Here is a 57,671-nt window from a genome sequence, read left to right on the forward strand (position 1 = left end):
TCATACGGTGCTAAACCTAAGTCCCCGCCGCCAAATGATTCGGGCTTATCGGTAATAAGTTGATGTTTTCCACTCTGAATTTCACCTGACCACGGTGCTTGTAAGGTGTTTACTGTTGCCGTTGCGACGATACCCATAATGACTCCCTCATGGTTATGCCGTACCATTTTCACCATAGGTACGGCTGTTCATTTTTATTTTTAAGTTAACGTGATGGACGCATTTTATCAGGGAAAGCCGGTGCTTCTAGTCGTGGACCATCATAGTCTGGAATAGAGCCAAAACGTTCGTCCTGATTAATCCACTGCTCACGGGCAATATTCAATTCTTCTTGTGTGCGCCCCACAAAATTCCACCACAGCAGAATCGGTGATTCAAAAGGTTCACCTCCTAATAATAAAACACGGCCACCTGCATGTAGGTCAATTTTGACTTGGGTTAAGCCCGGCTCAAGTACCACCATATTGTCTTCATTTAGCTCGTGACCATTGATACTGGCAGTCCCTTCGAGGGCCATAAAGCCATATTCAAATTTTGGATTGAGCGGCAGGACGGTACTTTGACTTTCCGAACTACGCAGATCGACCCCCAATAATTCACTATGTACTTTTACCGGCGATTTAGTCTGTAAAAATTCACCCACCAATACCGTCAATTCAATCCCGTCTTGTGTCACCACAGGCAACTCTGGGTAATGGTCAAACTGGGGCGCCATATTGATTTTGTCATCTGGCAATGCAATCCAAAGCTGCGCAGCATGCATTTGTGTTTCAGACTCTGGAGCAACCTCAGTATGCGAAATACCATAACCCGCTGTCATGAGATTGACTTGTTTGGGCTGGATTAACTGATGTGTGCCCAAACTGTCGGTATGCATCATGGTGCCATCAATCATCCATGTAAATGTTTGCAAACCAATATGTGGATGCGGCCCAACATCTAAGCCATCACCTTGAGGAAAATGCACTGGACCGGCATGGTCAAGGAAACACCATGCCCCAATCATCCGTTTATGCCGACTCGGTAAAGCACGTTTTATCACTGTGCCTTGACCAATTTCAGCACGGCGCAGTGGAAATTCTTGAATGAACTGATTGACGTATTTTTCACAATCGTCGGAATGAGATATTTCTGTGTAATTAGTATTGGTCATATTCTTACCCTAAATTTGGCTAAGCCGATGCAAGGACTATCGGCTAGAGCTATGCATTTTTTCCATTATATCTGCATTAACTCAATCTTCTTCAGCTGTCATTAATACGCTGAATCACAGAGATAGGACAATCGTTTTTTTGTTGCCTAATATGACATACAGCATAACAGTTATTGATGCTTATTTAGACAATACCCAATGCAAAATTACTTGTTCAGATCACGTGAAATGTAAATTTAAGTAACATAAATTAACACTCACTTTTGACCAAACAATACCAAATAATTCACAAATCCTTGAAATAACGTGTTTAATTTTTAATAAAAATGGTATAGATTATTTGAGTTACATAAAATTACATACAAGCCATGCTCACCCGTCGGTAATCTTGCATGATCAATGAGTATAAGAAAGAATCACGTGCACTGATTCAAAAAGCCTTGAAAGGAACCATTGTTCGCGTTCCTGCTCAATTTCGTCAAGAATTTTTCCACTATCATCGTCATCAACTTTTTAAATTCTTTTTGCAAGTCAACATCGTTGCACAATTGGCCTATCTCTCTTATGCCATAGCGGATTGGTTTATGTTGCCCGATGTGGGCTTGCTCGCGATAGGCTTAAAAACGGCCTATACCTTACTGATGATGGGCATTACATGGGGCATTTATACATATAGCAAGAGCATTTTACTCTTTGACTTGATGCTTCCCCTATCGATCGTTGGTGCTTCTGCGCTGTGGTTTAGCCTACTCAATTTATCCAATAGCCCCGATGTGCCGATCTATTTATATGCATCTTTGGTTTTTATTGTGTTAGCCAATTTATGTGTGCAAATCCGCTTTAAGGCTGCTGTGCTCATTTCTCTATGTATCAGTCTAATTTTACTGATTGGGGTATATTTCGCCATTTCTGGCAATATCCATCAACTGCAACTGTTTATCTTGATCTATTCGCCCGTGTTGTTATTTAGTTTGTATATCAGTTGGAATTCAACGCAAAAATCTAGAATTGTATTTTTACACAGTAAACTCGATCAGTTGAACCGTGAAGCGCTCAATATTATGGCGCATACCGATGTGCTGACTGGCTTAAACAATCGACGTCAATTTATTCAACTTGCCAATTATCATATTCATCATCAGTCCAAACCGTTACAGCCGCTTTCATTACTGATTTTTGATGTCGACAAATTTAAAAATATTAATGATCAGTTTGGGCACTATATTGGTGATCATGTTTTACAACAAATTGCCGAAACGTGCCGACATACCTTACGTAGTCAAGACATCATTGCCCGCTTCGGCGGTGAAGAGTTTATTATTCTTTTACCGCAGACACACCTACGTCAGGCTCAAGATATTGCCGAACGTCTACGACGGGCAATAGCCGATGATTATTTAGAACTTGATACACTACAAAAACTTAAATTTACCGTTTCAATTGGTGTTGCCGAATTTGGTCAAAAAAACCGAGATTTACAAAGTGTAATTCGCATGGCCGATCAGGCACTTTACCAAGCAAAATCTGCAGGAAGAAATCAAATATCAACTTATAAAACAGCAAGTTAATAATATATTTTGTAACATTCAACAGACGATTTTTTATCATTCATTCGAAAAATCCCAAGTTTCAGGTAGATATTTTTGTATATTTTTTATTCATAATTTTCCTAAGCCATTTATGGAGAAGGGACATGTCTGTTGATGTACGAATGAGTTCTCGGACTAATTCGTCTGCTCAGGAAGTTCGTAAAAATCATAATCATACTTTGAAACTTTCTGAGTGTGATCTTGCCAATCGTGCCGAGATTGAACAAGCCATTGCAGATCCTTTTGCACGTATTCCTACGCAGTTTAGAAATCATTTTCTACAACATCAGTATGCCCATCAGTTACCTTATTTACGTCAAGTGAATTACATGGCGCAGATTACATTTCTTCTTTATTTCTTTGCTGACATTTTTATTATCCCTGACATGTTCTTTTGGTCAGGTCTTTCTCGAGTGGCCATGATTATTGCTGCCCTATTGGTCAGCTTTTATCTGTTTAAATACAAAAAAGATATTCGTGTGCTCGACATGATCTTACCGATTGGGACGGTCTGTAGCACCGCGATTTGGATTGGCTTATTACTGGCTTCAAATAGCCCAATGGTCTCGTCCTATATCTATGGTGCAGCGATCTTTATCTTGATTGCCAATGTCTGCGTACAAACACAATTTAAGCCAGCCTTGTATTGTTCAGGCCTCATTTCGCTATTGGTATATTTTGCGGTGAGTCAGCTTTTATCATGGCAAGAAGCACTGATTTTTGTGGTGGTGTCTATTCCTGTTTGGATGATCAGCCTGCATATGAGTTGGAACAATACACTCAATGCACGTCGTCATTTTTTACGTACCCTGCTTGATGACTGGAATATGCATACGCTGAAAAATCTAGCGCATACAGATGAGCTCACCCAGTTATATAACCGTCGTCAGTTTGTTCAGTTGGCTGAGCATCGCATCCATGAATGGCCAACGCCAGCAAGTACTTGCTTACTGATGTTTGATGTCGATCATTTTAAACATATTAATGATAATTACGGACATGATGTTGGTGATCAGGTACTGCAATGTATCGCTGAAACCACCCGCAAAGAAATGCGCCAAAAAGATGTCTTGGCTCGTTTTGGTGGTGAAGAATTTATTGTGCTTCTATCTGAAACGCAAATACAGGATGCAATGTTGATCGCGGAACGTATTCGTTTAACGCTTCAAAATCAATCATTGCTGAATGTCGCAAATCACCCGATCCAATTTACCGTTTCCATTGGTGTTTCACAGCTCAAATCACATAAGCAAAATTTAACTGAACTGATTAAGCAAGCGGATATTGCGCTGTATCAGGCAAAAGAAAATGGCCGTAACCGTGTAGAGCGCTATGATTCAAGCATGAAGCCGGAACGTAAATCGACAAAGTCATGGCAAAGCTTTACCCATAAAGCGAAGCCTAAAGCTGAACCGAATAATGAAAGCGATAGTAGTTGGTCAATTGTTTATAAATAGAATGTTGAGATATAAAAAAGGACGCCGAGGCGTCCTTTTTTATTAGAAATATCTAGGTTTCCCTAAATAGCCGCGAGCATAGCTTTCGGCGTAATTTAGGCAAGAAACGTTGTTTCTTGAAATCCCTCACTGCCGCGAGCGTAGCTCTTGGCGTAAAACTGGCACGAAGCAGTGCTTCGTGAAACCCCAGTTTTACTCCCATTCAATCGTAGCAGGTGGTTTAGACGATACGTCATAAACAACACGAGAAACTTCAGCAATCTCGTTCATGATACGTGTAGAAATCTTGTCTACAAGATCATAAGGAAGGTGTGCAAAACGTGCAGTCATAAAGTCCACCGTTTCTACAGCACGAAGCGCGATTACCCATGCATAACGACGGCCATCACCTACGACACCCACAGATTTCACAGGTTGGAATACGGCAAATGCTTGTGCAGTTTTGTCATACCAACCGCTTGCGCGAAGTTCTTGCATGAAGATGTCATCTGCTAGACGAAGGATGTCAGCATATTCTTTTTTCACTTCACCAAGGATACGTACACCTAGACCCGGGCCTGGGAATGGATGACGGTAAAGCATTTCAAATGGAAGACCAAGAGTTGTACCTAAACGGCGAACTTCGTCTTTGAACAAATCACGGATTGGCTCAACCAATTCGAATGCTAAATCTTCCGGTAAACCACCCACGTTGTGATGTGATTTAATCACATGTGCTTTACCTTGTTTGCTTGCCGCAGATTCAATTACGTCTGGGTAAATGGTACCTTGAGCAAGGAAGTTCACACCGTCAAGCTTACGTGCTTCTTCAGCAAACACTTCAATGAATTCACGACCAATGATTTTACGTTTTTTCTCTGGATCAACTTCACCAGCAAGTGCTGTTAAGAAGCGATTTTCAGCGTCAGCACGAATCACGCGGATACCCATGTTTTTCGCAAACATGTCCATCACTTGCTCGCCTTCGTTCAAACGAAGTAAACCGTTATCTACAAATACGCAAGTCAATTGGTCGCCAATCGCACGGTGTAAAAGTGCAGCTACAACAGATGAATCGACGCCGCCTGAAAGACCCAATAGAACTTTTTGATCACCAATTTGCTCACGAAGTTGTTCTACGCGAAGATCGATGATGTTTTCTGAGTTCCACAAGTTACGGCAACCACATACGCCATGTACGAAGTTAGACAATAACTCAGCACCTTTCGCAGTATGAGTTACTTCTGGGTGGAATTGGATACCGTAGAAACGACGTTTTTCATCAGAAACCATCGCCACTGGGCAGCTTGGTGTGCTGGCAGTGATTTGGAAACCTTCAGGAATTTGAGTCACTTTATCGCCATGACTCATCCATACTTTTAATTGGTCTTTGGTATCTTCAAGATCACCAATTAAAGCATCACGGACTTTAATATCAACTTCTGCATAACCGAATTCATGTACAGTACCTGGCTCAACTTTACCACCAAGCTGCTCTGACATGGTTTGTAGACCATAGCAAATACCTAAAACAGGTACACCAAGTTCAAATACAACTTGTGGTGCGCGCGGACTACCTTCTTCATGAACACTTTCTGGACCACCTGAAAGAATGATCCCGTTTGGGTTAAATGCACGAATGTCTTCTTCAGACATATCAAATGCGTACATTTCTGAATAAACACCAGCTTCACGTACACGACGTGCAATAAGCTGACTATATTGAGAACCGAAATCCAAAATCAGGATACGGTCTTCAGTAATTTGGGTATTGGTAGTCATGGCAAACAACTATGCAGGCAACGAATATAAGCGCCGTATTCTAACATTTTTCTTGGACTTTCGCACACTATTCGGACAGGGGCAAAAATCCCAAGCTAAACGGTGTTTTTTACAACACATTTCAGGACTTTACCCATCCGCTTTCAATCAGCGGTAGACATGAAAAAAGCGGCAGAACACCGCTTTGATGGATGCTCGGACTCATGACCACTTTATTTTGATTTTTCAATCCAATGATCAAAACTAAATTGACCAGCACCATGCAGCATGAGAAATAATAAGCCGCCAGACATCGCCAAGTTTTTCATAAAGTTAATGCCATCTTCAGCACCACCATGGAATAAAAATGCAGTGATTAAACTAAATACGGTTAGACCCAATGCCGCAAAACGTGCTTGAAAACCAAACAATAAAGCTAAGCCACCACCCAACTCAACTAAAATGGTGATCGGAAGTAGCCCTGCCGGTACACCCATTGACTCCATATAACCTGCGGTTGCAGTGTAAGCCGTAATTTTGCCCCAACCTGCCACAATAAAAATATAAGCCATCAAAATACGTGCAACGAGACTGACTACCGAATTGATTTGCGGCTGTTGACTCAGATTTTTCACCATCAAATTTGGATTAAACATACTGAAACCTATTTTTAATACTGTTCAAAAGATGTGCTTAGATTAGGTCGTTTCTTATTCTCTTTAAATATGCTTTTATAATACTCATCATTTCATATATAGAACGATTTTACTGATAATTAATTACGTTTTAATACTGACTTTGCTGCCCCAGACTGATAGCATCAGACCACTATTTTACGCATATAAGCCCCATGGAACTGATTGATTTTATACTACATGTTGATGACCATTTACTCGAGTTCATTACCAATTATGGCGTATGGATTTATGCAATTCTGTTCCTGATTATTTTTGTTGAAACCGGTTTAGTCGTCATGCCCTTTTTACCGGGTGACAGTCTTCTGTTTGCAGCAGGTGCTCTCGCTGCGTCAACAGGTGCCATGGATCCGTGGGTTTTGGTGATTTTGCTGTTTATCGCGGCAGTCTTGGGCGACACGCTGAACTACCATATTGGTAAATATATTGGCCCACGTGTCTTTGAAATTGAATCACGCTTCATTAACCGTCAACACTTGGTGAATACGCAAAAATTCTTTGAAAAACATGGTGGTAAAACCATTATTTTTGCCCGCTTTATTCCTTTTGCACGAACCTTCGCGCCTTTTGTCGCAGGTGCAGGCAGCATGAACTACAAGTACTTCCTGACTTTTAACATGATTGGTGCGATTTGCTGGGTTGGCTCATTTATCACTTTGGGTTATTTATTTGGCAATATGCCAATCGTGAAAGATAACTTCACCCATCTGATCTTCGGCATCATTATTATTAGTGTTTTACCGGGTGTAATTGGTTTTATTCGAGCAAAATTAAAAAAGTAAACTGATGTGGTGAACGCCTTTAAGCAAAAAAGCGCAAAACCACGGGAAACATACATAAAATCAGCATCAGGGCCGATCCTTTATACAGAAGATCGGCCTTAATTTTTTGGGTCTTACCGGCCAAAATCGTCCGTCCAAATGACATCCAAAACAACGCAACAGGCAGCAAAACCACACTAAATACAGCGAAAACCAAAATAAAATTTAATGGGCTAGCCCAAGTTTCAATCGGGAAAATACCTGCAGCAAAAAGCAACGCTTTCGGATTTTTTAAGGAGGAAATGAATAATTCACGTGGTTGAATTGAAGGATGTTTTTGATTGTACTGATGTAAATGCGTCGATTTCCACAAATGAAAAGCCAACCATAATACATAGGCAATACTGAGAAAATGCAGTAAATGAATTAAATTCGGCCACACTGGAGCGCTTAAATGAATAATCAACGCCCACAAATTAATAGCATAGAAATAGCCCAATAATTCTGCAGGAATAAGCATGCAGGTCTTTGCAATGCCTTGTTGATGTGCAGAGCTTGCCATTAGTGCATTGCTAGGTCCCGGCGTCATCATCACCGCAATCATTGCCAATACAAAAAGCCAACTCTCAATCATAAATACCCAGACAATGTTTCAAAGCGCACACCTTAGCCGAAATGAATTTAAAAAAACAAGTACGCGCTAGGTCAGTTTTATCCTTGTACAAGTCAATGCACTCACGCTGAATGTTCAAGACCAGAAGAAGGTATTAAAATTTACGAATGATATTTAATTTAATTTTTTCATAGATTTAAATATTTTATTGACTCTAAATAGTGCAGTTTATTTGACTCAAAAAAAATGCCAGTAGACGCCTCGCCTACTGACAAATTTTATTACACTTTTCTCATAGCACAGGCCTGAGCCCCTGCTCATGATCCGTTTATGATTTTGCTGCGGTGGCCGAATTTGCGCGAACGATAATCGGACAACCTTTAAATTTTGCTGCCTGTACAATCGCTTCTTGCTCACCTAGAACACGTGAAAGTTCGGTACGTTTGGTATTTGAAGATTGTCCCATATTGACCGAAATACTCGGACCAATGCCCCAACCTCCACGACTGCCCCAGCCACCACCGAGGCCGACACCCACACCGACGCCCGTGCGTTTCGGTGTTTCTACACCATTTTGAATATAGTCGTGGATTCGGTTGTATTCGCTTTGCAATTGCTGGCAACTCAAAGACTGATACTGTGTAGGTGAAACATAGCTAGGTTTAGGCGTACTTGCACATGCACCCAATACAACAGCAGTGAAAGCAACTAGACCACATTTAAGTGCATTCATACTTTTCTCGATACTACTTTTGCTCAATTTCATTGAACAATGATTGATAGGCTTGCGTCAATTTATGATCTGCAGCCAAATGGATTAAAGGTTGATTTTTATGATGAGATTCTTTCATCAGCACTGAAGGCGGTAACATGCTGTCCAATACAGGAAGACCTTCATCTTTGAGTTGTTGTACAACTTCACGCGGTAACTTCGCCTGTGCTTGAAATTGATTGACCACAATGCCTTCAATTTCCAAACGATCATTATGATCATCCTGCGTTTCCAACACATTTTCGATCAGGGTCTGTAAAGCTCGTTTTGAAAACACGTCACAGTCAAATGGAATCAGCACGCGATCTGCCGCAATCAACGCAGATAAAGTAAAAAAGTTAAAGGCCGGCGGTGTATCAATAAACACTCGATCATATTGACCGCTCATCTGCTGCAAAGCATCACGCAGTTTGTAAATTTTATGCTTAGATTCTAAGGCATGTGCCAATGCACCCAAATTTGGGCTTGCAGGAATTACATCTAAATTTTTAAACGGTGATTGATGTACATAGCTTTCTAGACCTTTAGTACGATTTTTTAAAATCGAACCAATGGCATTTCCCAACAAACCTTTGCTTTGCTGCGAACCCAATACTTCATCAAAATAATTTTCAATATTTGGCTCTAAGGCAGGTTTATCTGCTGAGTAGGTCGCATCATCCCCCAACAAATATTGACTTGAATTGGCTTGAGGGTCGAGGTCAATCACCAAAGTTTTTAAACCTTGGTGCGCGCTTATCGCAGCTAAATTGACCGTAATACTCGATTTCCCCACACCACCTTTTTGGTTAAATACCACACGCGTACGCATTCAAAACCCTCTAATCTTTGTTTTTTTACTCAAGCCTTGAAATCGGCCATGTGGATAAGCCATTTATCCAAAAACTGGTTTAATTATAACCAATGTAATGATGAAAATAAGTGCAACAGCTGCAATAAATAAGCCCGCACGGCGCTGAACCAATAAAACACTGTCATCTTTTTTATACGCTTTAGATAAAGAAGACAGCAGCGCCAAAAACAACACAACTTTGGCATAGAACCATGGCTGCACATCAAAGTTCTTCATAAACAATAAGATAATTCCTGTCACAGCAATTAAAGCCATTGAGCCATGTTGCAATGCAACAAAAAACTTACGACCTGATGGATTCGGTAAATTACCCTGCGTCCCTTTAAATAGCGTAAAAGCACGAATGAAAATGGCGGCACAGCCTAAAGCCACGCCACACATATGAATGATTTTAATGATTAATTGCGTTTCCATGGTTTACCTTAAGATGACTTTGGTGCATGCGCACATTCAGGGCTAGTGGTGTCTTGACCTTTCCACTCTTCAGGTAAAAACGCATGAATGGCCAAGGCATGAATTTGCCCCGGACTAAGTAAATCACCTGCTGCGGCATAGACTTTTTGATGACGTTGCACCAAACGTAAGCCTGCAAAAGCCTCACTCACAATCACCGCTTTAAAATGCGATTCTTTACCTGGGAAATAACCACCATGACCTGCGGACTCATTCACCACTTCAAGATGTGTAGGCGCTAATGTCTGTAGACGCTCAATTAATTGCTGTTCTAAACTCAAAACGGCTCTCCCAAATTCAAAAAAAGTTCAACTGGTCTTAGTATAGCCTGTATTTGTTGAAGTTCTTGTGTCACAAAGTTGCTGAAACCGCCTGAATTGCATGATTTCATCAAAATGGAAGCCTTTGACCTGCAAAAATATTCCAATTTTCAAACAAATTGTTTTTATTTTATGCAAACGATGCACAGTTTTTCATAAAGTTATTGACCTGAAAAATCCTTAATGTATTATACGTGGCTATGCGGGAATAGCTCAGTTGGTAGAGCATAACCTTGCCAAGGTTGGGGTCGGGAGTTCGAGTCTCCTTTCCCGCTCAAAATTTTTTCATTCGGTTTTTTATTTAAAAAATTGGATAGACTCCGCGGGAATAGCTCAGTTGGTAGAGCATAACCTTGCCAAGGTTGGGGTCGGGAGTTCGAGTCTCCTTTCCCGCTCCAAATTTTTTTCGATTCAGTTTTTTAGTAAAAAAACAGGATAGACTCCGCGGGAATAGCTCAGTTGGTAGAGCATAACCTTGCCAAGGTTGGGGTCGGGAGTTCGAGTCTCCTTTCCCGCTCCAAATTCAAAAAGCCCTCATCGAAAGATGGGGGCTTTTTTATTGCAGATTGAAAAATATTTGAATCAATTTATAGCCCTTTTTTAATCTTTGCATAGCTCTATGATATTGAGCATCTATTGGAGTTCAAGCTGATTGACCACCATTAATAAAAAGTATTAAAAAAAACAGCTAAGCCCCTGTCTTAGATATATTATTTTTAAAGTTGAATATCTACAAAGTTGCTAACACCAGATTTTCATCATCAATCCTCTTGTTGTTTTTCCTACATCTATTGTTTTAAATCAAACACTTATTTTATCAAATTTGCATATTTTTTATGCAGATTAAATGCTAAACAGACATTTTGCTAAGTTAAGAATAATCCATCATTTAAAGAATCACGGATTTACGAGTAGCGTTTTGATATCTATTAAAGGTGTCATTATGTCTCATTTAATCTCTGAAAATATTCATGTTATTGAAAATGACTTAGAAGCGATTCATGCAGCTTATCACGTTGCCGATTTTGCTTTGGAAGGTCGAAATGAACGTGATCAGAACCGCCTACTCCCATTTGCAGAAATCGACTTATTCAGTCAAAAAGGTTTAGGTGGCATTCGTATACCCAAGCAATTTGGCGGTGCCTACGTGTCCAACAAGACACTGGCGCAGGTTTTTCGCATTATCAATAAAGCAGATTCTAGCGTGGGCCAAATTCCACAAAACCAAATTGCCTTGCTGTATATGATTGACCTCATGGGAACAGATGAGCAAAAAGCCTTTATTTTTAATGAAATTTTACAGGGAAAACGTTTAGCTAATGGTGGGCCAGAGCGCAACACCAAAGACACTAAAACCTTAAACACAACGCTGCGCATTGAAAATGGAAAGTATGTTGTTAATGGTGAAAAGTTCTATTCAACCGGCAGTAGTTTTGCAGATTGGTTGGCGATTAAAGCCGTTCACCCTGAAGGTCATGTTGTCCTGACCATCATTGATCGACATGCTACAGGCGTAGAAGTGATTGATAACTGGAATGGTTTTGGTCAGCGCACAACATCAAGTGGCACCGTCAAACTGAATCATGTAGCAGTAGACCCCCTATTAATTTTTGATGAACGTAAGCTTTCTGTAGGGCCAACGTATCGCGGTGCCTTTTCACAATTGATGCAAGTCGCGATCGATGTGGGGATTGCGGAAGCTGCCTTTGCAGACACCCTTTCTGCGGTACAAAAAGCCCGTCCGATTGTGGATGCACAAGTTGAGAAAGCCAGTTTTGAGCCCTACACCCTACAAGAGGTGGGTAAATCTGCAGTTTTATTGGATGCTGCGATTTTACTTTTAGATGAAGCCGCAGATTACCTCGATGAATTAGATCAGCTTGATCAGGTGAGTGAACAACAAGCTGCTCTGGCTTCGATTCGTGTCGCTGAAGCTAAAATCTATGCCAATGATGCAGCCTTACAGATCTCTGAAAAACTCCTTGAATTAGGCGGCAGCCGTGCAAGTTTGAGTGCCCATAACCTTGATCAACACTGGCGCAATGCCCGAGTACACACCTTACATGATCCTGTGCGCTGGAAGCTGCATACCTTAGGCGACTATTACTTAAATCATAAATTACCTGCACGCCATGCGTGGATTTAAGGAGAATTCTGATGACCTCATTTCCAAATATTAATTCGCTACAGGCCATATCAACAATGCCTGCGCATATTATTCAGTCCGATGCAGAAGCACTTGAAATTGCAAAACAATTAGCCGAACAATTTAGAAAAAATGCCGTGCAACGTGATGCCGAACGCATACTGCCGTTTGATGAAATCGAGGCCTATAGTCAATCTGGTCTCTGGGCAATCACAGTTCCCAAGGCATTTGGCGGTGCCGAAGTTTCAAGTTATACCGTGGCGCAAGTGATTGCGCTTATGAGTGGTGTAGATGGCTCAATTGGGCAAATTCCACAAAACCATTTTTATGCACTAGAAGTATTACGTAACACCGGCACAACTGAACAAAAGCAAAAGCTTTATGCCGAAGTACTTGCTGGCGCTCGTTTTGGCAATGCCTTAGCCGAGTTTAAAACCAAAACCGCTGCGCAAAAACAAACGTCGATTCGCCCTCATGACAATGGTTTTGTGGTGAATGGTGAAAAGTTTTATTGCACCGGCAGTTTATTTGCACATCGTATTCCCACATTGGTCAAAGACCAAGATGGTCGTGAATATTTAGCCTTTATTGCACGTGAAAGTACAGGTTTAGAGCTGATCGATGATTGGACAGGGTTTGGACAGCGCACCACGGGTAGCGGCTCTGTAAAATTTCACCAAGTTGCAGTTCCTGCCATAGATGTCATTCCCTTTGATCGGGCATTTACGGAGCCGACATTGGTTGGGCCATTTGCGCAAATTATGCATGCTGCGATTGAAGTCGGTATAGCCCGCGCAGCCTTTGAAGAAAGCTTGAGCCGCGTACACCAAGCTCGACCATGGATTGATTCAGGTCTTGATCTTGCAAGCGAAGATCCTTTAACCAAATACGAACTCGGTCGCATTGCCGCAGATGTTCGCGCCAGTGAGGTCTTGCTGAAACAAGCCGCTCGTGCCATCGATGCTGCTCGCCCACAGCCCAATGCTGAAAACATCGCAAAAGCTTCTCTAGATGTCGCGAAAGTGCGTGCGCATAGTACTGAAACCGCACTGAAAGCGGCATCAAAATTGATTGAGCTTGCAGGCAGCCGTGGCAGTCAGCGTGAAGATGGTCTAGATCGATTTTGGCGTAATGCACGTGTCCATACCTTGCATGATGCAGGGCGTTGGAAATATTTCTTCATTGCCAATTACCTCCTAAATGGCGTATTGCCCCCACGTCGAGGGACCTTGTAATGAGCGAAATCACCACAGCAGATACCCAATCACATACAGCCAAGAAAATTTTACTGAATGCCTTCGACATGAACTGTGTCGGGCATATCAATCATGGCTTATGGACCCATCCGCGCGATGAGTCACACCGCTTTAATGAACTGAGCTATTGGACCGATCTTGCCAAAACCTTGGAGCAAGGGCTGTTTGACGGGCTATTTATTGCGGATATCACCGGGGTCTATGATGTTTATGAAGGCAATATTGATCTCACACTTAAAGAGTCGATCCAACTGCCGAGCCATGACCCCAGCACCCTGATTTCTGCAATGGCTGCGGTCACTGAAAACTTAGGTTTTGGTGTAACAGTCAATTTGAGCTATGAAACGCCTTATCAATTTGCACGTCGATTTGCCAGCCTAGACCACCTGACCCAAGGTCGAATCGGTTGGAATATCGTGACTGGATATCTAGACAGTGCAGAACGCCTCATTGGGCAAAAAGGCTTGAAAGATCATGACCTACGCTATGAACAAGCTGAAGAGTTTTTGCAGCTTTGCTATAAGTTTTGGGAAGGTTCTTGGGAAAATGATGCAGTTCAAAAAGATAAAGCTCATCGCATCTTTAGCGACCCCAAAAAAGTACATGCCATTCAACACCAAGGGAAGTTCTATCAAAGCCAAGGGGTATTTCAAGTTTCCCCTTCAATACAGCGCACCCCTGTGTTGTATCAGGCCGGTGCTTCACCACGTGGTTTAGCTTTTGCTACGCAACATGCAGAAGGCATGTTTATCGGTGCAGACAGCGCAGAAAAAGTTAAAAATCAGGTACAAAAAATTCGCAGCCAAACCGCAGCGCATGGTCGTGACCCACAAGCCATCAAACTCTTTGTAGGCATTACGGTAGTGACTGCAAAGACCGATGAGCTCGCCCAAGAGAAATTGGCTGAATACATTCGCTATGCCAACCCTGAAGCGGGACTGGCACACTTTTCCAGCTCGATTGGGATGAACCTCGCCAACTTTGCAGAAGATGAAGCCATTCCGTATCAGCAGACCAATAGCATCGCATCGGTCAATCAAAAATTTAAAGAGCAGAAAATTACTCGCCAAGATTTGCGTGCTCAGCACGTTCTAGGTGGGCGATATCCGCTCTTTGTCGGAAGTGGCGCCAACGTTGCAGAACAGTTGATTGATTATTTGGATGAAACTGGCATCGATGGATTTAATCTGACTCGCACCGTTGCACCTGAGTCACATCAAGATTTTATCCGTTTGGTCATTCCTGAATTACAGCAACGTGGTCGCTATAAAACTGCGTATGACACTGGCAGTTTAAGGCAAAAACTGTTTCAACAAGGTGACCATTTAGCGACGACACATCCTGCTCATCGCTACCGATGTCGCACTTCAGACACGTCATCTCAGGCAGCACTTAAAAACGTTGAGACAGCATAAGCTGCAATTAAAAAACAATATTTTAGACAAAAAATTTAATTATTTGGAAATATAGAGGTGTGCCATGGCACAAACAGCAAAATCTAAATTCACACTGATTGGTGTGATCGTAGCCATCTTGGTGATTGGCTTAGTTATTTGGAATCAACAAAAGAAAAGTCATCAAAGTGAATTGGTGATTGGGATTAGCCCATCTTTTGCTAAACCCTTACAAGTCGCCGCAGATGAAGCCAAGCAGCAAGGACTGAACGTGAAATTGGTGGAATTTTCGGACTGGAATACCCCGAATATCACCCTAAACCACGGCGATATTGACGCGAACTTTTTCCAACATCAGCCGTTTCTAGACAATGCAAAAAAAGAAACGGATTTTAAAATCAAAGCCTTTGATGTCGGTGCTGCAACCCATGTCGGACTGTATTCAAAAAAGTATAAAAACTTTGCTGATTTACCCCATAAAGCCAAAGTGGTGATTCCGAATGATCCGGTCAATCAGGGCCGTGCCTTACAACTGTTACAGCAAGCCAAGCTCATTGAACTGAAACAGCCAGATAACTTTTTATCGACTTTAAATGACATTGCAGCGAATCCTAAACAGCTTCAATTTATTGAGGTGGAAGGCCCTCAAACGGCACGTGCAATTGATGATGTCGATCTGGCTTTTGGCTATCCACATTATTTACGTCTAGCAAAAACTGCCGATCCTGAAAATGCCTTACTGTTTGACTCCAATACTGATAAGCGTTTTGCGATCTTATTTGCCGTACGTGATGACTATGTAGATCATGATGATAAACTGCGTAAATTTGTCGATATTTATCAAAACTCACCTAAAGTTAAACAGGCATTGGACGCAGATTTTGGTGCAAAACTGTGGTTCCCTGGTTGGAAATAAGGAGTCACTCATGGTGAGTTTCGGTTCATCGGTTGAATTTGCCGTCCCCCATATCCAAATCAAAAATTTAAATAAATTTTATGATGTGCAAGGACAGCAGGTTCATGCCTTAAAAGATATCAATCTGAATATTCCACAAGGCAAAATATTCGGCATTATTGGGAAAAGCGGCGCGGGTAAATCTTCGCTGATTCGAACGCTGAATGGCTTAGAACAAATCAGTGATGGCAGTATTCACATCCATCAACAGGAATTATCAAGCTTAAATCACGCAGAGTTGATTGCACTGCGTCAACGCATTGGCATGATTTTTCAGCATTTTAATTTGATGTCTGCCAAAACCGTGTATGACAATATCGCGCTGCCCCTTAAAATCGCCAATTTCAGTCAAGCCGATATTTCTCAGCGAGTGAATGAAGTGCTGAAGCTGGTGGGTCTTGAAAATAAAGCGGCGCACTACCCTTCTCAACTTTCGGGCGGGCAAAAACAACGTGTTGGGATTGCACGAGCGTTAGTTCATCATCCAGAAATTTTACTCTGTGATGAAGCGACTTCTGCACTCGATCCAGAAAGTACTTCTGTTGTGCTGTCTTTGCTTAAAGAAATTAATCAAAAGCTTGGTATCACCATTGTGTTGATTACCCATGAAATGCAGGTCATTCGAGAGATTTGCGATCAGGTTGTAGTGATCGATCAAGGCGAAATTGTAGAAGCAGGACAGGTTTGGAAAGTGTTTTCTACGCCTCAACAGCAGATCACACAAGAGTTACTCAACCTTGAACAACTTGATTTACCAAGCGACATTCAGCCACAACCGTCAGATTCAAATGATCAAATCATTTTAAAATTACGATATGAATCGACACTACAACAGTCGCCTGACTTAAAGTTTATTTTTGATCAATTTCAGGCGCCAGTACATCTGTATCAAAGTCATATCGATAGTATTCAAGGGCATTTAATTGGCTCGTTGATTGTTGCTGTAGACCACAGCCATTTAGAGATCAACGCCTTATCTGAACAACTTAAACACCATATCGCACAGATTGAGGTACTTGGATATGCACGATCAACTCATTGATTTACTGATTAGTGGAACCATTGATACTTTACTGATGGTCGGCGTTTCAGCTTTTGTGGCCTTTCTGATCGGCCTGCCTTTAGCAGTCGTATTGGTGTGTAGTGCTGAACACGGGATTTATCCTTCAAAAAGCCTAAACCACACCCTAGGTTGGCTGGTCAATATTACCCGTTCAGTGCCTTTTCTTATTTTAATGGTGGCGCTCATTCCGCTCACGCGCTTTATTGTGGGCACCAGTTATGGCGTTTGGGCTGCCGTCGTGCCTTTAACCCTTGCGGCCACGCCTTTTTTTGCACGCATTGCAGAAGTGAGTTTACGTGAAGTCGATCAAGGTCTGATTGAGGCCGCTCAAGCCATCGGCTGTAATCGCAAACAAATCATTTGGCATGTGCTGCTCCCTGAAGCGCTTCCTGGCATCGTAGCGGGCTTTACTGTGACCTTGGTGACCATGATTAATTCTTCTGCCATTGCAGGGGCTATCGGTGCAGGTGGTTTGGGGGATATTGCTTACCGCTACGGTTATCAACGCTTTGATATGCAAATCATGCTGGCAGTGATAGTGGTCTTGGTCGCGATCGTGATGCTGGTTCAAGCCTGTGGAGATCACATTTCCAACCAGCTCGATAAACGCAAAATTTAAAACGACCCTCACGATTATTTTTCGTATTTCTTAGAAAAATAATATGCCGCTACACATAAAAAAATACCCTAATCTGGATTAGGGTATTTTTTCGATCCGATGCAAAATCGATTCTGTTCAATCAGCATCTTTAGACCAAATTAATAGGTCACACGGACATAATCACGATACTCAGGTTTCCAGAAATTCGCTTCAATCGCATGTTCGAGCACTTCAACGCTGACATTTGGTGCAACACCATCAGCAATCGCTGCCAATGCGACTTTCAATGCGATTTTCTTCGAAATATCCTGTAAATAATCCAAACTTGGCAATAAATCGGCATTTGGATCTGCCAATTTTGGTGAACAGTCTGCCAATGCCGTACTAGATGCCATCAGCATATTTTCCGTCACACGTTTCGCCCCAGATGCAATCACACCGAGACCAATCCCCGGGAAAATATAGGAGTTATTGCACTGTGAAATATGATGAATCTTGCCGTGATAATTCACTGGTGCAAATGGGCTGCCGGTCGCAATCAGAGCCTTACCTTTGGTCCACTCAATAATATCTGCAGGCACCGCTTCGACACGCGATGTCGGATTAGACAGTGGCAACACAATAGGCTGTTCACAATTCGCAGCCATCGTTTCAATGACCTCTTGGCTAAACAGTCCCGGTTGTCCCGAAACCCCAATCAATACAGTCGGTTTGGCATGTGTGACCACATCCAATAGCGAAATGACCGAATCGGCATTTGCCCAATGAGAAACGTTATCCGGTGCTTGCGCAAGTTTGCGTTGGAAATCTAAAAGATTCGGCTGATTTTCAGTAATTAAACCAAAGCGGTCGACCATAAACACCCGCGCACGTGCTTGAGCATCGGTTAAACCTTCCGCCACCATTTGCTTGATGATCTGTTCTGCAATCCCACAACCTGCTGAACCTGCCCCCAAGAATGTGACAATTTGATCTTTGAGCTGTTTACCTGCTGCACGTGATGCAGCAATTAAACTTCCGACAGACACCGCTGCTGTTCCTTGAATATCGTCATTGAAGCAGCAAATTTTATCGCGATATTTTTCCAATAAAGGCATCGCATTTTTTTGTGCAAAGTCTTCAAATTGAATCAGCGCTTTTGGCCAACGTTGTTGAATGGCTTTAATCACGTCATCGACAAATTGATAATATTCTTCACCGCTGATACGAGGCTGACTCCATCCCATATAAATCGGGTCATTCAACAGCTGTTGGTTATTGGTTCCGACATCTAAAGTAATCGGCAATGTATAAGCTGGACTGATCCCACCACATGCGGTGTACAGCGACAACTTACCAATTGGAATTCCCATCCCGCCAATGCCTTGGTCACCAAGTCCAAGAATACGTTCACCGTCCGTAATAACGATCACTTTCACGTTCTTTTTATTCACGTTATGAATAATTTGGTCAATATGATCACGGTCAGGATATGAAATAAAGATCCCACGATGACGACGGTAAATATCTGAAAAGCGCTGACAAGCTTCACCCACTGTTGGTGTATAGATGATCGGCATCATCTCACTGAGGTGGTTTTCAATTAAGTGATAGAACAGCGTCTCGTTGGTATCTTGGATATTGCGTAGGTAGATATGCTTATTGATATCACTATTAAATGCACAATATTGCTGATAAGAACGCTGACTTTGTTCTTCAATACTTTCTGTAACGTGTGGAATTAAACCGTGTAAATTAAAGCTCTTACGTTCATCTTCATTAAACGCAGAGCCTTTATTTAAAAGTGGGAGTTCTAAAAGTGTATTTCCGGCATAAGGAATATATAAAGGACGTTTCGTTTTCAAATTTTCACTAGGCATTATTTAACTCGTTTAATTAATCTTTTGTTTCGCACTGCAAAAAGCGAAATGCACAAAAGTGACTATCTCGTTATTTGTTATAGCCTATCCTGATTCGAGCGCTTTGGGGCATTTAGTAAATTGATAGTAGTTTTAGTTAGATTTTATAATCTGATAACTCGATCATACATCTAGTCACAGCAACGCCTATTTTGGCTTAAATGTATACGACTTTTAGCGAATCTCAGAAAATAGCAAAAATAATTAATGATTAAATTTCAATCAATTAAATAAGTTCAATACAAAGCCCTAAATTTGGTAGGTCTTTGGTAGGTGTGAATTTAAAACATCCCTCGCAATACTCAGTTTAGGTGAGTATCACCCATAACAAATGACAATGAATGGTAGAAGGAATCGCACCATGGCTTTTAAAAATATTGCAGATCAAACAAACGGTTTTTACATCCCTTGTGTTTCACTTTTTGGCCCCGGCTGTGCTAAAGAAATTGGTGCAAAGGCGCAAAATCTTGGCGCAAAGAAAGCGCTTATCGTGACCGATGCCGGTCTTTACAAATTTGGTGTGGCAGACACCATTGCCTCATATTTAACTGAAGCTGGCGTGGAAAGTCATATCTTCCCGGGCGCAGAACCCAACCCAACTGACATCAACGTGCATAGCGGTGTAGATGCCTACAATGACAATGGCTGTGACTTTATTGTCTCTCTCGGTGGCGGCTCTTCTCATGACTGTGCCAAAGGCATTGGCTTAGTGACTGCGGGCGGTGGCCATATTCGTGACTATGAAGGCATCGATAAAAGTACAGTCCCAATGACTCCACTCATTGCGATTAATACCACCGCAGGTACGGCATCAGAAATGACCCGTTTCTGTATTATTACCAATACCGACACCCACGTTAAAATGGCGATTGTCGATTGGCGTTGTACCCCTCTTATCGCCATTGATGACCCGAAGCTGATGATTGCGAAACCTGCGGCGCTCACTGCAGCAACCGGTATGGATGCGTTAACGCATGCGGTCGAAGCTTATGTTTCTACAGCAGCCAATCCTATTACCGATGCTTGTGCAGAAAAAGCCATCAGCATGATCAGTGAATGGCTCAGCCCTGCCGTAGCCAATGGCGAAAACTTAGAAGCGCGTGATGCGATGAGCTATGCACAGTACTTAGCAGGGATGGCATTTAACAATGCATCTTTAGGTTATGTCCACGCGATGGCGCACCAACTCGGCGGCTTCTACAATTTGCCGCATGGCGTATGTAATGCCGTGCTGTTACCACACGTTTGCGAATTTAACCTGATTGCCTGCCCTGACCGCTATGCACGTATCGCGCAGCTCATGGGTGTGCCAACTGACGGTTTAACGGTGACTGAAGCAGCTTATGCAGCAATTGCAGCAATCCGTGAACTGTCTGCTTCGATTGGCATTCCATCGAGCCTTTCTGAACTTGGTGTGAAAGAACAAGACCTCAGCATCATGTCTGAAAATGCGCAAAAAGATGCCTGTATGCTCACCAACCCACGTAAAGCGACTCATGCTCAAGTGGTTGATATTTTCAAGGCAGCGCTTAAGGCCAATGCCTCTGTGGTCGACTTCAAAGCAGCCGTTTAAGTTAAGCCCAATAGGTCTTCATGTTTAAGTGACCCAAGTGCCTACATTATCCTTTGAGTCTGGTAATGTAGGCTCAACTGAATCCATTTCACCTTTTATTTCAGGAAAGCGACTATAGATTGGTCGCTTTCATACTGAGGTCACTCTTTTTTTAGTTCGTAAATCAGCATCGATTATTCATTTGACAAAAGCTCATGGCTCATCAAGGATAAAGCATAATGTCCAATAATATTGATGAGTATAATAATGAGCCATTCACCAATTCAGTATCAGCCTGATGTTTTGGGCGCAGGCTATGAACAAGCCACGCTGACCTTCCCGGATGATTATGAAGGCCCTGTGGTTGCCACACTGGTTCGCAAAAAAGCCACAGCTCCCACCTCCAAAGCGGTGCTCTATATCCATGGTTTTATCGATTATTTTTTCCAAACCGAAATGGCCGAACGCTTTAATCAGCACGGTTTCGACTTTTATGCCTTGGATTTAAGAAAATATGGTCGCTCCATCCGCCCGCATCAAAAATACTATAATGTGCATGCACTGTCTGAATATGATGCCGAAATAGATCAAGCCCTAACGATCATTGCTGATGAAGGTCATGATGCCTTGCTGCTCTGTGGTCATTCTACCGGTGGCTTAACCACCACTTTGTATGCGGCGCATCATCAAAATCATCCTTTAATTCAAGCCCTTTGGGTTAACAGCCCATTTTATGATTTCAACATGAATCCAGTGAAACGCGCACTGGGTATTCCACAGCTGAGTAAATTGGCAAAGACTTTTCCAAATTTAAAATTCCCAAGTGAACTGAATAAATGGTACACCGCCAGCTTACACCATGAACTCAAGGGTGAATGGGACTTTAATTTAGACTGGAAAAAGACCCGCTATCCAATGGTATACATCAGTTTCGTCCGCAGTATTTATGAAGCTCAAAAGGAAATTCATCAAGGTGTGACGATTGATGTACCGGTATTAGTGATGCATTCACATCAAACTAAAAATCCCAAAAAATGGGGTAAAGCAGCGCAGACCAGTGATGTGATTTTGGGTGTAAAAGATATCCAAAAATATGCCAAAAAAATTCAAGGCGATGTCACCATTCAAAGCATTCACAATGGCTTGCATGATTTAGTACTTTCGGAAAAAACCGCGCGAGAACAAGTCTATACCCAGCTCTTTCAATGGCTGGCCAATAAAGGCCTTTAATAGCCTGAATTACATTGCAACTTACTGTTTTAGTTTCAACAAAGTCTGATGTACGGGATGTGATCTCGGCATCAGCTCAATCAGGCGTTCAACCGCATCAATGGCTTCAGGAAAACGCGCGACATGCTTGAGCAGAACATCCGTTTCCTTGGCATTAAAAATCGCTTGGCTTAATCGTGACTCAAGACAATCACGCCATGCCCCTAAAAAAGGACTTTCGGTTTTGGCCAAGAAAACCCCTGAACACAGTTTTAATGCAGAATCGAGATAACCTGCATCTAAAGCTTGCTCGGCTTGTAAAAAATCGGCTTCGACTTGCGCCAATAGACGGTAGGGACGTGAGCCTAACATACCGCCCAAAATATCACGAAGCTGCGACATTTCCGCTTTTAAAGTCCCAACACTTACCTTGCGTTCACCATATAAGGCTTGATGCAAAGTATCTAAGGTCATGCCTTGCGGACATAGGGCCAAGATGGTCAAAATTTCTATTTGCCGCGGGGTCAGCACCATCACTTTGCCATTAAATAACACTTGCGGCACAGCAAAGGCCCGAATATACAAATGCTGTTTTTGAAAATCGAGTAAAGCCGATTGAATAATCGAAGCGCAGCGTTCGGCCGCAAGTAGCCCTAAACTATTGTGGTTTTTCCACACAGTGGATAAATCAACCACGCCTAAAATTTGCTGCGTATGTGGATCGATAATCGGTGCTGCATAGCAGACCCATTCATGTACTGATGGCATGTAATGTTCATTTGAAAACACACAACTCGACTGTTGGGTTTTTAAAGACAAAGCTAATGCATTGGTACCGACCAATTCTTCGCGCCATTGCCCACCTGCAATAAAATGCACACTTTCCGCAGCACTTTGCATTTGCCGACTCGACGCACTCCAAATAATCGTGCTACCTACATCACCCACGGCAAGTACCATCGACGACTTTTCGGCAATGTGTTTTAAATCTTCGGCACAATGTTGCAACGCGTGATGCAATGCCGACTGCTGTTGACTCTGAGGACTTAAATTCACCAAAGGCGCAGCACTCCGGTTTTCCGGAATTTCCGCCTGCGCCGATCGCTGCCAAGAACTCGCAATGCTCTCATTCAATTGCGAGCTTTGCTGCTTTGACAGACTCATGCCCTGCCTTAACCGTTCGACATTCTGTCGTTTTTCAGATAAATCCTTCTGTATCATCATTCATTATTCTCACAACAATTCATGACTAAAAATCCGTTTCCCGGCTTTTGTTTTTAAGACTGAAAAAAAATATTGTAAACCTTCTTGTCTCCAACCTTTTTCCAACCTTATACAGGCTATGCTAATCAAATAATGTACAAAAGTACCTTATACCAAAGCTGTAGATTGCCACAGATGGGCAGCCCAACAAGATCATAATAAACAAGCAAAGGAAAATTCATATGCGTTATGTCGATCCTAATCAACCCGGTTCAAAAGTTCAGTTTAAAGCTCAGTATGAAAACCTGATTGGTGGCCAATGGGTCGCGCCAGTGAAAGGTGAATACTTTGAAAATATCTCCCCTGTAGACGGTAAAGTTTTTACCAAAGTGCCACGTTCTTCTGCTGAAGATATCGAACTGGCTTTGGATGCAGCGCATAAAGCCAAAGCCCAATGGAACGCCTCTTCCCCAACGACACGCTCAAATATTTTATTAAAAATTGCCGATCGACTTGAAGAAAACCTAGAGCTCCTTGCAGTTGCAGAAACATGGGACAACGGTAAACCGATTCGTGAAACCTTAGCCGCTGATATTCCACTGTGTATTGATCATTTCCGTTATTTTGCAGGCTGTATCCGTGCCCAAGAAGGCGGTATTTCTGAAATTGATGAAAATACCATTGCGTACCATTTCCATGAACCACTTGGTGTGGTCGGTCAAATTATTCCGTGGAACTTCCCAATCTTGATGGCGGCTTGGAAACTCGCACCTGCACTTGCCGCAGGTAACTGTATTGTATTGAAACCTGCAGAACAAACACCGGTGAGTATTTTAGTTTTAGCTGAACTCATTCAAGACCTACTCCCACCGGGCGTGCTGAATATTGTGAATGGTTATGGTGTTGAAGTCGGTCGTCCACTAGCGACCAACCCACGCATCTCAAAAATCGCCTTCACAGGTTCAACCGCTGTCGGTCAAATGATCATGCAATATGCGACTGAAAATATCATTCCTGTGACTTTAGAACTTGGCGGAAAATCACCGAACATCTTTTTTGAAGACATCATGGACAAAGATGATGAGTTCCTTGATAAAACACTCGAAGGTTTTGCCATGTTTGCGCTGAACCAAGGTGAAATTTGTACATGTCCTTCACGTGCTTTGGTACAAGAAAGCATTGCAGATCGATTCTTGGAAATGGCGGTTGAGCGTGTCAAACGTATTAAGACGGGTCATCCTTTAGACACCGATACCATGATCGGTGCACAGGCATCGCAAGAGCAGCAAGATAAAATCTTGGGCTGTATTGCGACAGGTAAAAGTGAAGGTGCACAGCTCATTACTGGTGGTGATCCACGTAATGAAGTCGGTACAGGTTTCTATATTGAACCAACCATTTTCAAAGGCACCAATGACATGAAGATTTTCCAAGAAGAAATCTTCGGCCCTGTGCTTTCAGTTGCCACCTTTAAAGACTTCGACGATGCCATCAAAATTGCCAATGACACGATTTATGGTCTCGGTGCAGGTGTTTGGTCACGTTCAGCGCATACTTCTTACCGTGCAGGCCGTGCGATTCAGGCGGGCCGTGTTTGGACCAACTGTTATCACATTTACCCTGCACACGCAGCATTCGGTGGCTACAAAAAATCAGGGATCGGCCGGGAAAACCACAAAATGATGTTGGATCATTACCAACAAACCAAAAACCTATTGGTGAGCTATGACACCAAGCCGATGGGCTTCTTCTAAGTCTTGATTTGAGTTAGATCATAAAAAAGCGAATCGAGGTTCGCTTTTTTCAATTTTTTTAAATGCTCCATACATGTATCACCAAGCGTTACTGCGCGTGTAACGCATCCTCTACGAAATGTAGATGATCCACACCCCAATACAATTCATCATTCACAAACCAACTCGGTGCGCCAAAAACACCTCGTTCAATGGCTTCTTCGGTCACCACTTTCAGCTCAGATTTGACTTTTTCATCATCCAACCACTGTTTCACTTGTTCTGCACCTAGCCCCAGTTCTTGCAAGAGTTGCATGAAGGTGGTGAAATCATTTAAATTACGGGGTTGTCCAAACATAGCATCAAAAATACCTGTCGCTACTTGCACGAAGTTTTCAGGCTGAAATAGCTGAACGGCTGTGAGTAAGCGCATCAATTGCAAGGTATTGATTGGAAAATAAGGATTCATCTGTACGGGTATCTGCCATAACTTTCCCCAACGTTGAAGATCAATCATGGAATAACGTGCCTTCGCAGGTACCGCCATTGGGCTACTATTGCCTGTGGCTTTAAACACTCCACCGAGTAGCATCGGCTTCCAAATCAGCTCGGCTTGATACTGCTGCGCAATCTGTTGAATGCGATGAAAACCGATATAGCTATATGGGCTGCCGACATCAAAATAAAATTCAATGACTTTCATTTTTTTCGTCCTTTTTTTGCTTATTTTCCTAATATTTTTAAATCAGTGCTTACCAATGTTCCATCCATGGTCGCAGATCTAATTCATGCGTCCATGCATCTCGTGGTTGCTGTGAGAGATGCCAATAATTTTCTGCAATATGTACTGGATTTAAAATACCATCTTGCTCTTTTTTAGCATAAAGATCAGGGAACGTATCTTTAATAAAATCGGTATCAATTGCACCATCAACCACCACATGCGCCACATGAATATTTCTTGGCCCTAGTTCACGTGCCATGCTTTGTGCCAAGGCACGAAGCGCATGTTTTGCTCCAGCAAAAGCGGCAAAGCCAGCCGCACCGCGCACACCTGCTGTTGCGCCAGTAAAAATAATCGTGCCTCGTTCACGTGTCACCATGCGTTTTGCCACTTCCCGACCAGTTAAAAAAGCCGAGAAACATGCCATCTCCCATATTTTGAAATATTTACGTGCGGTTTCTTCCAAAATATTACAAGGGACGTTGGCACCAATATTAAAGACCATCACCTCAATCGGGCCAATGTTTGATTCGATATGCTCGATGAGTTCAATCACTTTCTCTTCTTTTCGAGCATCAGAAGCAAAACCATAGGCTTTACCACCCAGTTGTTCAATCTCATCAATTAAAGGCTGTAATTTGTCTGCATTTCGTCGTGTCATACAAGCAATATAACCCTCCCGGGCAAAACGCTTGGCAATTTCACCGCCGGTTGCATCACCTGCACCAATCACTAAAGCGACTTTTGCTGAAGTCTTGTTGATTTGTTGCATAGTCTCACTCCATTGCTGTTTTATTTTTATTCCATGCTCATTTTATTTAAGCGTCGGTTTTAAACCACACATTATTAAATAACGATCGTTACTATAACGAATACTATGTTATGGTTAATTTATCGTCAATCTTATTTTCAAGGGTGTTGCAGATGCGCTACAAACCCGAATACAAACAAAAAAAACGCCAAGAACTTTTAACCATCAGCGGACAAATTGCGAAAAAAGACGGCTTTGCCGCAACAGGTGTGGATGGATTCATGAAAGCCGCCGGCGTCACCAGTGGCGCCTTTTACTCACATTTTTCGTCTAAACAAGAGCTACTTAAAGCCTTAATTGAACATGAGTTACAACACAGTTTTGATATGTGGCAAAACAATCCACATGATAATGCGCAAGATTGGATTGAATTTGAGCTTGACCGCTATTTAACCCCTGCACATGTTCAGCATCCCGAGCAAGGTTGTTCACTCCCCACGCTTGCGAGTGAAATAGCGCGTGCAGATCAGGACACCAAGTTGGTATATGAAACTGAATTACTGCGTGGTCAGGCTTTATTTAGTCAGCATCTCGGTAGCGAAGAACTCGCTTGGGCCATGATCTGCCAACTTGCCGGTGCCATTTTAATTGCGCGTGCAGCCGCAGATCCACATTTGCAAAAAACTATTTTAAACGCCAATAAGATGATGATTCGGCAATATTTAGAGAGCCATGTGGCTGCATCAACGTGATTGATTTTTATGTGACAGTTCATGGAGTTAAAGACCGACAGTTTTCCGACAAACTGTTCATCTCTTTCATTTGAATTATTTAAAATCTGTATAAGCTTACCCATTTTTATGCTTTTCAATCGCTTAAAGATTGGGCATAAATGGCACAATTCAAATAAAGTCCTCTTTTCAAGGTTCTGACGACTGTGTATAACAATGAGCCATTAAAGGAAAATGATAAGCATAGGCAAAGAACGCAAAAAAACGTTAGACTATGCAACAATCAATGCAAGTAAATGTCATTCGAGACAAAAAAAGGTGAAGATTGATGCCGCTCAATACTGTTGAAGAGCTCGTAGCTGATATTCGTGCAGGAAAAATGGTCATCCTCATGGATGATGAAGATCGTGAAAATGAAGGCGACCTTGTTATCGCTGCGACCCACGTACGCCCTGAAGATATCAACTTCATGATTACGCATGCGCGTGGTCTTGTGTGCTTAACGCTCAGCAAAGAGCGTTGCCAACAGTTAAATTTACCTTTAATGGTCGATGCAAACGGTGCACAGCACGGTACAAACTTCACATTGTCGATTGAAGCAGCAAATGGCATTTCAACAGGTATTTCTCCTGCTGAACGTGCGCACACCATTCAAACAGCGGTGGCTGCACATGCTAAACCGGCTGACATCGTACAGCCAGGCCATATTTTCCCGCTGATGGCACAGCCTGGTGGTGTCCTTCACCGTGCCGGCCATACTGAAGCAGGCTGTGATTTATCGCGTTTAGCCGGCCTAGAACCCGCATCTGTGATTTGTGAAATCATCAATGAAGACGGCACTATGGCGCGTCGCCCAGACCTTGAAGTGTTTGCTGAAAAGCATGGCTTAAAAATGGGGACCATTGCAGATCTGATTCACTACCGCATGACCAATGAACAAACTGTTGAGCGCATTGATCAACAAACCTTAGATACAGAATACGGTACATTTGAATTGTTCCGTTACCGTGAAATTGGTAATCCAGATATTCATTTAGCACTGGTTAAAGGCGAACCAAAACAAGGTGTAACCACTGTACGTGTACACGGTTTCAGCCCTGTTCGTGACTTATTAAAACTCAATAAACAAGATGGCGCTCCGGCGTGGAATCTCGATAAAGCACTCAAAGAAATCGCATCCAGCGATCGTGGTGTTTTAGTATGGATTGGTCAGCGTCATTTACAGGACTTAGGCCCTGCTTTAGAAAATTTAACTGCACCGAAAAATGTTAAATCCAATGCGGCACTGTCTCAGCAGTATCAAACCATTGGTGTCGGCGCACAAATTTTACGTGATTTAGGCGTGGAAAAAATGAAGCTTCTTAGCTCGCCATTACGTTTTAATGCATTATCAGGTTTTAACTTAGAAGTGGTGGAATACATCACCGCAAATCAAACATCAGAGAAATAATCGAGGTTGCTATGGCAGTTCGCCGTATTGAAGGTATGTTACATCTCGCGAACGAAGACCGTTATGCGATTTTAGTTGGTCGTTTTAATAGCTTTGTTGTTGAACATTTGCTAGAAGGTGCCGTTGATACATTGAAACGTCATGGCGTATCAGAGGATAATATCACTATTGTTCATGCACCGGGTGCTTGGGAACTTCCAGTGGTTGCAAAGAAACTTGCAGCTTCAGATCGTTTCGATGCCATCATCGCGCTTGGCGCAGTGATTCGTGGTAGCACGCCTCACTTCGATTTTGTTGCTGGCGAATGTGCCAAAGGTTTAGGCGTTGTTGGTCTAGATACTGGCTTACCAGTAATTAATGGTGTATTGACTACGGATAGTATTGAACAAGCGATTGAACGCTCGGGTACAAAAGCAGGTAATAAAGGTAGTGAAGCTGCCTTGACTGCTATTGAAATGGTTAACTTGTTAAAGGCTATTTAACGCTATGTCGCAAACACTTCAAGCAACTTATGCAGCAAAACGTAAAGCACGTCGCTTTGCTGTACAAGGAATTTATGAATGGCAAATGAGCCGCAATCCTGTGCATGAGATTGAAGCACGTACGCGTGTGGAAAATGCCATGCACAAGGTCGACCTCGGCTATTACCACGAGTTATTGACCGAGGTTGTTGCCAATCATGAAGCATTGGATGCGCTTTTAATCCCTGTACTCGATCGCGAAGTTGAAGCCTTAGATGGCGTTGAACTTGCAACCCTTCGTTTAGGCTCGTATGAACTCAAAGAACACCTTGAGATTCCTTACCGTGTCGTACTCGATGAAGCGATCGAGTTAGCTAAACATTTTGGCGGTGCAGACAGCCATAAGTACATCAATGGTGTATTGGATCGTTTAGCGACTACATTGCGTGCAGCAGAAAAGCAACAAGCTAATTAATTTATTAAGTAGTACGTTGTATGGCTGAGTTCTCTATCATTGATACCTATTTTAATCGTCACAGCAGTAGTGCTGTCGATTTAGGGGTCGGTGATGACTCAGCCTTGCTCACCCCTCCTCCACAGCAACAATTGGTCATCTGTGCCGATACTCTCGTTGCTGGACGTCATTTTCCTCTCGACACCAACCCACATGCCATAGGCTGGAAATCTGTAGCCGTCAACCTTTCTGACATTGCTGCAATGGGCGCCAAACCGCATAGTATTTTACTGGCATTAAGCCTACCCCAAATTGATCATGAATGGCTCAAAGGCTTTAGTCAGGGTTTATATGATTGTTGCGATCAATTTGGTGTGAGTTTAATCGGTGGTGATACCACACAAAGTCCACATCTGACGATTTCAGTTACAGCCCTCGGCTGGGTAGATATAGGCAAAGCAGTAACCCGCTCAGGCGCTCAAGTTGGTGATTTCATTTGTGTCAGCGGTCAAGTTGGCGATGCTGCGTATGGATTACAGCATTTAGGACACCCACTGCAAAAGCGTTTAGATTATCCAACACCACGTTGCCAACTTGGTCAACAGCTCAAAGGCTTAGCTCATAGCATGATCGATGTCTCTGACGGCTTGGCTCAGGACTTAGGACATATTTTGTATGCCTCTAAAGTGGGTGCAGAAATCGAGTTAGATCAACTTCCTATCGACGACCATGTAAAACAATTACAACAAGAATCCCAATGGCAGTACGCACTCGCGGGTGGTGATGACTATGAGTTATGCTTTACAATAAGCCCGCAGAATTATCAAAAACTTCTGCAACTAAAATTAGATGTAAACATTAGTAAAATCGGTCAAATCACCCCAAATTTGGGAATCCGTTATAACAACCACGGTGTGGACCAAGTCATAAAATTTAAGGGATACCAGCATTTTGCATAAGCCAGCCATTAACTTTAAATCCATGTCTTGGTTTAACCGAGTCATCGCCTTTTGTGGCGTGGGATTTGGCTCGGGTCTTGCACCCAAAGCACCGGGCACCTTTGGCTCTGCTTTTGCTTTGTTGTTTATTCCAGGTTGGCTTGCAATCGGCTTTTTCAACTCCATTATAGTCATGATCATCATGTCGATTATTGGGATCTATATTTGCGGTCAAACCGCCAAAGTCATGGGTGTTCATGACGATGGCCGCATCGTATGGGATGAATTTGCCGGTCAGTCTATTACCTTCCTCCCAATTTTATATCTTGGGCAAATGAGCTGGACTTGGGCATTGATTGGTTTTGCTTTATTCCGTTTATTTGATGTCTGGAAACCGTGGCCTATTCGTGTCATTGACCGTCAAGTCGGTGGTGGCTTTGGCATCATGTTCGACGACATTATTGCAGGTCTTTGGGCCGCGCTTTGCATCTGTATTTATTTTTATATTTTGTCTATGTAATAGAAACACCTAGGATTAAACATGTCTACTAGCGTTATTATTCTTGCTGCAGGTAAAGGGACACGTATGCGTTCTCGTTTACCCAAAGTATTACAACCACTCGCAGGACAACCCCTACTTGGCCATGTCATCAACACTGCGAAAAAACTAAATGCAGAAGAAATAATTACCATTTATGGGCATGGCGGTGAATTGGTTCAAAACGCGTTTGCACATGAAAATGTCAAATGGGTTGAACAAGCAGAACAATTAGGTACAGGCCATGCAGTCAAAGTGACTCTCCCTGTTCTCGCAAAAACTGGGATTTCTTTGATTCTCTCGGGCGATGTGCCTTGCATCACTGAAGCAACATTACAAAAACTATTAGATGCATCTGCTCAAACAGGTATTGGCTTAGTAACCCTAACGGTTAATGATGCGACAGGTTACGGGCGTATTGTTCGTGAAAATGGCAAGATTCAAGCCATTGTTGAACATAAAGATGCTTCTGAAGAACAACGTAAAATCAAAGAATTTAATACTGGTATTTATGCAGTAAGCAATGCCAAATTGCATGACTGGTTACCAAAATTAAGCAATAATAATGCGCAAGGTGAATATTACCTGACCGATATCGTGGCAATGGCGATTGCCGACGGTCTCGAAGTGGCATCTGTTGAACCAGAGCGTGCATTCGAAGTGGAAGGTGTGAATGACCGCGTACAATTGGCAGCCCTTGAGCGTGAATTTCAAGCATTCCAAGCTAAACAACTGATGCAACAAGGCGTTCACCTGATTGATCCTACACGTTTCGACTTACGTGGCACACTGACTGTTGGTCAAGATGTCCGTATCGATATCAACGTGATTATTGAAGGTGATGTTGAACTCGGTGATAACGTTGAAATTGGTGCAGGTTGTATCATTAAAAACTCCAAGATTGCGGCAGGCACTAAAGTTCAACCATATAGCGTTTTTGACAGTGCCATTGTTGGTGAAGACGCTCAAATCGGTCCATTTGCACGTTTACGCCCTGGCGCAAAATTAGCTGCAGAAGTACATATTGGTAACTTTGTTGAAGTTAAAAATACCACTGTCGGGTTAGGCTCAAAAGCCAACCACTTTACCTATTTAGGTGATGCAGAAGTCGGTGCAGGTTCAAACATTGGCGCAGGCACCATTACCTGCAACTATGATGGCGCAAACAAATTTAAAACCATTATCGGTGACTCAGCCTTCATCGGCTCAAATAGCTCATTAGTCGCTCCTGTCACTATTGGTCATGGTGCAACAGTGGGTGCTGGCTCAACCATTACACGTGACGTGGCAGACAATAGCCTAGCGGTAGAACGTTCGAAGCAATTTGCCAAAGAAAACTATCAACGTCCCCAAAAATTGAAGAAATAAGAGGATTAAATTATGTGCGGTATTGTCGGTGGCGTTGCAGAACGTAGTATTACCAATATTTTAATTGAAGGCTTAAAGCGTCTTGAATATCGTGGCTATGACTCTGCGGGTTTAGCGCTGATTAATAAAGGCCATGTTCTACGTGAACGTCGCGTAGGTAAAGTTGCAAATCTTGAACAAGCCGTTGAAGAAGCAGATATCGCAGGTTCGGTCGGTATTGCACATACACGCTGGGCAACCCATGGTAAACCGACTGAAAATAATGCCCATCCGCATATTTCAGGCAATGTGGCTGTTGTTCATAACGGTATTATTGAAAACTATCAAGAGCTTAAAGATGATCTTGAAGCACTTGGTTATGTTTTTACCTCACAAACCGATACAGAAGTTGTCGCACATTTAGTCAATGACGCTTTAAAAAGCACCCCGAGTCTTTTAGAAGCAGTTAAAAGTGTTGTGCCTCAACTCAAAGGTGCTTATGCACTAGGTATCGTACATACCGACCATCCTGATGAATTAATCACGGTGCGTGAAGGTTCACCTCTTGTGATTGGTGTCGGTATTGGCGAGAACTTTATTAGCTCGGATCAATTGGCACTTTTACCGATTACCAACCGTTTTATCTACCTTGAAGAAGGTGATATTGCACGTTTGACACGTAATACCATTGAAGTATTCGTCGATGGTAAATTGGTGAATCGTCCAGTCAAAGAGCTTGATGCGACTGTAAGCAATGCTTCAAAAGGTGAATATAAACACTATATGCTCAAAGAAATTTATGAGCAGCCTGAAGCGATTAAACAAACGATTTCACAAGCCTTAAATGGTAATGCGCTTCGTGATGATTTCCTTGCCAATGCAGCTCAGGATTTCAGCCAAATTCAACAAGTGCAAATCATCGCATGTGGTACCAGCTACCATGCCGGCATGATTGCCAAATATTGGTTTGAACAACTGATTGACGTGCCTTGCCAAGTCGAAATTGCCAGTGAATTCCGTTATCGCTCGCCTGTGATTGTGAATAACACACTGTATGTTTGTATTTCTCAATCAGGTGAAACAGCCGATACTTTAGCTGCACTGCGTGATACGCAAAAGCGTGCAGCAGCGAAAAGCTTGAATATCACCACCATGACCATTTGCAACGTCGCAACTTCGTCAATGGTACGTGAAACCAACTACAGTTTGTTAACACTCGCAGGCCCTGAAATTGGTGTTGCTTCGACTAAAGCATTTACCACACAGCTTGCGGCATTGATGCTATTGGTATTGAAAATTGGTCAAATTAAGCAAAGCATTTCAAATGACCGTGTCTCTGAAATTATTGCAGCGCTTTGGCATACACCGAAAGTGATTTTAGATACTTTACAAAATAATGCTGAGATTCTACGTCTATCAGAATTATTTGTTGAAAAAAATCACTGCCTATTCTTGGGTCGTGGAACTGAGTTCCCTATCGCCCTTGAAGGTGCTTTAAAACTTAAAGAGATTTCATACATCCATGCAGAAGGCTACGCGGCTGGTGAATTAAAACATGGTCCATTGGCACTGGTTGATAATGATATGCCTGTGGTGATTCTAGCTCCACAAGATGACATGTTGGACAAACTCAAATCGAACATGGAAGAAGTTCAAGCTCGTGGTGGTGAGTTATTTGTCTTTGCAGATGAAAATAGCGGGATCAAAGCGAAAGATCGTCAACATGTTGTGTATGTGCCAAGTGTGAATGAAATCTTGGCACCAATTGTGTATAGCATTCCAGTACAACTGCTCTCATACCATGTTGCAGTGCTGCGTGGAACAGATGTCGATCAGCCACGTAACTTGGCGAAGTCTGTGACGGTGGAATAATTTAAGGGTATTAAAAAGGGCGCTTAAGCGCCCTTTTTATTCAGTTTTATTTTTCAAAGAATAATGATATTAGTTCACTTTTATTTCTTTGCCACGTTGATAACCATCAACATAGAACTCCAATTGCTCCAATGCCCAATTAACATCGGCTTCAATTGCAGTTAAGTTATAAATTCGCTCAAAAATAGGCAGTAATTCCTCAAGCGGATAATGCTTTTCAAATGAGCGAAGAATACGACTATGATCCGTCACTTGAGTATCTTCCTGATCAATCAATAACTCTTCATACAATTTCTCACCAGGCCGTAATCCAGAATAATGAATTGCTATATCACCGATATCCGTTCCTTCTTCACGAACTTTTAAACCACTTAAAGCGATCATTTGACGTGCTAAATCCTGAATTCGAACAGGATCTCCCATATCTAACAAAAATACATCACCACCTGTGCCGAGAGCTCCAGCCTGAATAACCAATTGTGATGCTTCGGGTATTGTCATGAAGTAACGAGTGACATCAGGATGTGTAACGGTAATCGGGCCACCTTTGGCAATTTGTTGTTTAAATAAAGGTACGACCGAACCTGAAGAACCTAGAACATTACCAAAACGCACAATACTAATTTGTGTTTGATTTTGCGCCTCAGCCATTGCTTGGCAATATAGCTCTGCCATTCGCTTCGAAGCACCCATCACATTGGTTGGGCGGACTGCTTTATCAGTTGAAATCAATACAAAGGTTTCCACGCCTTTTTTAACAGCTGCATTTACACTAAAAGCTGTACCCACAGAGTTATTTTTTAATCCTGCTAAAGGATTACATTCAACTAAGGGGACATGTTTATAAGCTGCTGCATGATAAACGGTTTGCACGTGGTATTGTTCAATGACTCGCTCAAGTTTAGCTTCATCTAATACTGTTCCTAAAATTGGAATAATTTCAATATTACAATTCAGACGTAGCTCTTTATCAATGCTATATAGTGCAAACTCAGTGAGTTCAAATATTACTAATTTTTGCGGGTGGTTTTTAATAATTTGCCGACACAACTCCGACCCAATTGAGCCTCCTGCTCCTGTTACCATCACGACTTTATTCTGGATGTTTTTCGCCAGTAATTCAGGAACTGGAGGTACAGGGTCACGACCCAATAAATCAATAATATCAATTTCACGAATATCGGAAACATGGATATCACCATCGACCAATTTCGTTAAGCCAGGAATTTCAGTAATTTTAATATGCGCTGGCTCTAAGAACTTCACAATTTCACTTTTACGTGTACGTCCTACAGAGGGTAACGCAATTAAGATTTCATCTACTTTTTCTTGATCAAGATGTTTAAGTCCTTGTTCGGCATTATAAACCTTTAACCCACCAATAATTTGCCCTGTAAGTGACTCATCATCATCGATAAAAAATAATGGAAAATGCTCATCAGAACGATTTAGCATCGCCGCAATTTGTTGACCTGCGTAACCTGCACCATAAATCACAATTTTTCTTTTGGGCATATTCGTTTGTAAACTCGCTCTCACGATAAAACGAATTGCGCTACGACTAAACCACACCCAAGCAAACATTAAAAAACCAAACATCAATGGAATTGAAGTGGGTATAAATGCATGACTACAGTACGCTAAAGCGTATAAACCTAAGATTGTTAATCCTGTAGCAATTGCTAAACGCGTAAAAAAAACTTCATTAAATGTACGAACAATAAAATGATAAAGTCCACAAATGAGTGACATAGCTACAGCAAGAGTACTTACCCAAAGTGAGCCGTATGCGATATTAGGAACAACTTCAGCCCCTAAATTAAATTCACGTAACGCATAACAAAACCAGATGAGAACTGGAAACGCTAAAAAATCTAAAATTACTAAAAATAATTGTTTGGCGTATCGAGGAGAATTCACCAAGGGCATAATGACTGATTTCACAGGATTAGTCTTCTCTATGCTATTTATATAATTGAACTAAAAATGTTTTTAGTCGATCTAGCATTTTTAAACAAATGTAAAAATGTAAGCGAGTTCAATTACTGAGACTCGCCACACAGAAAATGAATTAAATTTTTGAAAGTACACTTTGAATTGCGTGAATTGTTGTACTTAAACTATTTTCACTTAAGGTTGGATGCACAATAAACATCAGACTAGTTTCTCCGAGTTTTTGTGCATTTGCTAAACGCTGTTCAGGGCGCCAAGGCGTTCCATCAAAAGCATGTTCTAAATAAACCTCAGAGCATGAACCACTAAAGCATGGGACACCTTGTGCCGTGATTTCATTCATAATGCGATCACGTGACCAACCTTCAGGTAAATGCTCTGGATTCACTTGAACATAACATTTATATGCTGCATGTACATATTCCTCACTTGGCTGTGAGACAGTGATAAATGGTGTTTCAGCAAAGGCTGCATAGATTTTCTGCATGTTTTCATTACGGACCTTGGTCCATTCAGCCATTTTTTTCAACTGAATACGCCCAATGACTGCTTGCATTTCCATCATGCGCCAGTTGGTGCCAAACGAATCATGTAACCAGCGGAAACCTGGCGGGTGCTGCTTGTTATAAATACTGTCAAAGTTTTTACCATGGTCTTTGTATGACCACATTTTTTTCCATAAGGCTTCGTCATTAGTAGTAACCATGCCGCCTTCACCGCCAGTTGTCATGATCTTATCCTGACAGAAAGACCATGCACCAATATGACCAATAGAACCCGCAGATTTCCCTTTGTATTTTGCGCCGTGTGCCTGTGCACAGTCTTCAATAACATAAATGCCTTTATCGTGCGCTAGCTGCATGATTGGATCCATATCACACATCCAACCCGCCAAATGTACACAGATAATTGCTTTAGTATTTGGTGTTAAAACAGCTTCGATTGTACGCGCAGATATATTTTGCGAATCTAACTCTACATCTGCAAATATAGGGTTTGCACCAGCAGTCACAATAGAGCTTGCAGATGCTAAGAACGTACGTGAAGTCACAATCACGTCATCCCCTGCTCCAATGCCCAAGGCTTTTAATGCAACATCAAGCGCAACCGTACCGTTTGCCAAAGCTACGGCATATTGAGTTTCTGCAAAAGCGGCAAATTCTTTTTCAAATTCACGGCATTCTTGACCCGTCCAATAGTTTACTTTATTTGACAGTAATACTTTGGATACAGCATCTGCCTCTTCTTGCGTAAAGCTTGGCCACGGTTCAAATGCAGTGTTTAACATATCTCTTTCCTAAATTGATTTTTTAAAAATCTTTATTTCTTCTCTAAAATTCGGGCTGGATTACCTACAACAGTAACACCTGCGGGAACACTTTTGGTCACGACTGCCCCCATACCAACCACAGCACCTTTACCAATCACTAATGGTTTGTCTGGTGTACCTTGTTTGATCACCGCACCAGTACCAATATAGGCATGATCTTCAATGTGAATATTGCCATTGCATTTTACACCTGGTGCAAATGTGACATAGTCACCAATAACGCAATCATGCGCAACATAGCTATAAATGTTGGCATGGAAGAATTTACCAATTTTAATATTTGAAGTAATACATGTAAAAGGACACAGTAGACTGCCTTCACCTATTTCAACTTCATCTAGAATAACCGTATTCGCCGCTTGAATTTCTAAATGTTGAACATTGTCCTGATTTAAACGAGCTACCAATTTTTCACGTACTAGGCTATTTGCGATTGCAATTGTCACATGTTTATCGGTTTTAGAATCATTGATAAAATCCGTGTAGCTTAGTACTTTATATCCGTTTAAATCTGTATTTGCCTGACCGTCATCAATAAATACAAAATGTTCTTTATTTAATTCAGTAAATTGCGCACGTACTAGAGGCATAACCTCTTTACCAAAGCCGCTTGCACCGTAAACACCAATCAATTTATTCGACATTATTCTTTATCCTTATGTTTCGATCCTGTAAAGCGAGTCATGGTTGCCTCACCTTCTGCACTAATGTCATCTTTAGCAATAACCTTTTGCACAGTTTTCAACATGATTTTAAAGTCGAGCCAGATGGACTGGTTTTCAACATACCATGTGTCTAATTTGAATTTTTCTTCCCAGCTAATAGCATTACGTCCATTCACTTGGGCATGACCCGTCATGCCTGGACGCACATTATGGCGCTTTGCTTGTTCTTCATTATATAAAGGCAAATATTCCATAAGTAATGGACGTGGGCCAACCACACTCATATCACCTTTTATGACATTCCAAAGCTCTGGCATTTCATCCAAACTGGTTGAACGCAACATTTTGCCAAATGGGGTCAAGCGTTCACTGTCCGGCAGCGGATTACCTTGTGCGTCTACTGCATCTTTCATGGTACGGAATTTAATCATTTCAAATGGCTTACCATTGAGCCCTGGACGAACTTGACGAAACAACACCGGCGAACCTAGATTTTTTTTCACTTTATAAGCAACGTATGCATATAGAGGAGAAAGCAGAATAAGTGCAATAGAGGCAATAATAATATCAAGCAATCTTTTCATTAATTGGAATCACTTTGGAAAAACAATACTTTCAAGTTTAGTTGCAATTTTGGAATAATCTAAATGTTGTAAAACGTATTCCTTCCCACGTAGCCCCATGTCTTGGCGCTGGTGTTCAGGTAAATGGTATAACTGCAAGATTGATTCCGCAATCAATGCAGGATTTTCGGCATCGATAGTTAAACCTGCATCTGCCAGTTCAACAATGTCGCCTTTTCCCGAAAAGGCATGAATCACTGGTTTAGCTGAAAAAAGATACTCAGGCAGCTTATTCGGTGCTATACCAAAGCGATAAAGTGAATTTTTTTGCCAGCCTATATAACAGATATCAAATGTACTTAACATCGATTGAATTTGCTTCTTGGGAATGGCATCAATAAACGTAATATTATCTAATCCTAAATCTAATGCCTTTTGAACCAAATGCTGTTTTTCTTTCCCTGAACCGACAAGTACGAAATGAATATCTTTATACGCCAACAATAATTTAGCAGCATCAATTAAATCATCTATCGCATTTGCTACACCTATTGTACCTGTATAGCCAACAATAAATTTATTCTTTGGTAACTGTGATAAAACTTCTACAGACAAATTTTCTTTATGAATGACCTCATTTATTGATATTCCATTTGGAATCCAATTAAATTTTTTAGGGTTTAGCCCCCTACTCGTCATATGTTCTACAGCATTGAAGAGATTAGAGAATACATAGTCTGACTTTTGGTATGCTCGATCTTCAATCCATTGCATGAGTCTAATGAATGGATGTTTGGGAGAATGTCCACCTAGCTCAATTAATGTCAACGGCCAAATATCACGAACTTCAAAAATAAATTTAGATTTAAATTTATTTGCAAGATGCTTAGCTCCTAAGTAACCAATAGGTGAAGGAGATGAATACAAAATTGCATCAGGTCGGTCAGTAATAACTGATGTCAATTTTGTCAGTGCCCAAGAAAATTTAAACCAATTCAACACACGTTGTTTGCTGTGAGCTTCTTGGTATTCTGGTAAATTCACCCAGACGAAGGTAAAATTTTTATCAATTTTTTCTAACAGATATGGTTCTGAAAATTGCTTCGGTTGACGTAGTAAATGACTATATCGCCCCGCAATTAAATAAACGTTATATCCTTTTTTTGCTAATTCCTGCGCAAGATAATAATGTCTTCCGCCCATTGCTGTTTCAGGTGTAGAGCTATATTGGTTGATGAGCCAAATGGTTTTAGATGTATTCATAACTCACCTTTTTTAAACTTGCTTATTGTTGACTCTAAAACATGGATCATTTGAGTAATGCAGGATTTCCAAATATAATTTTCTAAGACCTGCTTTTGAGCGTTTTTACCATATTCAGCAATTAATTGTGGTTGTGTAATCAATTCATACATGGCATCCGCTGCTTGAGTAATATTCTCACTCTCCACAATAATCCCAGTCTCATGATCAATAACTAATTCTGGTAGTCCCCCAACATTAGAAACAATCACAGGACATTGATTTAGCCCTGCTTCAAGTATTGCTACGCCAAAACTCTCACTTCGGCTTAATGCTACGTAAATATCTAATTTTGCTAATTCTTGTGGTACTCGTGAATATTCAACTTGCCCTACAAACTCTATAAACTCACGAATATTTAAGCGCTCTGCGAGTTTAGTGAGATTAACTAACTCGTCACCACCACCAACAATGCGTAAACATAACGCTTGCGCTACTTCTGGTTTACTTTTACATAATTTCGAATGCAGTAAAGCGAAAGCCTCTATAAGAATATCTATTCCATACACAGGCTTTAAAGATTTAACTGTCCCTATAACAATCTTATTTTCAGAGATAAAGCCTGATTGTTTGTAAATTCGGTTGTTATAAAAAACTGATTCATCAACACCAAAGGGGGTAATTTCAATAGGCTTATTCAGTTTAATCAATTTAGAAGTTTCAACTGCCATACATTGGCTAGTTGAAGCTACAGTATCCGCACTTAAAAGATTCTTTTTTACAAGCCATTTATGAATAAATGATTTCTTAGGAAACAAAAAAATATCACTTCCCCAAACAGAAAGTACATATGGATGGAACCCAATTAACCTTGCTGTAGTTCCATAGCCACTGGCATAATGTGCATTGATAATATCCGGTTTGATTTCGTTGATTAATTTTTTTACTTTCGAAACCATCATAAAATATCCTAAATTACCTTTAAAAGGTAATTCGTAATATTTAACTCTTTGATCTAAATTATGCATTAATGGATGTTGACTGATCAAGAAGACCTGTAATCCAGCTTCCTGCAACCCATTAGCCCATTTAACAGTATGGATACTATTTGCGCCTGCCAAAATAACTAGTTTCAATTTAATATCCCTTATTATTTATGTTTCTTTTTTGCATATAAGCAAAATAAACACCGACACTCAAGCCAGCATATGGCCAAAAAACTGGTTTTGTTACTAAACATAAAAATAAGCAAAATGTAGAAATAAAAATCAATGGATATATATTCTCGTCATGCTTCTCTTTATAAAAAATAAGTAAAGAGTGGAAAAATGGAATAAATAAAAGTAAAAAATATGCAAGAAAACCTATCAACCCATATTGTTGCCAAGCTGAAAGCATATTGTGAATATAATGCCCTTCGCCAGAACGAAAATGGCTGCCATAAGCTCCAAAAAAAGGATTATTGTAAATATAATTAATATTTTGTCGATATATATATTCACGAGCTTCCCATGAACTGCTATTAGAAAAGTCTAAAATTTGTGCATGCCGACTATTCATAAACAAATTATCAATAAATTCATAGTAACGATAAAATAATAAAATTAAAGAAATAGATATAATTGATATAAAAAACAACTTATTTAACAATCTACCTTTAGAGAAAAAAAAGTTAAAAATCAAAAAAGATAATGAAACAACAAAACCTACCAATTCAGAACGACCACCACTTGTTAACAACAAAAATAATAAAACTATAGTAGAGCATATTTTAACTATTAAATTTTCTACAGAGAAAAAAAAGAAAAACCAAGTTAACATAAAAAAAAGTGAAACTAATTGATAATTAATATGCCCTTCCGAATCACCTGCATCAGTGTCAAGAGAGAAAGCGATCAAATTCATTCCATCAAAATTCAATAGAACCAATAAGAAAAAGATAAAAAATAATAAAATAAAGGATTTATTTTTTTCATAAACAAGCCGACCAGAAATAGAAAATGCTAAAAAATATAATAAAAAAAATAAACTTTCAAAAAATACTCGACTATCTAAAGCATAATCAAAATATGTAAAATTAAGCAAAGAAACAAAAGCAACATAAAGTGCAAAAAAAATAAATAAGTAAAAATATTTTTTATTAAAATTAAAATAGTTTATATTAAAAATAAAAAACAAAAAAACAAAAAACAAAAGCCCATGCAACAAAAAAGGATATTTAATACCCAGATTAAACCCATACTGAACATATAAATAGTTGTATAAAAAATTTAATGGTATTGCAAAAATCAAAAAAACCCACAAGCCAGAATTTAATAGACGTTGTTTTGAAATTTTAAAATAATTTTCCATCAAAATAAAATACCTTCAAATTTATTAAACAGGTTGGATCGATTCCACTTACCCCTATCCAAAGTACCACTCAGAATATCATTGGAGTCAAATTTATAAAAATATTCATTAAATTCCAAGTATAATATAGACTCTTCATTTATTATAGAATAAACACTTAAACCAGAACCAATATAATCAAATATTTTAGTTCCATATTCAATATTTTCATCTCTTACAATAAATAAACCAACATTAAAATCTCTTAAATAAGTTATAACATCCTGATAGCACATTTTGTTCTTGAAAGAGACATTTTCATCAATCTCAGCTAAAGACACTGCTTCCTTATTTAAATCAAAATCACAACCAACGAAAACGACATTAAATAATCGTGCTCTTTTCTTAATTTCTTTTAAAATTTCAACTGCTTTAGCAAAATCATATTCAGCAAACTTACCTACACAAATAAATTTCAAAATTTCATCATTATTAATTACATTCAAATTTTCACTTAAAAAACAATCAAAGTTAAATCCATTTTCTATTATTTTTATTTTTTTATTACATTTAAAAATTTTTGAATACTCATAATACATACCTTTTGTGCAAACAATAAATTTATAACAAAAAAAGTAAGTCACTTTCTCCAACATTAAACTCAATAAATATTTTAATTTGTTAACCTTTCCACCTCTTCCGTAGTTATTCAACAAATTTAATGACCATGGGTCTCTAAAATCTACAATTAATTTTTTTCTAAAAATCAATGCTAATAAAATCAAAACCGGCAACAAAATAAATGGACCACAACTTACATACAATTTCTTTGCCTTATTATTGTAAATATTTTTTATGATAGAAAAAATCCATATTAAATTTGTAGATTCTTTTTCTACTACACAAACATTTAAACCTTTTAAACTTAAATAATCATATAATGCTTTTGATCGTAATGAACCAACACCATTAGAAAGAGTCATCGAGACCATTATCAAATCATATTCTTTCATTTTTCAAACTCTGCATGATAACAACCAAGTAAATAAAATAAAATAAAAAACCAGATAGCATATAATATATCAATGCATTATTAATAAAAGTATTTAATATAACAATCAAACCTAAAACTCTTAGCACAAATCCAATGATTTGTAAGAATAGCGCCTTCTTTTGCTTTCCAACAATATGAAGTGACATAGAAACTGGTGAAGATAATATTTGCATAAAATACCATGGCAACATGGCCAGAATATATAAACCCACATCTTTCCAGTTTTCACCAAAAATATAGCCAAAAATAAAAGGAGAAATTACAGCCAATACAACAAATGGAACAATTGTTATTTTAAAAATTTTAAATATTATAGATTTTGTATAAGAATAAAGTGTCTTTCTTTCTAAGTGTTGGTTTGCATTTGCTAAATATACTTGTGAGAATGCAGAGCCAATTAAACCCATTGGCACACCTAAAACCTTCATAGCAAGCATTAAATAACCAACTGCTGGCCCAATTATATAGCTCGCCAAAAGAATCAAAGGTAATTGAATTGCACTCACATTCGCCAATGCTTCAAAAGTAGAATACTTGGGAAAATTGCTATACTTTGCAAATGTCGCTTTTAATGGACTGCTTTTAACAACAGCTAAATCCTTTTTGGCACTCACAGCTAACTTAAATAGCCCACCAGAGAAATTTAAAAGCTGCCCTACAATCAATCCACCAAATCCAACAGAAAACATGCCACCAGCTAAACTTGCAGCATTTCCAGATATAGCTTGTGTCATGCGAGTTTTAGCAATATCTTTAAATCTTTTATGTCGTGTTGCCCAAAACTGGAGGGCAGAATAAAACCCTGATACAAATACACCAAGTGGAATTAACCAAATCCAATAAGATAGCTGATCAATTATTTTATAATGTTGGATGTATGGATAACTTATAAAAAGTACTACATAAAGAATGATGCTAAAAATTGTATTACTCAAAAAAGACAAGAGCAATAAAGCCTTTCCATCATTTTCATTTTCTGGAATAGGGATGGCTATATCAAATCTTAAGCATGAAATTACAGCTAGAATAGCCAAAATTGCAACATACACACCTAAAACAGAATAGTCTTCTGGAGTATATAAACGCGTCAGTATAGGTAAACACAAAAAACCAATTAACTGAGCAAAAGCAGTACCTCCAACCAAGACGGATACTGCTTTTAAAAAGCCCCCTTGTGCATTTAACTTTGCATTAACTTTATCAAGAAGGCTTTTCACAACTTATTTACTCAAAAGTGCCGCAACAATCTTTTCTTGCGCTTCTGCAGTCAAGTAAGGATGCATTGGCAAACTCATTACGCGCTCAGCAATTGCATCACCTACAGGTAAGCTTACATTCGCATTGGCTACCGCTGGCTGCTTATTCAATGGAATTGGATAATGTACCGCTGTAGGAATACCCTGCTCTTTCAGCTTCGCTTGCACAGCATCACGGTTTTCAACTTGAATGGTATATTGCGCCCATGCACTCTGATTATGTGCTTCAATACATGGTGTAGTATTAACACCCGCTTCATTAAACAGTTTGGTATAGGTTTCTGCTACACGCTGACGCGCTTGCATTTCTTCATCCAAAATTTCAAGTTTTGGCAAAAGAATGGCAGCTTGTAATGTATCCAAACGACTATTCATACCTACACGAATGTGATGATAACGACGGTCTTGACCATGTCGTGCAATTTGGCGAATCACTTTTGCCAGTTCATCATCATTGGTAAAAATCGCACCACCGTCCCCATAGCAACCTAAAGGCTTACTTGGGAAGAAACTTGTACAAGCCACAGTAGTTAAGTTACAACTTTTACGACCTTTATAGGTTGCACCAAAGCTTTGCGCTGCATCCTCAATAACAGGAATATTATATTTCGCTGCAATTGCATTGATTGCATCAAAATCAGCGCATTGACCGTACAAGCTTACTGGAATAATTGCTTTCGTACGCGGGGTTATCGCTGCCTCTAATTGTTCAACATCCAAATTATATGTATTTGGATTGACATCGACATAGACAGGCGTCGCACCCAATATTGCAACTGTTTCAGCTGTTGCAATATAGGTAAATCCGGGCGTAATCACTTCATCACCCGGACCGATACCAAACGCCATTTGTGCAATTTGTAAGGCATCGGTACCATTTGCACATGTAATACAGTATTTTGCACCGACATAAGCAGCAAGTTTTTCTTCTAACTCTTTTACCTCAGGACCTAAAATGTATTGACCATGTGTTAATACATTTTGAATACCCGCTTCAATCTTATCTTTTAAACGAGCTTGCTGAGCTTTTAAATCAATAAATTCAATCATGTTTATGCCTGTTCTTTGATTACAGTGCTACCAGACAATCGGTATATCGCACCTGTATGGGAACACACAGATTCTGCATTACCGGTTAAAGGTAAATCTAACTGTTCACCGAACTCACTCATCCAACCAATTTGTTTTGCTGGAACACCTACCATCAATGCATACGCCGGTACGTCTTTATTAATGACTGCACCAGCACCGACAAACGAGTATTCACCAATCGTTACACCACAAACAATAGTACAGTTCGCACCCAGTGTTGCGCCTTTTTTAACCAAGGTATTACGATATTGGTCTTTGCGTTCAATTAAAGAGCGTGGGTTATACACATTGGTGAAAACCATGCTTGGTCCACAAAATACACCTTCTTCCAAGGTCACGTTATCGTATACCGACACGTTATTTTGAACTTTACAATGGTCGCCAATAACGACTTTATTGCCAACGAATACGTTTTGTCCTAAAGATACGCCTTGACCGATTTTGGCACCGCCACATACGTGAACAAAATGCCAAACTCGCGAATCGCTTCCTATTTGCGCACCTTCATCAACAATCGCTGTTTCATGTTGATAAAAACTCATAATCATTCCCTGATTTATTTTACTTTAGCTAATAATGGATGTGGGTTCGCAGGGTTTTCCACAATAGGAGCAACACGAATGACTTCTACTGTTTCAATTGCTGCTCGGTTTTCTTCCACACCGTAACCTTTGCCTTCCAAAATACGTTGATAACTCTGCGTATGTAAATCTGTAAAACCGCCTGAAAATTCTAATTCTTCATTTTCAATCGTAATACTACGGTAAGTTAGCTTTTCACCTTTTACAGCATTTGATGGCAGGTTATTTGCATCGATAGACAAGAACCAACGAACACGAGCACGTTCATATTCTAAATAGCCAGATGCAGTTTTTTCATCACGATAATGCACTTCATTTTTAATGATATCACCAAAAATGAAATGCAGCATGTCATAGAAATGCACACCAATATTGGTTGCTACGCCGCCAGATTTTTTATCTACACCTTTCCACGATTTTAAATACCATTTACCACGTGAAGTTAGATAAGTTAAATCGACATCAAATACTTTATCAGCAGGCGCAGCTTGTACTTTATCGCGTAAAGCAATAATTGAAGGATGTAAGCGTAATTGAAGAATTGAGTTTACTTTTGCACCATACTGTTTTTCATACTCAGCTAACATATTTAAGTCTTCTGAATTTAAAACCAATGGCTTCTCACAAATCACCTCAATACCATTTTTTAGGGCATATTTCATATGAGGTGCATGTAAATAGTTTGGTGAGCAAATCGCAACGTAATCTAATTTCTGACCTTTAAGCTTCTGATCTTCAACATAGGCTTCAAACTGTTCAAACTCAGTAAAAAATTCAGCCTCAGGGAAATGACTATCCATAATCCCAACAGAATCGTTTACATCCATAGCAACGGCTAAATCGTTACCTGTTTCTTTAATCGCTTTTAAGTGACGTGGAGCGATATAACCAGCAGCACCGATAAGGGCAAATTTTTTCATTTATAAAACTTCTTAATTTTCAGATTAGAGACGGAATACAGTAAAACCTTGAGCAGTTAATTGATCGCGATCGAACAAACTTTTCACATCTGCAATGACAGGTTTTTCGGATTTCACCAAATTACGTAATTCTAAAGCGGACATATCACGGAATTCATTATGACCCACTGCAACGACTAAACTATCAACTTGGTGTTCAGCATCAACCTGACCTAATTCAACACCATATTCATGCTGGACTTCTGCTGCATCTGCCCAAGGATCACAAACCACAACGTTTACGCCCCATTGTTTAAATTCAGCAATGACATCCGCAATTTTACTGTTACGAATATCAGGGCAATTTTCTTTAAATGTCACACCCAAGATACCGACAGTTGCAATGGTTACATCGATCCCATTTTTAACCATATGTTTAATGGTAGATTGAGCAACATATTGCGCCATGTTGTCATTAATACGGCGGCCCGCCAAAATTACTTGTGGGTTATATCCCACTTCTTCTGCTTTATGTGTCAAATAATACGGGTCAACACCAATACAGTGACCACCCACCAAACCTGGACGGAAAGGTAAGAAGTTCCATTTACTACCAGCAGCCTCTAATACATCTATAGTATCTATATTTAGACGATCAAAAATCACTGACAACTCATTTACTAGCGCAATGTTTAAATCACGCTGCGTATTTTCAATCACTTTAGCTGCCTCTGCGACTTTAATACTTGCAGCTTTATGAGTGCCTGCTGTGATAATACTGCTATATACAGCGTCAACTAAATTTGCGATCTCAGGTGTGCTACCACTGGTAATTTTTTTGATCTTGGTGAGTGTATTTACTTTATCACCAGGATTAATACGTTCTGGACTATAGCCTGCGTAAAAATCTTGGTTAAATTTTAATCCTGATATTTTTTCAATAACTGGAATACAAACTTCTTCTGTTGCGCCTGGGTAAACCGTCGACTCGTAAACAACAACATCGCCCTTAGATATTACTTTGCCTATCGTTTCACTTGCTTTACGCAACGGAGTTAGATCTGGTCGGTTTACACCATCAATCGGGGTTGGCACAGTCACAATAAAGAAGTTACATTTTTTTAAATCGTCCAAATCAGCTGAAAATTGTAAATATTCTGCTTTTTTTAATTCTTCAGGCGAAACTTCTAAAGTGTGATCTTGACCACTTCTTAATTCATCGATTCTTTTTTGATGGATATCAAAACCAACAACTGGGCTTTTTTTACCAAATTCAACAGCTAAAGGTAAACCTACATAGCCCAACCCAATTACTGCTATTTTTAGTTCCGAGAGTTGCAACATTCCAGAGCCTTATAATTTATGATTTAATCATGTGAAAAACGCCTCATAATATAGCAGAAATAGCCCTTATATTTTTCGGGAATTATTATTTTTCGTAATCAAAAAATATAACTGCAAAATTCAACGTTTATTTTTTATCCAATATATTAATATTTGATTTTTAACACCAATTACTTAAATGAATTTATTATGTATTCATTAACAAATATGTGTTTTATTTCACACAATAATCATTACACTGTAGCAACACATTTTGACAGCAAATCCTAGGATGTTTACTTTACATAGTATAAAATGCTGCGTTATATATTTTAAAAATCAGGCGATTGCCTTTTTTACAATTCAATTATTTTTATAAGTAGGATTTCGAGTGAGTTACTATCGTTATAGCTTCTTGTTAGCACTCAGTTTAGGTATGACGGGTTGTGCAATCACATCAGGTCTTCAAACATATGATTTACCAAAAGAAGGTGTTTTCCAAACAGATCTAGGTTCAACTGTAAATGTCATCAAATTATCACAAGACAATTTAGCAGCCGTTCAACCCGCACAGATTAATCAACAAAATTTTGCTCACCTTTTCAATCAACAACAACAACAATATCGATTAAATTCTGGTGATATTTTATCCATTTATTTATGGGCATATCCGGAAATAACGCCACCTACAAATACCATTAGTAATGAAGAGGCGATAAAATCAAACGGTTACCAAATCGACCAAAATGGTTATATTCAATTCCCTATTATTGGCCGATATAAAGCTGCCGGAAAATCCCTAACAAAAGTCAATCAGGAGTTACGTAGCCAACTTGCCCGCTATTTAAAAACTCCAGATGTGATTGTTCGCGTTCTTTCCTACCAAGGCCAGCGTTATTCTGTCCAAGGTAATGTAATGAAAGGTGGTCAATTTAATCTCACCGACCAACCTACCAGCGTATATACTGCACTTGGTCTTGCTGGCGGTGTGAATACGCAATTTGGCGATAATACGTCTATTACCTTGGTACGCCAAGGACAAACTTACAACTTAAATAGCATTCAGTTAGAAAAGGCTGGCTATTCACTACATAATCTACTCATACAGCCTAACGATACAATTTATGTCAATTCACGCGAAAATCAGAAAATTTATGTAATGGGTGAATCTGGTAAAAATCAATCCCTACCAATGCGTGATCAAGGAATGAGTTTAAGTGATGTCTTGGGCGAAAGTCTTGGGGTAAACTCGCTTTCTGCAAGTCGAGGTAAAATCTACGTAGTACGTAGTGATATGAATAGTCCGATGACCGAAATTTATCATTTGGATTTAACCAGTATTGGTGACTTTGGACTCGCAAACCAGTTCAGAATGCGTAGCAACGATATTGTATATGTTGATGCATCTGGCTTGGCACGTTGGCAGCGCGTGATCAATCAGGTGATTCCTTTCTCAAATATGATCTATAACATCGACAGAATGGGTCAATAATGTTATTTAAAAATATTCTGGTGGTGTGTGTAGGTAATATTTGCCGAAGTCCTATGGCAGAATATCTTCTGAAAAAGAATCATCCCGATCTGAATATTTATTCAGCGGGAATCTCAGGCATGGTTGGACATCCAGCAGATGAAAAAGCTCAACACTGTATGCAAAAAATTGGCATCGATATGAGTGGACACATTGCGCAAAAATTAAATGCTGAACTGATCAAGAAATCAGATTTAATTTTAGTCATGAGTTCAAATCAACAAAAGCATATTGAACAAACATGGCCATTTGCAAAAGGAAAGACTTTTCGTTTAGGCCATTGGCAAGGTAAAAATGTGCCTGACCCATATCAGCACGATCAAGCTTTTTTTGACCAAACCTCAGAACTGATCCAATCTTGCGTTGCAGATTGGACTAAACAAATTTAACTTTTGATGTACGATTATGAGCCAAAATATCAATACAGAAGATACAATTGATTTAAAAGAATTATTTTTCTCTCTGATTGCACAGTGGAAGTTAATTGCATTATGTGTAATTTTAAGTCTTGTTTGTGCTTTACTTTATTTAAGAGCAACACCGGATACTTATTCAGTCAATGCTTTAGTACAAGTGGAAGAGAGTAAAGGGACTTCTGCTGCACTCTTAGGTGATCTATCAGGCATGATTGATCAAAAGCAGCCTGCCCAAGCAGAAATTGAGATTCTTAAATCACGTTTAGTTCTTGGTAATGTCATTCAGAGTTTACATCTCGACCTAAAAATTTCCGGTACAGAAAATTCTTTCACTGATCGCTTATTTTCCCCGCATGAATATGTCACAGAATATAAAAATAAATCAGTCGTTTTCAAAGATAATGAAAAAAGTTTTGAAATTCGCCAATTTGATATCCCTACACAATATCGTGACAAGAACCTTGGTCTCCAATTTCAAGAAAATAAACTTTCTTTAATTGATCTAGACACTGACCAAAAAATATTAACAGCACCATTGAACCAAAAAAGTTCTTTGCGAACAGCAGAAGGTCTTTGGGAAATCTCAGTTTATAGCAAAGATCAATTCAAAGATGACTATTTAATTCAAAAGCAGTCTCTCCCTGCTGCAGTCGACAGTATTTTGGCAAACTACTCAGTTGCTGAAAAAGGTAAAATGACGGGCGTGCTTGGTCTGAATTACCAAGGTCAAGATAAAGAACATATTACTCAAGTTTTAAATGCCATTTTAACAGCCTACAGCCATCAAAATATTGAAAGACGTTCGGCTGAAAGTGCACAAACATTAAAATTCCTAGACGAACAACTCCCTGAATTAAAACAGCAGCTTGATGTCGCAGAACGTGAATTTAACAAATTCCGTCAAGAGTTTAATACCGTCGATGTAACCAAAGAATCTGAACTATATTTAACTCAAAGCGTCACTCTTGAAACTCAAAAAGCTGAATTAGAGCAAAAAGTTGCTGAAGCTTCTGCGAAGTACACTAGTGAACATCCAGTGATGCAACAAATGAATGCTCAATTGGGTGCAATCAATAGCAAAATTGGTGAATTGAATACCACCTTAAAAAAATTACCAGACCTACAACGTCGTTATTTACAGCTCTATCGTGAAGTTGAAGTCAAGCAACAGCTGTACACTGCTCTACTTAACTCTTATCAACAATTACGAATTGCCAAAGCTGGTGAAATTGGCAATGTCCGTATTGTGGATACCGCTGTAGAACCAATTCAACCGATTGCACCGAAAAAACTACAAATCTTGATACTTTCAATTTTCCTCGGTGGTTTCCTCGGTACATTACTTGCACTACTACGTAACATGCTACGCTCAGGAATTAAAGATTCTTCAGAAATTGAGAACACCCTTGATCTTCCGGTTTATGCCACTGTGCCACGTTCCCCTGTTCAAGAAAGCCGTATTAAACTCTTGAAGAAGAAGAAAACAATTCCAGTTCTTGCAGTTAAAAATAGCGATGATATTGCAATTGAAAGCCTGCGCAGTATGCGTACTGCCATTCACTTTGCACTGACATCTGCAAAAAATAATCTGATCATGATTTCAGGGCCTGCACCAGAAGTCGGTAAATCATTTATTTCAACCAACTTAGCTACGATTCTTGCGCAAAGCGATAAACGCGTTTTAATTATTGATGCCGATTTACGTCGTGGTTATTTAAACAAATACTTCAATCATGACAACCAACCAGGCCTTTCTGAGTATTTAAATGGTCAGCGTGATCTAGACAGCATCATTAAAACCACTGAAATTCCAAATTTAAGTGTGACTACTCGCGGTAAGAGCCCTTCTAACCCATCTGAGCTTTTAAGTTCTGGTAAATTCAAAGAATTCTTAGATTTGATTTCACCGATGTTTGATCATGTGATCATTGATACCCCTCCTGTACTTGCGGTGACAGACGGTATCATTATTTCGCAATTTGCTGGTGTGAATCTGGTGATTGCACGTTATGCGAAAACTCAGTTGAAAGAATTAGAGTTAACCGTGAACCGCTTTGAACAAGTGGGTGTGAAGGTCAATGGTATTATTCTAAACGACATTCAACGTAGCTCAGCTGGTTATGGTTATGGCTATAACTATTCTTATGGTTATAAAGCTTCAAAAGACCAAGACTAATTTAAGCGTATTCAAAAAGCCACCGAATACGGTGGCTTTTTTTTATTTGCGAAATTTATATTGCATGCATCTTTCTGTATAAAAAATGTTTTATATATTCATACCGTTATAGTATAAAAATAAGAACATGACTATGATGATCTTTCCTGCACCTTACCTGATCATAGAGATAGGTAAGCGCTGAACAGGAAAAGTCTGCTAGAATTTCAGCAACTTTTTACATATAAAATAATTGTGGGAAAATATATGAGTAAGGCCCTACCTATCGCTGTCGCTGTATTACTCGGCGGTGCCGCACTTGTTCCTGTTTACTATGCAACTAAAACGCCTGCTACGCAATCAGCAACATCAACTCAACCAGCTGCAAATGCTTCTGCTGTCGCTAAAATCAGTTATGCCCTTGGTTATGAAGTTGCCCATCAAACACCTCCAGAATTAGATATTGATAGCTTTGTCACTGGCGTTCGTGCAGGCCATGCTCGTGCAAAACCTGCATATACTGAAGAAGAATTACAAAAAGCATATGCTGAGTTCCAACAAGAAATGCAAAATAAGCAGCTCGAAAGCAATAAGCAAGCACAAAGTAGCAGCGATAATTTCTTAACGGAAAACAAAAGCAAAGCTGGGGTTAAAACTACAGCTTCTGGTTTACAGTACCTAACAACGAAAGAAGGTACAGGTAAACAACCGCAAGCCACATCAGTTGTTAAAGTTCACTACACAGGTAAGTTAGTGGATGGCACAGTATTTGATAGTTCAGTACAGCGCGGCGAGCCAATTGAATTTCCGTTGAACCAAGTAATTCCGGGTTGGACTGAAGGTCTGCAGTTAATGAAGGAAGGTGGCAAAGCTACTTTATATATTCCCTCAAACCTAGGTTATGGTGCTCAAGGTGTTCCAGGAACAATTCCACCGAACAGTACTTTAATTTTTGATGTAGAACTCATTGAAGTTAAATAATAAAACCGGTACAGGAGAGCTTTTCGCTCTCCTGCTTTATTTTGAGACTCGGTCATGAAATTACAGATCAGTATGTTGTGTTTGGCACTCTGCTCAAGCACTGTATTTGCCAAAGATGTCAGTAATAAAAGTAGTGCTGCAGAACAAGTCGGTTATAGTTTTGGTTACTTAATGGGACGCAGTAATGCTGAATCCATTAAGGATTTGGATATTGATGCATTTGTTGCAGGTTTAAAAGCAGCTTCTAAAGGTCAAGCTTCGTCATTAACAGATGAAGAAATGACCCGTGCCTTAACCCAATATAAAAAGCAAACCGAAGCGAAACAATTGATTGAACTGAAACAAAAAGCGGATGCAAATGCGACTATTGGCACTGCGTTCCTTGCTGAGAATGCCAAAAAACCAGGTATGCAGGTCACGAAATCTGGCCTGCAGTATCAAGTCATTCAAGCCGGCAAAGGTAAGTCACCCAAAGCCAATTCAACAGTGAAAGTTCACTATGAAGGGCGCTTAATTGATGGCACTATTTTTGATAGTTCAATTGCACGCAACCAACCAGCGATGTTCCAAGTGAGTCAAGTCATTCAGGGTTGGACAGAAGGTCTACAGTTGATGAAAGAAGGTGCAAAATATCGCTTCTTCATTCCTGCAAATTTAGGCTATGGTCAAATTGGTTCAGCAGATGTCATTGAGCCAAACAGCACACTGATTTTTGATGTAGAGCTCATTGAAGTTCTCCCGAAATAACAATACTCCATTCAGGAGCATCGACAAATCTCGGTGCTCCTCAATATTTCTTCTTTCCATTATTTTCTTTTACAATTTTTTTGATTAATTTGACTTAAAATTCACATTGATATCTTATATTTATTTCACAAAAACCAATTTCCATTTATTTTAAATTTTCATCAACTGCGTAGCCGCACATAAGGATTTGACCATGACCGTTAAAATTAAGACTCGCGAAATTCAATATACAGCAGCGGATGGAACTCAACTTTTTGGCTATTTTGCCGCACCAGAGTCAGACACTGCGATCGCAGGTGTGTTAGTTGCCCCGGAATGGTGGGGACGCAATGAATATACCGAACAACGTGCGCGCGAATTGGCAGAACAAGGCTATGCTGCTTTCGCTTTGGATATGTATGGTGACAAAAAAGTCACCACAGATGCCAAGCAAGCTTATGAATGGATGATGCAGACTTTTGATCATGCCAACACCATTGTGACCCGCGCGTCTGCTGCATTAAACACTTTGGCACAGCAAAAAGAAGTAAATGCAGATAAACTCGCAGCTATAGGCTTTTGCTATGGCGGAAAAGTCGTGCTGGATTTAGCTCGTTCAGGTGCTGCATTAAAAGCTGTGGTGACCTTCCATGCAACACTTGCTACAGCGACTCCTGCACAAACAGGACAAGTTCAAGCAGAGATTTTAGTGCAACATGGTGAGCTCGACTCGATGGTGAGCTTAAATGATGTTGCAACCTTTAGAAATGAAATGGATGCTGCCCAAGTGAAGTATCAAATCAATATTTTTGAAGGCGCAAAACACGGCTTTAGCAATCCGATGGCGGACGAACGTGCCAAAGCCAACGGCGTAGATTTAGCTTATAACGCTGCTGCAGAACAGCAAAGCTTAGCAGCCATGTATGCCTTGTTAGCACGCCAGCTTGGTTCTTAAAGCCATAAGAACCGATACACAATATTTAATTTATAAAAATGAGGAGAGCACAATGACAGATCTCAATTGTCCATATTGCAATTTTGACGAATATGACGTTATTGCAAAAAATGATTTTGGAGTTGTACTTCCTGAACCACACACACTGTCTAAAGGACACGCTGTCATTGTCCCGCTACGTCACGTTGGTTCTTTTTTTGAAATTACTGATAAAGAACGTAAAAGTTTAATGTCCTTACTTGAACAAGCACGTAATGAATTAAATTTACGTTATCAACCTACTGGCTTTCATATTGGGTTTAATGATGGACAAGTTTTTGGCGAAGCTACTGAACATGTGCACATTCACATTATTCCACGTTATGAAAACCAAACGTTGGCGCTTGATTCCCGCTGGGGCTTTAAAAGCTAAAATTTAAAAATTGACACTCACTAAGGAGCTTCGGCTCCTTTTTTGATAACCGCTATTTTTGCATTTCCCCTGATATACAGATTTCGTTTTGAACAAAAAGAATACCTATAGAAAGATGTATACTAGGCGGGTTTTTTCAATTTTGACTGTTTTGCATGTTTAACTTTTCTGATGCCCTTCTCGACTGGTTTGATGTCCATGGTCGTCATGACTTACCGTGGCAAGTGAAGGATGACCCTTACAAAGTGTGGGTTTCAGAAATTATGCTACAACAGACTCAAGTCAAAACCGTCTTACAATACTTTGATCGATTTATTCAACGATTTCCAACTGTTGAAGATTTAGGTCATGCTTCTTGGGATGATGTGGCACCCTATTGGGCTGGCTTAGGCTACTATGCACGGGCTCGGAACTTACACAAAGCCGCGGGTATTGTTGCACGTCAGGGACATTTTCCAAGCAATCTTGAGCAGTGGATGGAACTACCGGGCATCGGCCCGTCTACCGCAGGTGCGCTGATGTCTTTAGGTTTAAGACAATATGGCGTGATTATGGACGGCAACGTCAAGCGAGTATTGTCTCGTTTCTTTGCTATTGAAGATGATTTATCGAAACCTGTACATGAACGGGCCATGTGGCAACTGGCGACAGAGCTCTGCCCCACTGAACGCAACCACGATTATACCCAAGCGATTATGGATCTGGGTGCAACTGTATGCACGCCGAAAAAACCACTCTGTTTATATTGTCCCATGCAACAGCACTGCAAAGCACATGCTCAGGGTTTAGAAACTGAATTACCTTATAAAAAGCCTAAAAAGCCTGTTCCAGTGAGAGAGGCTCAAGTCATGCTGATTCAATCTGCAGGAGAATGGCTGTGGATACAACGTCCGAATAGCGGTCTATGGGGCGGTCTGTGGTGTTTACCTATTTTTGATCAACCCCATGAGTTTCAATCCTACACTCAGCAGCTTGGACTGAAACCTACCAACACTCAAGTGCAGATATCACATAGCTTTACCCACTTCACTTGGCTTTTAGAAGCTACTGTATTTACCGTTGCTGCCGATCAAAAAGAGCATTTAGCCATTGAATGCAACGCACAGTGGTATACCCCGATACAAGCCACTGCACTCGGTATTCCAACCGCCATGAAAAAACTCATTTCTACGCTAGAACTCGAAAGCCATTCTATGCCATAGTTTTGAACTGCTCATCAATTGTATAGGGACAAATGTGACTCAAGGATTTTTTCAGCTTCGCAAAGGATTGTTTGGCGGTATTGGTTTTATTTTGCTTTTACTCAGCGCCTGTACGTCGACTCCACCCAAACCATCAGGCAGTACATTGCCTGCTCATGAAGTGAAAAAATTACAAAACATGCGTTTATCCAATCAATTGCCTGTTCCTGTTCATCAAGTCAAACGAAGTGCGCTCAAGGATACTTGGGGCGCAGCGCGTAGCCAAGGGCGGAGCCACGAAGGCATTGATATTATTGTTCCACGTGGAACAAAAGTCCTCAGT

Annotated in this window: 55 protein-coding genes and 3 tRNA genes (2 of these 58 cut by a window edge); 32 read left to right on the forward strand and 26 right to left on the reverse strand. The window is 40.3% G+C overall.

Going from position 1 to position 57,671, the window contains the following annotated elements; genetic code table 11:
- On the reverse strand, nt 1-137 hold the start of the coding sequence (locus FTT92_RS12555; protein WP_180133304.1) for an OsmC family protein. It extends 262 nt beyond the left edge of the window; only the first 137 of its 399 coding nucleotides appear in the window; its start codon is at nt 135-137; the stop codon falls past the left edge of the window.
- A gap of 68 nt (nt 138-205) precedes the next feature.
- Nucleotides 206-1,153, reverse strand: coding sequence for a pirin family protein (locus FTT92_RS12560; RefSeq protein WP_078194052.1), 948 nt, complete (start codon nt 1,151-1,153; stop codon nt 206-208).
- A gap of 392 nt (nt 1,154-1,545) precedes the next feature.
- Here FTT92_RS12560 and FTT92_RS12565 point away from each other — a divergent pair, with 392 nt between their 5' ends.
- Both FTT92_RS12565 and FTT92_RS12570 read left to right on the forward strand, forming a co-directional pair.
- Entirely contained in the window at nt 1,546-2,721 is a 1,176-nt protein-coding gene (locus tag FTT92_RS12565; RefSeq protein ID WP_180172270.1) for a GGDEF domain-containing protein, read from the forward strand.
- 143 nt (nt 2,722-2,864) lie between these two features.
- A complete protein-coding gene (locus FTT92_RS12570) occupies nt 2,865-4,199 on the forward strand; it encodes a GGDEF domain-containing protein (RefSeq protein ID WP_257231716.1) in 1,335 nt (444 codons plus the stop codon).
- Between the two features lie 192 nt (nt 4,200-4,391).
- Here the strand turns inward: FTT92_RS12570 and guaA are convergent, their stop codons facing one another.
- Together guaA and FTT92_RS12580 are read right to left on the reverse strand one after the other, a co-directional pair.
- On the reverse strand, nt 4,392-5,960 hold the full coding sequence (gene guaA, locus FTT92_RS12575) for a glutamine-hydrolyzing GMP synthase (RefSeq protein WP_078194056.1): 1,569 nt from the start codon (nt 5,958-5,960) through the stop codon (nt 4,392-4,394).
- 212 nt (nt 5,961-6,172) lie between these two features.
- Nucleotides 6,173-6,595, reverse strand: a complete 423-nt coding sequence (locus FTT92_RS12580; RefSeq protein WP_180172272.1) for a DoxX family protein — start codon at nt 6,593-6,595, stop codon at nt 6,173-6,175.
- A gap of 194 nt (nt 6,596-6,789) precedes the next feature.
- On the opposite strand from FTT92_RS12580, the gene FTT92_RS12585 reads away from it, so the two are divergent.
- Nucleotides 6,790-7,416: a DedA family protein gene (locus FTT92_RS12585; protein ID WP_078191514.1), complete on the forward strand. Its 627-nt coding sequence runs from the start codon at nt 6,790-6,792 to the stop codon at nt 7,414-7,416.
- Between the two features lie 19 nt (nt 7,417-7,435).
- Here the strand turns inward: FTT92_RS12585 and FTT92_RS12590 are convergent, their stop codons facing one another.
- The 5 genes from FTT92_RS12590 to FTT92_RS12610 all read right to left on the reverse strand — a co-directional run bounded on the left by FTT92_RS12590 (nt 7,436) and on the right by FTT92_RS12610 (nt 10,367).
- The gene (locus FTT92_RS12590; protein ID WP_168378830.1) at nt 7,436-8,029 is read right to left on the reverse strand and encodes a LysE family translocator; all 594 of its coding nucleotides are present in this window, start codon (nt 8,027-8,029) and stop codon (nt 7,436-7,438) included.
- Between the two features lie 307 nt (nt 8,030-8,336).
- Nucleotides 8,337-8,741 carry a hypothetical protein gene (locus tag FTT92_RS12595; RefSeq protein WP_078191516.1) on the reverse strand — a complete coding sequence of 135 codons (405 nt, stop codon included), beginning with the start codon at nt 8,739-8,741 and terminating at the stop codon, nt 8,337-8,339.
- Between the two features lie 13 nt (nt 8,742-8,754).
- Nucleotides 8,755-9,591, reverse strand: a complete 837-nt coding sequence (locus tag FTT92_RS12600) for a ParA family protein (RefSeq protein WP_180078998.1) — start codon at nt 9,589-9,591, stop codon at nt 8,755-8,757.
- A gap of 63 nt (nt 9,592-9,654) precedes the next feature.
- Nucleotides 9,655-10,047, reverse strand: a complete 393-nt coding sequence (locus FTT92_RS12605) for a SirB2 family protein (protein ID WP_180024727.1) — start codon at nt 10,045-10,047, stop codon at nt 9,655-9,657.
- Nucleotides 10,048-10,055: 8 nt separating this feature from the next.
- Nucleotides 10,056-10,367, reverse strand: a complete 312-nt coding sequence (locus FTT92_RS12610; protein ID WP_078191519.1) for a BolA family transcriptional regulator — start codon at nt 10,365-10,367, stop codon at nt 10,056-10,058.
- A gap of 241 nt (nt 10,368-10,608) precedes the next feature.
- Here FTT92_RS12610 and FTT92_RS12615 point away from each other — a divergent pair.
- The 9 genes from FTT92_RS12615 to FTT92_RS12655 all read left to right on the forward strand — a co-directional run bounded on the left by FTT92_RS12615 (nt 10,609) and on the right by FTT92_RS12655 (nt 17,839).
- Nucleotides 10,609-10,681 (forward strand) — tRNA-Gly (locus FTT92_RS12615).
- A gap of 47 nt (nt 10,682-10,728) precedes the next feature.
- A tRNA-Gly gene (locus tag FTT92_RS12620) sits at nt 10,729-10,804 on the forward strand.
- 46 nt (nt 10,805-10,850) lie between these two features.
- Nucleotides 10,851-10,926: transfer RNA gene (locus tag FTT92_RS12625), tRNA-Gly, on the forward strand.
- Nucleotides 10,927-11,325: 399 nt separating this feature from the next.
- On the forward strand, nt 11,326-12,552 hold the full coding sequence (locus FTT92_RS12630) for an SfnB family sulfur acquisition oxidoreductase (protein ID WP_180172273.1): 1,227 nt from the start codon (nt 11,326-11,328) through the stop codon (nt 12,550-12,552).
- A gap of 11 nt (nt 12,553-12,563) precedes the next feature.
- Complete coding sequence (locus tag FTT92_RS12635; RefSeq protein WP_180172274.1) at nt 12,564-13,787, forward strand: SfnB family sulfur acquisition oxidoreductase; 1,224 nt, start codon at nt 12,564-12,566, stop codon at nt 13,785-13,787.
- Nucleotides 13,787-15,223, forward strand: a complete 1,437-nt coding sequence (locus FTT92_RS12640) for an LLM class flavin-dependent oxidoreductase (RefSeq protein ID WP_180172275.1) — start codon at nt 13,787-13,789, stop codon at nt 15,221-15,223. The genes FTT92_RS12635 and FTT92_RS12640 overlap by 1 nt, the downstream gene beginning before the upstream one ends.
- A 64-nt stretch (nt 15,224-15,287) precedes the next feature.
- Nucleotides 15,288-16,118 carry a MetQ/NlpA family ABC transporter substrate-binding protein gene (locus FTT92_RS12645; RefSeq protein WP_078194065.1) on the forward strand — a complete coding sequence of 277 codons (831 nt, stop codon included), beginning with the start codon at nt 15,288-15,290 and terminating at the stop codon, nt 16,116-16,118.
- A 10-nt stretch (nt 16,119-16,128) separates the two neighbouring features.
- On the forward strand, nt 16,129-17,199 hold the full coding sequence (locus FTT92_RS12650) for a methionine ABC transporter ATP-binding protein (protein WP_180172276.1): 1,071 nt from the start codon (nt 16,129-16,131) through the stop codon (nt 17,197-17,199).
- Nucleotides 17,180-17,839, forward strand: a complete 660-nt coding sequence (locus tag FTT92_RS12655) for a methionine ABC transporter permease (RefSeq protein WP_078191524.1) — start codon at nt 17,180-17,182, stop codon at nt 17,837-17,839. The genes FTT92_RS12650 and FTT92_RS12655 overlap by 20 nt, the downstream gene beginning before the upstream one ends.
- A 140-nt stretch (nt 17,840-17,979) precedes the next feature.
- On the opposite strand, the gene FTT92_RS12660 is transcribed toward FTT92_RS12655, so the two are convergent.
- Nucleotides 17,980-19,680 carry an NAD-dependent malic enzyme gene (locus tag FTT92_RS12660; protein WP_180172277.1) on the reverse strand — a complete coding sequence of 567 codons (1,701 nt, stop codon included), beginning with the start codon at nt 19,678-19,680 and terminating at the stop codon, nt 17,980-17,982.
- Nucleotides 19,681-20,080: 400 nt separating this feature from the next.
- On the opposite strand from FTT92_RS12660, the gene FTT92_RS12665 reads away from it, so the two are divergent.
- Nucleotides 20,081-21,292: an iron-containing alcohol dehydrogenase gene (locus FTT92_RS12665; RefSeq protein WP_180116324.1), complete on the forward strand. Its 1,212-nt coding sequence runs from the start codon at nt 20,081-20,083 to the stop codon at nt 21,290-21,292.
- A 246-nt stretch (nt 21,293-21,538) separates the two neighbouring features.
- Nucleotides 21,539-22,501: an alpha/beta hydrolase gene (locus FTT92_RS12670; RefSeq protein ID WP_180161494.1), complete on the forward strand. Its 963-nt coding sequence runs from the start codon at nt 21,539-21,541 to the stop codon at nt 22,499-22,501.
- A gap of 21 nt (nt 22,502-22,522) precedes the next feature.
- Here the strand turns inward: FTT92_RS12670 and FTT92_RS12675 are convergent, their stop codons facing one another.
- Nucleotides 22,523-23,704 (reverse strand): transcriptional regulator, encoded by a 1,182-nt coding sequence (locus tag FTT92_RS12675; protein WP_180161491.1) that lies wholly within the window; start codon nt 23,702-23,704, stop codon nt 22,523-22,525.
- Between the two features lie 221 nt (nt 23,705-23,925).
- Between FTT92_RS12675 and FTT92_RS12680 the strand changes: the two genes are divergently transcribed.
- Complete coding sequence (locus FTT92_RS12680) at nt 23,926-25,437, forward strand: aldehyde dehydrogenase family protein (RefSeq protein ID WP_180172278.1); 1,512 nt, start codon at nt 23,926-23,928, stop codon at nt 25,435-25,437.
- A gap of 88 nt (nt 25,438-25,525) precedes the next feature.
- On the opposite strand, the gene FTT92_RS12685 is transcribed toward FTT92_RS12680, so the two are convergent.
- Complete coding sequence (locus tag FTT92_RS12685; protein ID WP_180172279.1) at nt 25,526-26,119, reverse strand: 2-hydroxychromene-2-carboxylate isomerase; 594 nt, start codon at nt 26,117-26,119, stop codon at nt 25,526-25,528.
- A 49-nt stretch (nt 26,120-26,168) separates the two neighbouring features.
- Entirely contained in the window at nt 26,169-26,912 is a 744-nt protein-coding gene (locus FTT92_RS12690; protein ID WP_180172280.1) for an SDR family oxidoreductase, read from the reverse strand.
- 152 nt (nt 26,913-27,064) lie between these two features.
- Between FTT92_RS12690 and FTT92_RS12695 the strand changes: the two genes are divergently transcribed.
- From FTT92_RS12695 to glmS, 8 genes are all read left to right on the forward strand, one after another.
- Nucleotides 27,065-27,643 carry a TetR/AcrR family transcriptional regulator gene (locus FTT92_RS12695; RefSeq protein ID WP_180172281.1) on the forward strand — a complete coding sequence of 193 codons (579 nt, stop codon included), beginning with the start codon at nt 27,065-27,067 and terminating at the stop codon, nt 27,641-27,643.
- Between the two features lie 307 nt (nt 27,644-27,950).
- On the forward strand, nt 27,951-29,072 hold the full coding sequence (ribBA, locus tag FTT92_RS12700) for a bifunctional 3,4-dihydroxy-2-butanone-4-phosphate synthase/GTP cyclohydrolase II (protein ID WP_078191533.1): 1,122 nt from the start codon (nt 27,951-27,953) through the stop codon (nt 29,070-29,072).
- A gap of 11 nt (nt 29,073-29,083) precedes the next feature.
- The gene (gene ribE / locus FTT92_RS12705; RefSeq protein ID WP_111885509.1) at nt 29,084-29,554 is read left to right on the forward strand and encodes a 6,7-dimethyl-8-ribityllumazine synthase; all 471 of its coding nucleotides are present in this window, start codon (nt 29,084-29,086) and stop codon (nt 29,552-29,554) included.
- A 4-nt stretch (nt 29,555-29,558) separates the two neighbouring features.
- Nucleotides 29,559-30,008, forward strand: a complete 450-nt coding sequence (nusB, locus tag FTT92_RS12710) for a transcription antitermination factor NusB (protein ID WP_180024787.1) — start codon at nt 29,559-29,561, stop codon at nt 30,006-30,008.
- A 20-nt stretch (nt 30,009-30,028) separates the two neighbouring features.
- The gene (gene thiL / locus FTT92_RS12715) at nt 30,029-30,946 is read left to right on the forward strand and encodes a thiamine-phosphate kinase (protein ID WP_180172282.1); all 918 of its coding nucleotides are present in this window, start codon (nt 30,029-30,031) and stop codon (nt 30,944-30,946) included.
- A gap of 22 nt (nt 30,947-30,968) precedes the next feature.
- Nucleotides 30,969-31,445, forward strand: a complete 477-nt coding sequence (locus FTT92_RS12720) for a phosphatidylglycerophosphatase A (protein WP_078194116.1) — start codon at nt 30,969-30,971, stop codon at nt 31,443-31,445.
- 21 nt (nt 31,446-31,466) lie between these two features.
- On the forward strand, nt 31,467-32,831 hold the full coding sequence (gene glmU / locus FTT92_RS12725; protein WP_180172283.1) for a bifunctional UDP-N-acetylglucosamine diphosphorylase/glucosamine-1-phosphate N-acetyltransferase GlmU: 1,365 nt from the start codon (nt 31,467-31,469) through the stop codon (nt 32,829-32,831).
- A gap of 12 nt (nt 32,832-32,843) precedes the next feature.
- Nucleotides 32,844-34,682, forward strand: coding sequence for a glutamine--fructose-6-phosphate transaminase (isomerizing) (glmS, locus tag FTT92_RS12730; RefSeq protein WP_180172284.1), 1,839 nt, complete (start codon nt 32,844-32,846; stop codon nt 34,680-34,682).
- A gap of 69 nt (nt 34,683-34,751) precedes the next feature.
- On the opposite strand, the gene FTT92_RS12735 is transcribed toward glmS, so the two are convergent.
- From FTT92_RS12735 to tviB, 13 genes are all read right to left on the reverse strand, one after another.
- Entirely contained in the window at nt 34,752-36,626 is a 1,875-nt protein-coding gene (locus FTT92_RS12735; RefSeq protein WP_180172285.1) for a nucleoside-diphosphate sugar epimerase/dehydratase, read from the reverse strand.
- A 127-nt stretch (nt 36,627-36,753) separates the two neighbouring features.
- The gene (locus tag FTT92_RS12740; RefSeq protein ID WP_180172286.1) at nt 36,754-37,923 is read right to left on the reverse strand and encodes a DegT/DnrJ/EryC1/StrS aminotransferase family protein; all 1,170 of its coding nucleotides are present in this window, start codon (nt 37,921-37,923) and stop codon (nt 36,754-36,756) included.
- Nucleotides 37,924-37,955: 32 nt separating this feature from the next.
- Complete coding sequence (locus FTT92_RS12745; RefSeq protein WP_180024793.1) at nt 37,956-38,609, reverse strand: acetyltransferase; 654 nt, start codon at nt 38,607-38,609, stop codon at nt 37,956-37,958.
- Nucleotides 38,609-39,214: a sugar transferase gene (locus FTT92_RS12750; RefSeq protein ID WP_078194082.1), complete on the reverse strand. Its 606-nt coding sequence runs from the start codon at nt 39,212-39,214 to the stop codon at nt 38,609-38,611. Before FTT92_RS12750 ends, FTT92_RS12745 begins: the two co-directional genes overlap by 1 nt.
- Before the next feature lie 9 nt (nt 39,215-39,223).
- A complete protein-coding gene (locus FTT92_RS12755; RefSeq protein WP_180172287.1) occupies nt 39,224-40,456 on the reverse strand; it encodes a glycosyltransferase family 4 protein in 1,233 nt (410 codons plus the stop codon).
- Nucleotides 40,453-41,571, reverse strand: coding sequence for a glycosyltransferase (locus tag FTT92_RS12760; protein WP_180172288.1), 1,119 nt, complete (start codon nt 41,569-41,571; stop codon nt 40,453-40,455). The genes FTT92_RS12755 and FTT92_RS12760 overlap by 4 nt, the downstream gene beginning before the upstream one ends.
- A gap of 1 nt (nt 41,572) precedes the next feature.
- Nucleotides 41,573-42,787, reverse strand: a complete 1,215-nt coding sequence (locus FTT92_RS12765) for an O-antigen ligase family protein (RefSeq protein WP_180172289.1) — start codon at nt 42,785-42,787, stop codon at nt 41,573-41,575.
- Entirely contained in the window at nt 42,787-43,779 is a 993-nt protein-coding gene (locus FTT92_RS12770) for a hypothetical protein (RefSeq protein WP_180172290.1), read from the reverse strand. The genes FTT92_RS12765 and FTT92_RS12770 overlap by 1 nt, the downstream gene beginning before the upstream one ends.
- Nucleotides 43,766-45,037, reverse strand: a complete 1,272-nt coding sequence (locus tag FTT92_RS12775) for an oligosaccharide flippase family protein (RefSeq protein WP_180172291.1) — start codon at nt 45,035-45,037, stop codon at nt 43,766-43,768. The genes FTT92_RS12770 and FTT92_RS12775 overlap by 14 nt, the downstream gene beginning before the upstream one ends.
- 3 nt (nt 45,038-45,040) lie before the next feature.
- Nucleotides 45,041-46,126: a DegT/DnrJ/EryC1/StrS aminotransferase family protein gene (locus tag FTT92_RS12780; protein WP_180172292.1), complete on the reverse strand. Its 1,086-nt coding sequence runs from the start codon at nt 46,124-46,126 to the stop codon at nt 45,041-45,043.
- A gap of 2 nt (nt 46,127-46,128) precedes the next feature.
- A complete protein-coding gene (wbpD, locus tag FTT92_RS12785) occupies nt 46,129-46,710 on the reverse strand; it encodes a UDP-2-acetamido-3-amino-2,3-dideoxy-D-glucuronate N-acetyltransferase (RefSeq protein ID WP_078194089.1) in 582 nt (193 codons plus the stop codon).
- Between the two features lie 14 nt (nt 46,711-46,724).
- Entirely contained in the window at nt 46,725-47,669 is a 945-nt protein-coding gene (locus FTT92_RS12790) for a Gfo/Idh/MocA family protein (RefSeq protein ID WP_180172293.1), read from the reverse strand.
- A gap of 24 nt (nt 47,670-47,693) precedes the next feature.
- A complete protein-coding gene (gene tviB, locus FTT92_RS12795; RefSeq protein ID WP_180172313.1) occupies nt 47,694-48,989 on the reverse strand; it encodes a Vi polysaccharide biosynthesis UDP-N-acetylglucosamine C-6 dehydrogenase TviB in 1,296 nt (431 codons plus the stop codon).
- A 418-nt stretch (nt 48,990-49,407) separates the two neighbouring features.
- Here tviB and FTT92_RS12800 point away from each other — a divergent pair, with 418 nt between their 5' ends.
- From FTT92_RS12800 to FTT92_RS12840, 9 genes are all read left to right on the forward strand, one after another.
- On the forward strand, nt 49,408-50,463 hold the full coding sequence (locus tag FTT92_RS12800; RefSeq protein ID WP_180022948.1) for a polysaccharide biosynthesis/export family protein: 1,056 nt from the start codon (nt 49,408-49,410) through the stop codon (nt 50,461-50,463).
- Nucleotides 50,463-50,891: a low molecular weight protein-tyrosine-phosphatase gene (locus FTT92_RS12805; RefSeq protein ID WP_180153049.1), complete on the forward strand. Its 429-nt coding sequence runs from the start codon at nt 50,463-50,465 to the stop codon at nt 50,889-50,891. The genes FTT92_RS12800 and FTT92_RS12805 overlap by 1 nt, the downstream gene beginning before the upstream one ends.
- 16 nt (nt 50,892-50,907) lie before the next feature.
- Nucleotides 50,908-53,094 (forward strand): polysaccharide biosynthesis tyrosine autokinase, encoded by a 2,187-nt coding sequence (locus tag FTT92_RS12810; RefSeq protein ID WP_180172294.1) that lies wholly within the window; start codon nt 50,908-50,910, stop codon nt 53,092-53,094.
- A 246-nt stretch (nt 53,095-53,340) separates the two neighbouring features.
- The gene (locus FTT92_RS12815) at nt 53,341-54,054 is read left to right on the forward strand and encodes an FKBP-type peptidyl-prolyl cis-trans isomerase (RefSeq protein ID WP_078191625.1); all 714 of its coding nucleotides are present in this window, start codon (nt 53,341-53,343) and stop codon (nt 54,052-54,054) included.
- Between the two features lie 54 nt (nt 54,055-54,108).
- Complete coding sequence (locus FTT92_RS12820; RefSeq protein ID WP_180172295.1) at nt 54,109-54,801, forward strand: FKBP-type peptidyl-prolyl cis-trans isomerase; 693 nt, start codon at nt 54,109-54,111, stop codon at nt 54,799-54,801.
- Between the two features lie 193 nt (nt 54,802-54,994).
- Nucleotides 54,995-55,735: a dienelactone hydrolase family protein gene (locus FTT92_RS12825; protein WP_180172296.1), complete on the forward strand. Its 741-nt coding sequence runs from the start codon at nt 54,995-54,997 to the stop codon at nt 55,733-55,735.
- A gap of 52 nt (nt 55,736-55,787) precedes the next feature.
- Nucleotides 55,788-56,147 (forward strand): HIT family protein, encoded by a 360-nt coding sequence (locus FTT92_RS12830; protein WP_078194095.1) that lies wholly within the window; start codon nt 55,788-55,790, stop codon nt 56,145-56,147.
- 155 nt (nt 56,148-56,302) lie between these two features.
- Entirely contained in the window at nt 56,303-57,349 is a 1,047-nt protein-coding gene (gene mutY, locus FTT92_RS12835; protein WP_180172297.1) for an A/G-specific adenine glycosylase, read from the forward strand.
- A gap of 67 nt (nt 57,350-57,416) precedes the next feature.
- A protein-coding gene (locus FTT92_RS12840) for a M23 family metallopeptidase (RefSeq protein WP_168379469.1) crosses the window boundary here: on the forward strand, nt 57,417-57,671 show its 5' end (the start). It continues 273 nt past the right edge of the window; only the first 255 of its 528 coding nucleotides appear in the window; it begins with the start codon at nt 57,417-57,419; its stop codon lies off the right edge, out of view.

It is taken from the genome of Acinetobacter sp. YH12023, from assembly GCF_013420135.1.
Taxonomy (GTDB): Bacteria; Pseudomonadota; Gammaproteobacteria; order Pseudomonadales; family Moraxellaceae; genus Acinetobacter; species Acinetobacter amyesii.

Coding starts and splice junctions, on each gene's coding strand:
- FTT92_RS12560 (WP_078194052.1), bottom strand. CDS start 1,153: ATGACCAATACTAATTACACAGAAATATCTCATTCCGACGATTGTGAA.
- FTT92_RS12565 (WP_180172270.1), top strand. CDS start 1,546: ATGATCAATGAGTATAAGAAAGAATCACGTGCACTGATTCAAAAAGCC.
- FTT92_RS12570 (WP_257231716.1), top strand. CDS start 2,865: ATGAGTTCTCGGACTAATTCGTCTGCTCAGGAAGTTCGTAAAAATCAT.
- guaA (WP_078194056.1), bottom strand. CDS start 5,960: ATGACTACCAATACCCAAATTACTGAAGACCGTATCCTGATTTTGGAT.
- FTT92_RS12580 (WP_180172272.1), bottom strand. CDS start 6,595: ATGTTTAATCCAAATTTGATGGTGAAAAATCTGAGTCAACAGCCGCAA.
- FTT92_RS12585 (WP_078191514.1), top strand. CDS start 6,790: ATGGAACTGATTGATTTTATACTACATGTTGATGACCATTTACTCGAG.
- FTT92_RS12590 (WP_168378830.1), bottom strand. CDS start 8,029: ATGATTGAGAGTTGGCTTTTTGTATTGGCAATGATTGCGGTGATGATG.
- FTT92_RS12595 (WP_078191516.1), bottom strand. CDS start 8,741: ATGAATGCACTTAAATGTGGTCTAGTTGCTTTCACTGCTGTTGTATTG.
- FTT92_RS12600 (WP_180078998.1), bottom strand. CDS start 9,591: ATGCGTACGCGTGTGGTATTTAACCAAAAAGGTGGTGTGGGGAAATCG.
- FTT92_RS12605 (WP_180024727.1), bottom strand. CDS start 10,047: ATGGAAACGCAATTAATCATTAAAATCATTCATATGTGTGGCGTGGCT.
- FTT92_RS12635 (WP_180172274.1), top strand. CDS start 12,564: ATGACCTCATTTCCAAATATTAATTCGCTACAGGCCATATCAACAATG.
- FTT92_RS12640 (WP_180172275.1), top strand. CDS start 13,787: ATGAGCGAAATCACCACAGCAGATACCCAATCACATACAGCCAAGAAA.
- FTT92_RS12645 (WP_078194065.1), top strand. CDS start 15,288: ATGGCACAAACAGCAAAATCTAAATTCACACTGATTGGTGTGATCGTA.
- FTT92_RS12650 (WP_180172276.1), top strand. CDS start 16,129: ATGGTGAGTTTCGGTTCATCGGTTGAATTTGCCGTCCCCCATATCCAA.
- FTT92_RS12655 (WP_078191524.1), top strand. CDS start 17,180: ATGCACGATCAACTCATTGATTTACTGATTAGTGGAACCATTGATACT.
- FTT92_RS12660 (WP_180172277.1), bottom strand. CDS start 19,680: ATGCCTAGTGAAAATTTGAAAACGAAACGTCCTTTATATATTCCTTAT.
- FTT92_RS12665 (WP_180116324.1), top strand. CDS start 20,081: ATGGCTTTTAAAAATATTGCAGATCAAACAAACGGTTTTTACATCCCT.
- FTT92_RS12670 (WP_180161494.1), top strand. CDS start 21,539: ATGAGCCATTCACCAATTCAGTATCAGCCTGATGTTTTGGGCGCAGGC.
- FTT92_RS12675 (WP_180161491.1), bottom strand. CDS start 23,704: ATGATGATACAGAAGGATTTATCTGAAAAACGACAGAATGTCGAACGG.
- FTT92_RS12680 (WP_180172278.1), top strand. CDS start 23,926: ATGCGTTATGTCGATCCTAATCAACCCGGTTCAAAAGTTCAGTTTAAA.
- FTT92_RS12685 (WP_180172279.1), bottom strand. CDS start 26,119: ATGAAAGTCATTGAATTTTATTTTGATGTCGGCAGCCCATATAGCTAT.
- FTT92_RS12690 (WP_180172280.1), bottom strand. CDS start 26,912: ATGCAACAAATCAACAAGACTTCAGCAAAAGTCGCTTTAGTGATTGGT.
- FTT92_RS12695 (WP_180172281.1), top strand. CDS start 27,065: ATGCGCTACAAACCCGAATACAAACAAAAAAAACGCCAAGAACTTTTA.
- ribBA (WP_078191533.1), top strand. CDS start 27,951: ATGCCGCTCAATACTGTTGAAGAGCTCGTAGCTGATATTCGTGCAGGA.
- ribE (WP_111885509.1), top strand. CDS start 29,084: ATGGCAGTTCGCCGTATTGAAGGTATGTTACATCTCGCGAACGAAGAC.
- nusB (WP_180024787.1), top strand. CDS start 29,559: ATGTCGCAAACACTTCAAGCAACTTATGCAGCAAAACGTAAAGCACGT.
- thiL (WP_180172282.1), top strand. CDS start 30,029: ATGGCTGAGTTCTCTATCATTGATACCTATTTTAATCGTCACAGCAGT.
- FTT92_RS12720 (WP_078194116.1), top strand. CDS start 30,969: ATGTCTTGGTTTAACCGAGTCATCGCCTTTTGTGGCGTGGGATTTGGC.
- glmU (WP_180172283.1), top strand. CDS start 31,467: ATGTCTACTAGCGTTATTATTCTTGCTGCAGGTAAAGGGACACGTATG.
- glmS (WP_180172284.1), top strand. CDS start 32,844: ATGTGCGGTATTGTCGGTGGCGTTGCAGAACGTAGTATTACCAATATT.
- FTT92_RS12740 (WP_180172286.1), bottom strand. CDS start 37,923: ATGTTAAACACTGCATTTGAACCGTGGCCAAGCTTTACGCAAGAAGAG.
- FTT92_RS12745 (WP_180024793.1), bottom strand. CDS start 38,609: ATGTCGAATAAATTGATTGGTGTTTACGGTGCAAGCGGCTTTGGTAAA.
- FTT92_RS12750 (WP_078194082.1), bottom strand. CDS start 39,214: ATGAAAAGATTGCTTGATATTATTATTGCCTCTATTGCACTTATTCTG.
- FTT92_RS12755 (WP_180172287.1), bottom strand. CDS start 40,456: ATGAATACATCTAAAACCATTTGGCTCATCAACCAATATAGCTCTACA.
- FTT92_RS12765 (WP_180172289.1), bottom strand. CDS start 42,787: ATGGAAAATTATTTTAAAATTTCAAAACAACGTCTATTAAATTCTGGC.
- FTT92_RS12770 (WP_180172290.1), bottom strand. CDS start 43,779: ATGAAAGAATATGATTTGATAATGGTCTCGATGACTCTTTCTAATGGT.
- FTT92_RS12780 (WP_180172292.1), bottom strand. CDS start 46,126: ATGATTGAATTTATTGATTTAAAAGCTCAGCAAGCTCGTTTAAAAGAT.
- wbpD (WP_078194089.1), bottom strand. CDS start 46,710: ATGAGTTTTTATCAACATGAAACAGCGATTGTTGATGAAGGTGCGCAA.
- FTT92_RS12790 (WP_180172293.1), bottom strand. CDS start 47,669: ATGAAAAAATTTGCCCTTATCGGTGCTGCTGGTTATATCGCTCCACGT.
- FTT92_RS12800 (WP_180022948.1), top strand. CDS start 49,408: ATGACGGGTTGTGCAATCACATCAGGTCTTCAAACATATGATTTACCA.
- FTT92_RS12805 (WP_180153049.1), top strand. CDS start 50,463: ATGTTATTTAAAAATATTCTGGTGGTGTGTGTAGGTAATATTTGCCGA.
- FTT92_RS12810 (WP_180172294.1), top strand. CDS start 50,908: ATGAGCCAAAATATCAATACAGAAGATACAATTGATTTAAAAGAATTA.
- FTT92_RS12815 (WP_078191625.1), top strand. CDS start 53,341: ATGAGTAAGGCCCTACCTATCGCTGTCGCTGTATTACTCGGCGGTGCC.
- FTT92_RS12820 (WP_180172295.1), top strand. CDS start 54,109: ATGAAATTACAGATCAGTATGTTGTGTTTGGCACTCTGCTCAAGCACT.
- FTT92_RS12825 (WP_180172296.1), top strand. CDS start 54,995: ATGACCGTTAAAATTAAGACTCGCGAAATTCAATATACAGCAGCGGAT.
- FTT92_RS12830 (WP_078194095.1), top strand. CDS start 55,788: ATGACAGATCTCAATTGTCCATATTGCAATTTTGACGAATATGACGTT.
- mutY (WP_180172297.1), top strand. CDS start 56,303: ATGTTTAACTTTTCTGATGCCCTTCTCGACTGGTTTGATGTCCATGGT.